This window comes from Bacteroidota bacterium, from assembly GCA_016722565.1.
Classification (GTDB): domain Bacteria; phylum Bacteroidota; class Bacteroidia; order 2-12-FULL-35-15; family 2-12-FULL-35-15; genus 2-12-FULL-35-15.
Window position 1 is genome coordinate 1 of sequence record JADKIU010000003.1, and the last position, 57,671, is coordinate 57,671.

The 57,671-nt window shown below is 35.7% G+C and carries 45 protein-coding genes and 2 pseudogenes (1 of these 47 running past the window's edge); 17 read left to right on the plus strand and 30 right to left on the minus strand.

Going from position 1 to position 57,671, the window contains the following annotated elements; translation table 11 throughout:
* Nucleotides 1–105: 105 nt before the first annotated feature.
* The 5 genes and pseudogenes from IPP64_11125 to IPP64_11145 all read right to left on the minus strand — a co-directional run bounded on the left by IPP64_11125 (nt 106) and on the right by IPP64_11145 (nt 9,257).
* Nucleotides 106–1,510 (minus strand): annotated as a pseudogene (locus IPP64_11125) (MBOAT family protein).
* A 49-nt stretch (nt 1,511–1,559) separates the two neighbouring features.
* The gene (locus IPP64_11130; protein ID MBL0329943.1) at nt 1,560–2,789 is read right to left on the minus strand and encodes a glycosyltransferase; all 1,230 of its coding nucleotides are present in this window, start codon (nt 2,787–2,789) and stop codon (nt 1,560–1,562) included.
* Between the two features lie 4 nt (nt 2,790–2,793).
* Nucleotides 2,794–4,998 (minus strand): T9SS type A sorting domain-containing protein, encoded by a 2,205-nt coding sequence (locus IPP64_11135; protein ID MBL0329944.1) that lies wholly within the window; start codon nt 4,996–4,998, stop codon nt 2,794–2,796.
* 54 nt (nt 4,999–5,052) lie between these two features.
* Entirely contained in the window at nt 5,053–6,729 is a 1,677-nt protein-coding gene (locus IPP64_11140; GenBank protein ID MBL0329945.1) for an ABC transporter ATP-binding protein, read from the minus strand.
* Nucleotides 6,730–6,884: 155 nt separating this feature from the next.
* Nucleotides 6,885–9,257: a polysaccharide biosynthesis tyrosine autokinase gene (locus tag IPP64_11145; protein ID MBL0329946.1), complete on the minus strand. Its 2,373-nt coding sequence runs from the start codon at nt 9,255–9,257 to the stop codon at nt 6,885–6,887.
* 253 nt (nt 9,258–9,510) lie between these two features.
* On the opposite strand from IPP64_11145, the gene IPP64_11150 reads away from it, so the two are divergent.
* From IPP64_11150 to IPP64_11160, 3 genes are read left to right on the plus strand one after another with little or no spacing between them, the layout of a single operon-like run.
* Entirely contained in the window at nt 9,511–11,943 is a 2,433-nt protein-coding gene (locus IPP64_11150) for a T9SS type A sorting domain-containing protein (protein ID MBL0329947.1), read from the plus strand.
* Between the two features lie 48 nt (nt 11,944–11,991).
* Nucleotides 11,992–12,234, plus strand: a complete 243-nt coding sequence (locus IPP64_11155; GenBank protein ID MBL0329948.1) for a hypothetical protein — start codon at nt 11,992–11,994, stop codon at nt 12,232–12,234.
* Nucleotides 12,235–12,261: 27 nt separating this feature from the next.
* Nucleotides 12,262–12,774, plus strand: a complete 513-nt coding sequence (locus IPP64_11160) for an archaeosortase/exosortase family protein (protein MBL0329949.1) — start codon at nt 12,262–12,264, stop codon at nt 12,772–12,774.
* Here IPP64_11160 and IPP64_11165 read toward each other — a convergent pair whose 3' ends face one another.
* A complete protein-coding gene (locus IPP64_11165; GenBank protein ID MBL0329950.1) occupies nt 12,775–12,975 on the minus strand; it encodes a T9SS type A sorting domain-containing protein in 201 nt (66 codons plus the stop codon). It lies immediately after the preceding gene.
* A complete protein-coding gene (locus IPP64_11170; protein ID MBL0329951.1) occupies nt 12,972–16,331 on the minus strand; it encodes a hypothetical protein in 3,360 nt (1,119 codons plus the stop codon). The genes IPP64_11165 and IPP64_11170 overlap by 4 nt, the downstream gene beginning before the upstream one ends.
* A gap of 184 nt (nt 16,332–16,515) precedes the next feature.
* On the opposite strand from IPP64_11170, the gene IPP64_11175 reads away from it, so the two are divergent.
* The 12 genes from IPP64_11175 (at nt 16,516) to IPP64_11230 (ending at nt 34,258) form a co-directional block, all read left to right on the plus strand.
* Nucleotides 16,516–16,953, plus strand: a complete 438-nt coding sequence (locus IPP64_11175; protein ID MBL0329952.1) for a hypothetical protein — start codon at nt 16,516–16,518, stop codon at nt 16,951–16,953.
* A gap of 79 nt (nt 16,954–17,032) precedes the next feature.
* A complete protein-coding gene (locus IPP64_11180) occupies nt 17,033–18,337 on the plus strand; it encodes a serine hydroxymethyltransferase (protein MBL0329953.1) in 1,305 nt (434 codons plus the stop codon).
* A gap of 182 nt (nt 18,338–18,519) precedes the next feature.
* On the plus strand, nt 18,520–19,830 hold the full coding sequence (locus tag IPP64_11185; protein MBL0329954.1) for a 2-oxo acid dehydrogenase subunit E2: 1,311 nt from the start codon (nt 18,520–18,522) through the stop codon (nt 19,828–19,830).
* Nucleotides 19,831–19,864: 34 nt separating this feature from the next.
* The gene (locus tag IPP64_11190; protein ID MBL0329955.1) at nt 19,865–21,949 is read left to right on the plus strand and encodes a PD40 domain-containing protein; all 2,085 of its coding nucleotides are present in this window, start codon (nt 19,865–19,867) and stop codon (nt 21,947–21,949) included.
* Between the two features lie 128 nt (nt 21,950–22,077).
* Entirely contained in the window at nt 22,078–24,354 is a 2,277-nt protein-coding gene (locus IPP64_11195) for a PD40 domain-containing protein (protein ID MBL0329956.1), read from the plus strand.
* 144 nt (nt 24,355–24,498) lie between these two features.
* Nucleotides 24,499–26,937, plus strand: a complete 2,439-nt coding sequence (locus IPP64_11200; GenBank protein ID MBL0329957.1) for a PD40 domain-containing protein — start codon at nt 24,499–24,501, stop codon at nt 26,935–26,937.
* Nucleotides 26,938–27,089: 152 nt separating this feature from the next.
* On the plus strand, nt 27,090–28,664 hold the full coding sequence (locus IPP64_11205) for a PD40 domain-containing protein (GenBank protein MBL0329958.1): 1,575 nt from the start codon (nt 27,090–27,092) through the stop codon (nt 28,662–28,664).
* 35 nt (nt 28,665–28,699) lie between these two features.
* Nucleotides 28,700–29,509 carry a ribonuclease H-like domain-containing protein gene (locus IPP64_11210; GenBank protein MBL0329959.1) on the plus strand — a complete coding sequence of 270 codons (810 nt, stop codon included), beginning with the start codon at nt 28,700–28,702 and terminating at the stop codon, nt 29,507–29,509.
* A 15-nt stretch (nt 29,510–29,524) separates the two neighbouring features.
* On the plus strand, nt 29,525–30,136 hold the full coding sequence (locus IPP64_11215) for a fumarylacetoacetate hydrolase family protein (GenBank protein MBL0329960.1): 612 nt from the start codon (nt 29,525–29,527) through the stop codon (nt 30,134–30,136).
* A gap of 30 nt (nt 30,137–30,166) precedes the next feature.
* Complete coding sequence (locus tag IPP64_11220) at nt 30,167–30,913, plus strand: DUF4197 domain-containing protein (GenBank protein MBL0329961.1); 747 nt, start codon at nt 30,167–30,169, stop codon at nt 30,911–30,913.
* Nucleotides 30,914–31,018: 105 nt separating this feature from the next.
* The gene (locus IPP64_11225) at nt 31,019–31,663 is read left to right on the plus strand and encodes a hypothetical protein (GenBank protein MBL0329962.1); all 645 of its coding nucleotides are present in this window, start codon (nt 31,019–31,021) and stop codon (nt 31,661–31,663) included.
* A 231-nt stretch (nt 31,664–31,894) separates the two neighbouring features.
* Nucleotides 31,895–34,258, plus strand: coding sequence for a T9SS type A sorting domain-containing protein (locus IPP64_11230; GenBank protein ID MBL0329963.1), 2,364 nt, complete (start codon nt 31,895–31,897; stop codon nt 34,256–34,258).
* Between the two features lie 96 nt (nt 34,259–34,354).
* Here IPP64_11230 and IPP64_11235 read toward each other — a convergent pair whose 3' ends face one another.
* Entirely contained in the window at nt 34,355–35,236 is an 882-nt protein-coding gene (locus tag IPP64_11235; GenBank protein ID MBL0329964.1) for a universal stress protein, read from the minus strand.
* A 24-nt stretch (nt 35,237–35,260) separates the two neighbouring features.
* Nucleotides 35,261–36,148 carry a universal stress protein gene (locus IPP64_11240; GenBank protein ID MBL0329965.1) on the minus strand — a complete coding sequence of 296 codons (888 nt, stop codon included), beginning with the start codon at nt 36,146–36,148 and terminating at the stop codon, nt 35,261–35,263.
* Nucleotides 36,149–36,239: 91 nt separating this feature from the next.
* Between IPP64_11240 and IPP64_11245 the strand changes: the two genes are divergently transcribed.
* Both IPP64_11245 and IPP64_11250 read left to right on the plus strand, forming a co-directional pair.
* Entirely contained in the window at nt 36,240–37,115 is an 876-nt protein-coding gene (locus IPP64_11245; protein MBL0329966.1) for a nucleoside phosphorylase, read from the plus strand.
* Between the two features lie 78 nt (nt 37,116–37,193).
* A complete protein-coding gene (locus tag IPP64_11250) occupies nt 37,194–38,066 on the plus strand; it encodes a transglutaminase family protein (protein MBL0329967.1) in 873 nt (290 codons plus the stop codon).
* Nucleotide 38,067: 1 nt separating this feature from the next.
* Here the strand turns inward: IPP64_11250 and IPP64_11255 are convergent, their stop codons facing one another.
* From IPP64_11255 to IPP64_11355, 21 genes and pseudogenes are all read right to left on the minus strand, one after another.
* On the minus strand, nt 38,068–38,658 hold the full coding sequence (locus IPP64_11255) for a sugar transferase (protein ID MBL0329968.1): 591 nt from the start codon (nt 38,656–38,658) through the stop codon (nt 38,068–38,070).
* The gene (locus IPP64_11260; protein MBL0329969.1) at nt 38,659–39,867 is read right to left on the minus strand and encodes a DegT/DnrJ/EryC1/StrS aminotransferase family protein; all 1,209 of its coding nucleotides are present in this window, start codon (nt 39,865–39,867) and stop codon (nt 38,659–38,661) included.
* Between the two features lie 11 nt (nt 39,868–39,878).
* The gene (locus IPP64_11265) at nt 39,879–41,111 is read right to left on the minus strand and encodes an O-antigen ligase family protein (protein ID MBL0329970.1); all 1,233 of its coding nucleotides are present in this window, start codon (nt 41,109–41,111) and stop codon (nt 39,879–39,881) included.
* A gap of 2 nt (nt 41,112–41,113) precedes the next feature.
* Nucleotides 41,114–42,124 carry a glycosyltransferase family 2 protein gene (locus tag IPP64_11270; GenBank protein MBL0329971.1) on the minus strand — a complete coding sequence of 337 codons (1,011 nt, stop codon included), beginning with the start codon at nt 42,122–42,124 and terminating at the stop codon, nt 41,114–41,116.
* Complete coding sequence (locus tag IPP64_11275; protein ID MBL0329972.1) at nt 42,125–42,661, minus strand: transferase; 537 nt, start codon at nt 42,659–42,661, stop codon at nt 42,125–42,127.
* Nucleotides 42,651–43,730, minus strand: coding sequence for a glycosyltransferase (locus tag IPP64_11280; GenBank protein MBL0329973.1), 1,080 nt, complete (start codon nt 43,728–43,730; stop codon nt 42,651–42,653). The genes IPP64_11275 and IPP64_11280 overlap by 11 nt, the downstream gene beginning before the upstream one ends.
* Complete coding sequence (locus tag IPP64_11285; GenBank protein MBL0329974.1) at nt 43,731–44,663, minus strand: glycosyltransferase family 2 protein; 933 nt, start codon at nt 44,661–44,663, stop codon at nt 43,731–43,733.
* The gene (locus IPP64_11290; GenBank protein MBL0329975.1) at nt 44,664–45,563 is read right to left on the minus strand and encodes a glycosyltransferase; all 900 of its coding nucleotides are present in this window, start codon (nt 45,561–45,563) and stop codon (nt 44,664–44,666) included.
* Between the two features lies 1 nt (nt 45,564).
* Nucleotides 45,565–46,281 carry a glycosyltransferase gene (locus tag IPP64_11295; protein MBL0329976.1) on the minus strand — a complete coding sequence of 239 codons (717 nt, stop codon included), beginning with the start codon at nt 46,279–46,281 and terminating at the stop codon, nt 45,565–45,567.
* Between the two features lie 2 nt (nt 46,282–46,283).
* Entirely contained in the window at nt 46,284–47,369 is a 1,086-nt protein-coding gene (locus IPP64_11300) for a DegT/DnrJ/EryC1/StrS family aminotransferase (GenBank protein ID MBL0329977.1), read from the minus strand.
* Entirely contained in the window at nt 47,366–47,740 is a 375-nt protein-coding gene (locus IPP64_11305) for an FdtA/QdtA family cupin domain-containing protein (protein ID MBL0329978.1), read from the minus strand. The genes IPP64_11300 and IPP64_11305 overlap by 4 nt, the downstream gene beginning before the upstream one ends.
* A 36-nt stretch (nt 47,741–47,776) precedes the next feature.
* A complete protein-coding gene (locus IPP64_11310; GenBank protein MBL0329979.1) occupies nt 47,777–48,814 on the minus strand; it encodes a glycosyl transferase in 1,038 nt (345 codons plus the stop codon).
* Between the two features lies 1 nt (nt 48,815).
* Nucleotides 48,816–49,640 carry a methyltransferase domain-containing protein gene (locus IPP64_11315; protein MBL0329980.1) on the minus strand — a complete coding sequence of 275 codons (825 nt, stop codon included), beginning with the start codon at nt 49,638–49,640 and terminating at the stop codon, nt 48,816–48,818.
* 25 nt (nt 49,641–49,665) lie between these two features.
* On the minus strand, nt 49,666–50,811 hold the full coding sequence (locus IPP64_11320; protein ID MBL0329981.1) for a glycosyltransferase: 1,146 nt from the start codon (nt 50,809–50,811) through the stop codon (nt 49,666–49,668).
* A gap of 5 nt (nt 50,812–50,816) precedes the next feature.
* A complete protein-coding gene (locus IPP64_11325) occupies nt 50,817–51,968 on the minus strand; it encodes a TDP-N-acetylfucosamine:lipid II N-acetylfucosaminyltransferase (GenBank protein MBL0329982.1) in 1,152 nt (383 codons plus the stop codon).
* Nucleotides 51,965–52,603 (minus strand): acetyltransferase, encoded by a 639-nt coding sequence (locus IPP64_11330; GenBank protein MBL0329983.1) that lies wholly within the window; start codon nt 52,601–52,603, stop codon nt 51,965–51,967. Before IPP64_11330 ends, IPP64_11325 begins: the two co-directional genes overlap by 4 nt.
* Before the next feature lie 9 nt (nt 52,604–52,612).
* Complete coding sequence (locus IPP64_11335) at nt 52,613–53,686, minus strand: DegT/DnrJ/EryC1/StrS family aminotransferase (protein MBL0329984.1); 1,074 nt, start codon at nt 53,684–53,686, stop codon at nt 52,613–52,615.
* A complete protein-coding gene (locus IPP64_11340; GenBank protein MBL0329985.1) occupies nt 53,686–54,939 on the minus strand; it encodes an ABC transporter ATP-binding protein in 1,254 nt (417 codons plus the stop codon). Before IPP64_11340 ends, IPP64_11335 begins: the two co-directional genes overlap by 1 nt.
* 8 nt (nt 54,940–54,947) lie before the next feature.
* Nucleotides 54,948–55,804: pseudogene (locus tag IPP64_11345) on the minus strand (ABC transporter permease).
* 39 nt (nt 55,805–55,843) lie between these two features.
* The gene (rny, locus tag IPP64_11350; GenBank protein ID MBL0329986.1) at nt 55,844–57,385 is read right to left on the minus strand and encodes a ribonuclease Y; all 1,542 of its coding nucleotides are present in this window, start codon (nt 57,383–57,385) and stop codon (nt 55,844–55,846) included.
* Nucleotides 57,386–57,527: 142 nt separating this feature from the next.
* Nucleotides 57,528–57,671, minus strand: partial view of a cell division protein ZapA gene (locus tag IPP64_11355; protein MBL0329987.1) — the end only. The gene runs 147 nt beyond the window's last position; the window shows 144 of its 291 coding nt (coding positions 148–291); its start codon lies beyond the right edge, outside the window; the stop codon is at nt 57,528–57,530.

Here is a 57,671-nt window from a genome sequence, read left to right on the forward strand (position 1 = left end):
AAGTACAAACATGAATGCAAAATAGACGGCAACTACCATTGCCAAAAACAAACATCCGTTTATAACCAATTTTTTTATGTGCATCAGAATTGAAAATAAATAAAATCAGTTTGACCAAAATAACCAAACATAAGAATGAACACCAAAATCAGCATACAAGGCCATATTAAAAAATTTCGACTTCAATACCAAACGGTTCTTTATGAGTCCATCCATTTTAACATCTGAAAGGATAAATAAGAAAAGCAAAAATACGGTAAGCAGTATGGTTGCTAGTTTCATTACAGAAAGCAAATGAACATCCTGTATCGAATAATTTGAAAAATCAAAAATTTTATAAATGATTACTTTGGCAACCGATAAATCTTTTGCTCTGAAAAAGATCCAGGCAAACACTGCTAAATGAAATGTAAAAACAATTTTAATCCATTGGATTGGCATCGATTTGTTTTCCATATATCTTTTAAATGCAACGGAAAGCAAAAGGGCTGCGACTAAATAAAAGCCATGCAATGCCCCCCAAATGATAAAAGTCCAGTTTGCCCCATGCCAAAATCCACTAACAATAAAAACAATAAATAAATTGTAATACCATCTCCATTTTAAAACCCTGTTGCCTCCCAAAGGAATGTATAAATAATCTCTAAACCAGGAAGACAATGAAATATGCCAACGTTCCCAAAATTCTTTTATTGATTTTGAAATATAAGGGGTTTTGAAATTCTCCATCAAATCGTACCCCATTACTTTTGCAGCACCGATGGCAATATCAGAATATCCTGAAAAATCACAGTAAATCTGAAAGGCGAAACAATAGGTAGCAAATAACAAGGAAATCCCATCGTACTGTTCCGGAGAGTTATTAGCTTAGTTTACAATTACAGACAATCGATCAGCAATTACTATCTTTTAAAAGCCCCACAACATCATTTTTAATCCTCACGATTCTACCGTAATCCACATCATTTTTTTTTCTCAATTGAGGTAAAATATTTTGTGGTCGTTCAATTGGTCCTGCAACCAATTGTGGATAAAACATTACATAAAGTGCATAGATTCCAAAATGGCGCTCTGCTTTAAAATTTCCTCGATAAATTTCTATCGTATAACTCATCGCTTGAAATGTATGAAACGACAATCCGATTGGAAGGATGATTGACAAATATGGAATTGGTGATTCGAAACCCAATGTTGCAGTTAACCGATCGATATTTTCAATGAAAAAATTATAATATTTAAAAACCGCTAATACTCCAATATTTGCGACTAAGCTCATAATCAAAAAGAGTCGTTTTCGTTTTGCTCCGGTGGCAGTTTCAATCAAAATTCCAGCGAAATAATCAACAACAATGGTCGCACCTAAAATTAAAATGTAATATGGAATAAATGCCATGTAAAAATAGCAGCTTGCTAATAAAAGCAACAACCATCTGTAACTATACGGCAAAATAAAATAGAGCAGCGTAACGAGAGGAAAGAAAAGAAAAAAATCAAACGAATTAAATAACATTAGTATCCGATAAATGCGATTTATACACTACAATTAAATATACGCAAATTTAAGAACGAGTTCGTTGAACAATTTCGTTGTAAAATGCATTATAATTTACTTCAGCTGAAAAATGATCCAACCAAAACTGCCTTACGCCTTTTCTGTATTCCGGAGTATTTTTGTTTCCTGAATAAAATCCATCAACAATGGCTGCAACAGCTTTTATATCAAAATCTTTTTCAATTAATGCACCGGTTGTATCATTTACAATTTCAGAAATCCCTCCTACATTGGTTGCAACACAAGGAATACCAAAACTAATTGCTTCTTGAATAGATACGGGTAAACTTTCCGTTTCACTCGTAGTAATAAACAAATTCACGCTGTTCTTTTTATAAAAATTTAATATTTCTTGATTGGATACACTTCCTCTAAATTCAAAATGTGCTGAGTCGGGAAGGGATTTCGCCTTTTCTTTTAAATCGTTCATTAAAAAACCATCTCCAAAATGCACCCATTTGAATTCAAATTTTAATTGTTTCAAAATTTCAATGATGAGATGGACACGTTTTAGAGGAATTAAATTAGAACAGGATACAATTGTAAACATGCCTTGACTAGCAAAAGGGTTCAATCCGTAATCGTTGGTGCCCCAATATTGCAATTGCACCTTATCCTCAAAACATTGTTTCTTTTTGATATAATTTGTTCCAAACAAAGAATTGGGATAAATGGCGGAAGTATTTTTATAGATAAAAAAGCGGAATGGTAAATAGTTACCCTCGTGACGTTCATCGTAAATATCAAAGCCACCACATCTGAATATAAAACGATTGATATCCTTTTTATATTTAAGAACCGAAAGTGCCAACGCCCAATCATTCATCCAAAACGAATAGTGAACATGTTTTTTATCAGAAAAACCTGACAACTGCTTAATGCATGCTGCATCATAGAAGGCTCTAATTAAAAGGGAATTGAAGCTTCTAATTTTCTTTATGAAATAAAATTTGTTGTTACAATGAATAAATTCGCTCCAAAGTATCCATAAAATCGAACCAAAATTCTTAAAAAAAATACCGAAAGAATTTAAATTCGAGCGATCATTGATTGCATCTAACACAATCACATTATCGGGCACAGTTCTCTTATCCCCAGCTTTTGAAGACTTCGGATGAATATATATTTTCTCAAACTTTTTAGAAAGAACTAGTATTTCATTTTCTAAAACACTTTCTCCTTTTCCATATGGAAAACTAGCGGTATATAACTGAAGTACGGTACTTCTTGCATTCATAAACTTACTTTTGAATAATCATTTTACCGCTTCTCACAGTATTGGATGATGTAATCGAATAAAAATAAACTCCGTTAGATAATGAAGAAGTATTTAATTGATATACCTGATGATTATTTTCTTGATAAGACACAAATGGTAATTCAATTTTTTTACCAATTGCATCCAAAATGGTTAGTGTGTAATTTCCTTCTGTTTTATCAACATCAAACTGCAAGAAAGCTTCATCTACTGCAGGATTCGGATAATTCAACAATTCAGCGTAATCAAATGTATTCGTTGGGTAATTTGTTAGTATTGTATTGCTGTATTCCAATAAACTATGACCTTGTGTCGCAAACCATGCATCCCCTGCTGCATCAAAATTAATATCATTGATGTAATTGTAAGGAGCACTCACAAAGCTACTTAATGTGGTCCAAGTTGTTCCTGACAATTTCGCAATCCCAGTATACGTTCCCACCCATTTTGTATCATAACTATCAATTGCGATACTATATATTTTACTGCTTGGCAATCCGGTTCCTGAAGTAGTATAATTTGTCCAAGTGGTGCCATTAAATTTTGCCAATCCTCCAAACGTAGCTAACCAAACATTTCCAAATTGGTCAAAATCAATTCCACGAACAGTATTGTGTGGTAAATCAGAGCTCGCTACGGTGTAAGTGGTCCAAGTTGTGCCATCAAAAACCGTCACTCCACCATTCGTCCCAATCCATTTTTTTCCATCAGGGGCAATTTTTATGCAATTAATATAATTATGCGGTAAGCCTGAAGTAGATGTAGTATAGCTGGTCCAGGTCGTTCCATCAAAAGAAAACAAACCGGTTCCCCTGCATCCCAGCCATTTTACATTTGCAGTATCAATTGCCAAAGCGAAAGGGTCGTCAAAAATCCCTCCCGGAGTATAATAAGTTGTAAAAGTTGTTCCATCAAATTTATCCAATCGTCCTCGATCATGTGTTGTCCACAAAATACCATAAGAATCAAATTTCACAGAATAATTATCATCGTCAGAAATCGTTGAATTATCAATGTTGAAATTTGTCCAAGTAGCACCATCATACTTTGTTAAACCAGACTTTTCTCCACCGAACCATAAATTGTTAGCTGCATCTTTTTCAATGGTATAATAAAAATTCACCATCAAAGTTGTATTGATAAAATCAAACGTTTCCCAAGCCGTTCCACTAAAACGATTCATTTGTGCTTGTCCTCCTCCAGCTTTACTGCCACGCTCACTGGTAATCCATTTTTTTCCGGAAGCATCAGCCATTACAATTGCGACATTATCTCTCGGCAATCCGGAATTACTGCTGTTATAGTTTGTCCAGATAGTTCCATTAAATTTACCAACTCCTCCGCCATAGGTTTCTGCCATACCGTATGTGCCATACCAAATACTTCCATCCGGCTCAGGTAATATAGTAACAACATTTTTGTAGGATAATCCTGAATTGGTGGTTGTGTAGGTGGTCCAAGCAGTATCATTAAATTTCGCAATACCTCTACTTGTTCCAAACCACTTTTCATTATTCGGTCCTATAGCAATTGTTCTCACAGTATCGCCAGGTAATCCTGAATTTGATTTATTGTAGATGGTCCAGGTTGTTCCATTAAAGGAAGCAACTCCATTGTATGTGGAAATCCATTTCAACCCATCTAAATCTTCTACAATGCAAGAAACGGTGTCGGAAGGCAAATCGGAATTCAACCGATCAAAAGTCGTCCAGATTCCTCCAAAATATTTTGAGATACCACCACCATAAGTTCCTGCCCAAACAGTATCATTTTCAATAAATAAGGTACGAACACTATTATCACAAATCCCTGAATTAGACGTTTTATATACCGTCCAATTTGTCCCATCATATTTTACCAAACCACGACCAACCATAATTCCTTCATAATAACCGGTAGCCCCTCCCCCTGTTCCAAACCAAAAATTACCTGAATTATCTTTTGCAATAGAAAATACATTGTTACAAGGAAGCCCTGAGTTATAGGCATTAAAATGAGTAGTTGTTTTTGCAACGGTATCAAATTTCATTAGACCACCACTACTCGCAATCCAAATAAAACCATTGTCCTGATAAGCTGAATAGTTCGTGGTTGGAGTGGTATAGTTTATAAAACCAGGGAACTGTGCTACACCTTCAATTGCAATCAAGAAAAGGCATACGAACAGACTTGAATATATTTTTTTCATCTTGGAGTAATCTTGGTTATCAAATTTAGTAAAAAACGGTTGCAAAAACAAACACTACATTGATTGTAGTTTCAAATAACTTGTTTCCACCAATTCATTATTATCATTAAACTGAAGTATTCTATCTGTATGAATCAACGTACTATAGCGGTGCGCGATGATGATAATCGTAACTCCTGTTCCTTTTATTTGTTTTAACGTTTCGTTCACTTCTTCCTCTGTTTGATTATCCAATGCCGAAGTAGCCTCATCAAAAATGATGAGTTGACTATTGTGATATAAAGCGCGAGCAATCAGAATCCGCTGTTTTTGTCCTCCACTCAAATTCTTTCCTTCTTCATCAATCAGAATATCTAAGGGGTTGCGGCCATTCACGAGTGAAGTCAGAGAAGCCATACCAATGACCTTATTTAATCGAGCCATATCTATGTTCGTTTCCAAAAAAGCAATATTGGAAGCTAAACTCCCTTTTTCAAGATAAGGCGACTGCTGCACATAACTGATATGATTCATCCAGCTTCTCATATTTCGATCATCAATGGAAACACCATCCACTGTGAGTGACCCTTTTTCTGATCTGAGGAAACCGGTAATAATTTTCACCAAAGTTGATTTTCCTGACCCAGATTTTCCAATCACTCCTACTACTTCACCTTTTTTAATTGTCAAGTTCATATTTGAGATAAAACATTCGGCTTCATCTTTAAATCTGAACGAAATTCCATTGAGTTCAATAGCTTTTTCAAAAGAAATTTCTTCTTGCTTTTTATAATTTGCTTCTACATTGCTTTTTAAGGGAGCATTATAAATACCAAACAAATACGAAAATTGCTCTAACTGCATTAAGGCAGGAATCACTTTACTGAGCGAGGGAATAATTCGATAACCGGCAGCTGCATATACCGCAATCAATGGAATAACAACTGCAGGGTTGTTTGCCATAAATGCACCATAAATAAAAATAACCATTAATCCGCCAACGGTTACCAGCTCAAAAAGTTTTGCAGGAAATATATTTAAAGTTGTAGTAACAACATTTATTCTATTCAACTTTTTAAACACTCCAATGTAATCATCTATCAATACGGATTCTTTATTTCTAAGCTTTACATCTATAAAACCATTGATGCCTCGATTACTGTTGGAATACAATTTGGGTGTTTCTCTGTTTTGTTCTTCCCCATAATGTTTTAATCTTTTTTTAACCAGTCGATGAAATATAAACGCAGCAGGAAAGATGGTAACAATCAATAAAAGAAATACTTTAATATCGAAAATAGCAATCCCTGTTATAATAAGCACAACAATTAGCATCTCGGCAGAAAGCAATAGCAAGGGCATCACTAAAAATTTCGAAAAGTGTTGCGGACTAAGTGTTAGTTCACGAATAATTTCAGCAGATTGTTTTTTCTGAAAAGTTTGGTAATCTAAATCCATGTAATAACGATACGCTTTCTCACCAATATATTCACTTAAAACAAAAACAAACTTACTCTGTAACCATTGACTGTAAAGAATAAATACAGATCTTAAAAAGAAAAAAAAGAATGCACTAACAAACAATATCAATAGAAAGTGATTATTGCTTTCGACATTTAAAAATTGTTTCAAGGAAGAAAAAAAACGATTACTGCTGATGATTTGAGGATTTGCAACGGCTGATAAAACAGGAACAAAGGCGGCTAATCCAAATAAATCAACAACTCCTGTAAAAAGAATAAGTACCTGCATTCTTAAAAATTTCTTTTTAAAATTTGCAGGTAAAATTTCAAATACTTGACTATATGTTTTGCCGAAAATGCCTAACATCTTATTTTAACTGGTAGAATTAATATACAATCTATGAATTTCAAAAAAGCAGGAGATAAAAATGCATTCAAAGCACGCTACTTCTTTTTGTTGTTGCCATAACCATAACCATAGGTATTTCCATAACCGTAACCATAACCATAGCCATAACCATAATTATAGTAATATCCGGAACGCTTACGTTTAACTCCATTTAATATAAAACCGAAGTTGGTTACTTTATTTGTACTCACAATTTCTTCTGCTATTTCAACAACTTGTTTTTTAGCAAATTTTGAGTTTAAAACAAACAAGGAAATATCCACATTTTTCATGATTACCAAGGCATCTGTAATTAATCCAACAGGTGCTGTATCCACAATCACATAATCAAAAACCTCACGACCGTAATCAAAAATTTCTTTTAAATGCGGACTTAAAATAATCTCAGAGGCATTGGGAGGAGTTGGTCCGGAAAGAATTACACTCAAATTTTCAACGGTTGTCGGCATTATCGTTGATGGAATATCAGACTTACCGATTAAAATATTCGTAATACCTACTTCAGAAGTCATCCCCAATGCTTTTTGCACTTTTGGTTTATGTAAATCCAACTCTAACAGCAATACCTTTTTACCTGCTTTTGCAAGAATGGTAGCTAAATTGACAGAACAAAATGTTTTACCTTCACCAGGATTGTAAGAAGTTATCAATACAACTTTCGAATTCAATTCACTCGCCATGAATTCCAAATTTGTTCGAATTGCTCTAAAACTTTCTGTTATCGGTGATTTTGAATCTTTATCTACGATAATATAATCAGCTGTTGCTTCTTCAGAAAACAAGACTTCGCCTAGTACAGGAAGCTTCGTGATTTTTTTCAATTCGTATATGCTTTCTATTTTTGAATAAAAAATCACTCTCAGATAAACGACTAACAAACTTAAAATACCACCTACTAGAATAAAATAATAAAGGTATTTTCGTTTATTGGGCTTGATAATACCAATTGAATGTGCACTCTCTATAATTTTTGTTTGAGGTAAAATACCTGCGCGGGCAATAACGGTATTGGCTCTTTTTTCCAAAAGATATACATACATTTTTTCATTCACATCCACTTTCCGTTGAATGTTCAAAAGGTCTCTTTGTGTTTTTGGAATTCCTTTTATAATGGTTGTATAATCTAATATTTGTTTGTTTACATCATTAATTCTTAGTGCAATTCCTTTTTTTGAATTGATGATATACGTTAAAATGTTTTTCTTCAACAAGTCCATCGTTTGATCCAACTCATTGATATTTTTATTTTCAGAAGTGGAGCTAAACAATTTACTATTTCTGGTCATCTGCATTGCATACAACTCATTGATAGCCGTTTTTAAATAATCATCTCCTTCTTCAATATAAAACGAAGGAGGAAGCAATTTATCATCTTTGTTTGCACCCACCGCAAGAATGTATTTCTCCAAAGCATCTAAGGACTGAAGCCAAAGTTGAAGTTGTCTCTTTTTTGCATCGTAATCTACCAACTGCTTAAAGTATTCATCTTCTTGCTTGGGCAGGTCTAATACTGTTTTATCCGACTTATAGGTTTCTAAATCATTTTCGATGGATGTTAAAACATCCGTTACACCGGTTAACTGCTTTTCAATATTATTTAAGGTATTTTCATTGATTACAAATTGAGCTTCAGAAGTATAATCAATATACACCTTAGATAAAGTATCTAAAAAGGTTACGGCACGAGAAGGGATTTGATCTTCCAACGACAATTCTAAAATTGTTGTTCCTTCAATATTTTCAACATTTAAAGCATTCTTAAAAATATAGGTTAAATAATCTTTGTCATGAATACGAACCAAATAGTTGTAACCACTTAAATCAACAATCGCCTTGTTGTTCACATTATCGTTTTTACTTACGGTAAAAACAAAATCACTATCTACTATTTCTTTATCAAATTCAAATTTTTTGCTGACTTCATTTTTCCCTTTTTGATAAATAATTTCAAATTTATTTTCATCAATAATTTTGAACTTAATATCCTTTTCGTATAAAAAATCAGCAAGATATTTGACATTAAACTCAAAAGGTAATGATTGATATACTTCGGTTGTTTTTAGTCGCCCAACAATAAAATAAGAAATGTCTAACTTTAACTTTGCTAGGGCTTTTCCAATCAAATCATTGGAAGTGATTACACGAATTTGGTTAGTATTATCTTGGTAGGCTTGATAATAACCTAACCCTTTATAGATTTGATTCTGATAATCATAGGTTTCATCCGACTTTAATAGAATTTGAGTCTTTGCAGCGTATATATTAGGAAGCTTATAGGTATAAAAAAAGGCAATACCTGCAGAAAGAAGAACAAAGGAAATGATGATATACCAATTTTTGGTGATGATTTTTAATAGCGACAATAAATCATCTATTTCTACAATATTGCTTTTCTTATTGCTTGACATACCTATAATTTTGCAGGACAAATATAGCAAATAACTCCATAATGCCTTGAAACTTTAGAAGAATGCATAGAAGATATTTTTTTTACATACAAATAAGTCAAATTCACCGCTTTTTTAAACGAAAGGAAATTTTTTATATAACCAATCGTTGAGTATTTCAATAAATTTTCGTTCTTTTGTAACTAGGACAAATAAACAATTTTAAATCATACTACTACTCAGTTTTAGTTATACTTTTTAATTCACATAAATCATGAAAAAATTTCTACTAAGCTCAATCGTGTTTATTGCAAGTATTGGCAGCGCATTTTCCATTAGCTATGTAAGTGCAGGAGCAGGACCGGTGAATTGGAATGTTGCTAGTTCATGGACTCCAAGCGGTATTCCCGGATTAAATGACGATGTTACTATCTCATCCGGACATACAATAACAGTTAATTCGTTAAGGTATGTTAGAAACTTAACCGTTGATGGTTCTCTTTCAATGTTATCCGGAGGAGGTATCAATGTAAAAGGTGATTACACTGTAAATGGGACAGAAAGTGGTACTGGATCTATTTATTTCATTACCAACACAAAAACGGTTTCCGGAACAGGAACGTTCAGCCCGACCATGATTTGGCAATTTAAAGTAAATACAACCATTGATGCTACTGTTTCCATTTTCAAAACAGCTAAAACATACATCACTGCTGGCGTAATTGTGACAAACAATGGAACAATTGGAGTACAACAAATGGTTTTATCAGCGGGAGCAACTTGGATTCAAGGACCTAATTCAAATTTAACAACAAGTGTTTCAAATACCTTTTTTGCAGGAACTTATGCTAGTATCGGAACATTTGATGCAAGTGCTACAGGAAATACTGTAACACATAGTATTTTTGGAGGAACATTACCAAATACAGTTTCTGGGTATTTTAATTTAATACTGACGAATGGCGGAACAAAACTAATGGGTGCAAACACAACTGTGCATGGTAACTTAACCCTTACCAGAACCGGTACCAGTTTAATGAATTTTAAACCAAATGGGTTTGACTTAACAGTAGAAGGAAATATTACAAAAACAAATGGTGCTTATTTTACAGGTTCCACTGGTAAAAATTTATTTCTAAGCGGAACATCGCTTCAAACCTTATCTAATACAGGTGTTGCATACGACTTTACGTGTTTAACAATTAATAATCCTTCTGGAGTAATTCTTTCTTCAGGTCTTTATTCATTAAGCGAAGTTTTAACATTAACAGATGGTATCCTTAACACAAATGGAAAAACATTTACGATGTTGTCTACCGCTACAAAAACCGCTCGTATTGCTCCAATAACTGGAACAGGTGCTGTTTCCGGAAACTTCACCATTCAGCGCTTTATTTCAGCGAGAGATACCACATTTGCCGATTTAGCTTCACCGGTTCAAAACTCAACGTTTTTGGATTGGGATAATGAATTACCTGCAATCAGCTATTTGCCAGCAAGCTCAGGAACAACTCAAGGATCAGCTTCCACATATGACGAAACTGCTGATGCATACGTTGCAGTAACCTCTTCAAGCACTCCACTTACACCGGGACAAGGTTTCGAAGTGTTTTTAACCGGTGATTTCAGCTATACGAACTTCCCTGCAACAACATTGACGACTGTTGGTGTGCCTACACAAGGAGATCAGGATTTGTCTTCTCTTGTTTCGGCAAACGTTCAGGGTTGGAACTTAGTTGGTAATCCTTTCGCTTCAAGCATTTCTTGGGCATCTGTATATGCATCTTCCGGTGGAGCTGCAAGCGGATTATTTGACTATATCGAAATGTACGATTATACAATTGGTGATTGGGCAGACGTAACTGCAGATGATGAAATTGCTTCTACTCAAGGATTTTGGGTTTATTCTGATTTCTCTGCAACGCCTACCTTATTTGTTTTGGAATCCTCTAAAATAAATGCAACGGTTCATGATATTCGAGCATCTAAAAAAGCGGCTCCTTACTTTACATTAAAACTTGCGAGCACTGAAAATTCTTATGCTCACAATTTTAAAGTGATTGCTTCAACTGATGCGTCTGACGGGGTAGACAGAAAAGACATCCCATTCAGAAACAGTCCAAACAAAGCTACACCAGCTATGTATACAATGGTAGACGGTAAAAGAATCAATACAAACACATTTAACGTATCAAACGAAACATATTCTATTGCTTTAAAAACGCAAGTAACTGTAAACGGATCTTATAAAATTACCGCTTCCGGTTTTGAATACATTTCTGATTATACCTGTATCAAACTTCAAGACAAACTAACAGGACAAATTGTTGACTTAAATGAAGGAAATGGATATTGCTTCAACATGAATGTTAATGATAGCCCTGACCGCTTTATCTTGTTGCTTAATAAAGACAATAACAATTGTAAATCATTTGTTGCTGCGCCTGCTTCTACCTACGACTTTAGTAACGAAGTGGAGATATTACCAACCTCACAAGGAAATTTGGTTAATTTCAACTTCGGTGAAACCACCAACACAACTATTTCGGTAGTAAATGTTTTAGGGCAAACGATTGTTGAAGGAACAACTGTGAATGCAACTACACAATCTGTAAACATTGCATTACCTCAAGATTTCAGTGGATTATACTTCATTAAAGTTGAATCTGCTAAAGGAGCTGTTACAAAAAAGTTTGTAAGAAAATAAAATTGAATTCGTATTAAGTTTAACTTTGTTGCGTTAATAAATCAACCTATGACTAAAAATAGTTTAAAAATAGCCTTCATTTTTCTTTTGATATGTGCACCGGCATTTATAACGAATACGTTTGCTGTTGGTATGGGTATGGGTATGGGTATGGGAGTTACACCACCCTGTGGTGGACCTTTTCCTCCATGTCCAATTCCTCTTGACAGCAGTGTAATATTGCTATTAATTGCAGGAGCTACCTATGGAGGAGTAAAAATATACAACTCATTAAAAAAGAATCCCGCTTAATCGGGATTCTTTTTTTTCCCTAATTTCATGACCCTTTCTTTCCTCAAAAATCCTGTAGTAAAGTTTCTACTCCTTGTTTTTTCACTCTACATTGCTTGGTTTCTAATATACGACCTCTGGCTTCATCCAGATGAGCGATTGGATTTATTCGTTATTGACTTAACTGTTACATTGAGTAAGAACACACTCGAATTTTTCGGATATTCAGTTTATACAGGTGCCGACAGACTGATTGGTATTGATGGTGCATCAGGTCTTTGGATTGGCGACAATTGCAATGGAATTGCATTGTTTGCTTTATTCTCCTGGTTTATTATCGCTTATAAAGGGAAAGTGAAATACAAGTTGATTTTTATCCCACTAGGCATCCTTACGATTCAACTATTAAATGTTTTGCGAGTTGTTGTGCTGGCAATTATAGATACACACTCCCGGTCCTGGACTGAATTCAATCACACTTACACCTTCACCATCATTATCTACGGTTATATTTTTTCCCTTTGGATGTTATGGGTGAACCGTTTTTCGGAAAAAGAATAATTATCTCTTAAAAAACTTCTTGTTTACATTTTCTTTGTTAGAACTGATTCTAATAAAATAAATCCCTCTGAATGTATCGGGAAGTATAATTGTTTCAGACTGATTCCCAACCACTAAATTTCTTTCCTCAATGATATCTTGTCCTAATAAATTAAACACTGATATCGTAACCGAAGTGTTTTCTGAATAATTAAAATTCAATACATTGCCCCATTGCATGGCAACACCTCAACCGTATTTGTCTCAGCAATCACCTCTTCTGCATCCAAAATGGATACTTTGCAGTCTTTATTTTTAGTACAATGCAATACAAATCGTTTTTCATCTTCTAATCTCAACATTTCAAATGCATATTCATTTTGAAGGGTTAAGTTGGTTAACGTATGCTTCAATTTATCCTCCAATTGAATACAACCATAAGCTTTCAAATAATCAAATCCGGCAGCCGAAATTTTATAATTCCCCATTGCATTCACTTTCACTACCAATGGTAACGAATATGTTTCGGAAGTAAGATTAAACATATTTTGATTCACTTTTGAACCATTCACAAGTGCATAAACAGCAGGAGTGGCTTTATTAGGGCTTGCTCTAAATGGCAAATCATGCACATCTAATTCGTTTGATGCCTCAGCACTCGCTCCCAATTTAAATGTATGAGAAAAAGGTGTAGTTGTGTTTGAGATTTTCAAAGTAAAATAAGGTTGTACCTTTTCTGGTGCTTTGATAGAACTATTAGAGGATGTTGTTTTAGAAGATTCGGGAATAATTAAATTTAATGAAGGAGCACCTGGTAAACCATACACCCAAAAACCTTGTCCTGAGCCAACTTCAATTCCATCTGCAGAAGTATAACCGCTCCAATCGCCAATGGTATAATCATACATCTCAATAAAATCATACAACCCACTCGCTGCACCTCCCGATGCGGCATACACAGAAGCCCATGAAATACTAGATGCAAATGGATTACCAACCAAATTCCATCCTTGTGCAGTATTCGATATCAAACTGCTTAAATTCTGGTCTCCTTGATTTGGAACACCAACAACATCCATTGTAGTTGAAGGGAATGCCGCATAACTGAAATCTCCTGCTAAAAAAACCTCGTATCCTTTTCCGGTTGCCAATGTGGTACCAGATGAAGTAACAGGTGAGTATATATCTGCTGTTTCATCGTAAGTATATACCGATGGATAATCCGTTGGCGGAGCATACACATAACTCAATGCAGGCAATTCATTGTCCCAATCCAACAAGGTAGTTCCTTGAACCGTAGAAGATAAATCCGAATAAGAAGTATCTCTTGCTGTGATAAATCGTTGAATGGTGAAATTCCCACTCAATGAAGCTGTTGCTGCTTTAGGCGCAATACGTGCGGTTCTGGAAGCCGTAGAAACCATTGTAAATGGCCTTCCACCCGTGTTGAAATTTCCGTTGATCGGAGAAATTACAGCATTCAACAAATAACTTCCACTTGATAAAGAAACGCCACCGGAGGTATTATTAATATCCAACTGATGAAAAGTAGTTGTTCCTGTCCCCGATAAGGTTTGAGCAACACTTCCATTAAATGTTACGGTTCCGTTTTGAGCATTAAAGGTTCCATTTTTAATCCAATTTCTTTTTACAGCAATCGAATGATTACTTACTGAAACATCTAAATTACTTGTAATTGTTAAATCATTATTCACTACAATATTTCCACTCAGCGTTTTTGCACTGCTACCTGCACTTATTAAGTTATGATACGTAAAAGCGGGAACGGCCTGCGCAATTGTACCATTGAATGTAACCGTGTTGCCTGTAATCAAATATGTTGTAGTTACCAACGAAGGAGAAAAAACGTTTGACACCCCTACCACAGCTGCCGGAAATGTAACCGTTCGTGTGCCATTTGTACTAATTGTCAGTGAACCGTAATTCAAAGCATTTACCGATTGGTTTCCTGCGCCTATATAATCGATTGTTAATCCTGATAATGTTTTACCTGTTATCGTGTATTGAGAAATAAAATCCGGTGTGGCAGCAATACGTGTAACTCTTGCTGTTCCATTCCCATTCATTGTTCCTCCTCCACTCACCAAAACGGTTGCATTAGGAGAAAAAACAGCACCTGTTCCTAAATTAAAAATACTTGAAACGCTAAAATTTGTTGCTGCTGTAACCAAAGCGCTGGCATTCGTTATCGTCAAATTATTAAATGCGGTTGTAGACGTTCCACTCATCAATTGAGCAATCATTCCGTTTAACGTTACAGTGGATGTACCTGCGGTAAATGTTCCATTATTGGTGTAATTTCCACCAATTAGTACATTTCGGTTTGCGGTAGCTAAAGTAGTTGTGGTTCCGATTAAAAAATTTCTGCCAATGGTAGTATTTGCTAACAATGTTTTCGTATTGCCACCTGAAACAGTCAAATTTGAGTAGCTTCCATCATCCGGCAGCACAACATCCTGAGCTCCATTTCGATTGTAGATAACGGTATTTCCTGCTGTTGCTGCATTAAACGTGTTCACTGAAAAATTTCCGTTTGTTGTTTCAATTGTTAAAGTACCTGTCGAACCTTGGTTCCAAGTACCAGTACCTCTAAAACTGGTCATCATTCGAACGGAAGCATTATTGGTATAATTTCCGGTGCATGTAACATCATCAAAAACCAAAGCGGTAGAGCCAGAAATTGTTTTCCCGGAACCCGTAAGTGTAAAAACGCCCAAATTTGCATTAAATGCTCCATTCACAAGAATATTACCAGTTATGGTATAGGCCTCAGAAACATTTGAATCGAAAAAACCGGTGGACGTAACCGTAAGATTATTAAATATTTTTGTCCCACGAGTGCTATTGATGGCTAGTGTTCCTGAAATGGTGGTATTCCCGGCCACAGAAAAACGGATTCTACTCACATCGCAAATTCCACTCACTACATTAAAATCTCCTGCAATATTAAAACGAGGTGTTGCTCCCGTAGCTAAGAAATCCCCTCCATAGGTATTTAAATTTCCTGTAATGGTATATGTTTCTGCTGAAGTATTATCGAACTTACCGGTTGCAGCTAAATCCACATTTGTAAACGTATTCGAACCACCTGTGCTATTATCTCTCAAGGTTCCATTAATTGAAGTTAATCCAGTAACATTTAAAACAACAGTACCGATAGTAGCTGTGCCACCTGCGGTCACAATCATTGGTCCGGTAACGATTAAACTCCCAGCTACAGTCCCCGACAAAACAGCTGCATTGTTCAAGGTTAATCCACCAGCGCCTACAGTTGTAGTTGCACCAGTACTGGTCCAATTGGCAGTTCCATTAATGGTTAAAGACAAACAAGTTGCTGCTGTGCCATTCATGGTAACCGTTCTACCGGCACAGATGACTACATTATCAGAGGGAGTGGGGATTGTTGCAGCTGCGGTTCCAGCGCAAGAAGATGTTGACCAAGTAGATGGTGTGTTCCAGTTGCCGTTTATTCGAGAAAAATATGTTGCAGCATTTACTGAAAAAGACAATAAAAAAAGCAACATAAATAAGGAATGGGAGTAGACATTCTTATTCATAAAATCAATTTAAAAAAAACCTAATAATTCATTTACTAAATCACCTTACGACAAAGAAACAAAATGGTTACTTCAGATTTCAACAAATTAGACCAATCTCTGATTTTCTGCGTCTAAAAGAATATGATTAAAAGTTCATACAAATATCTGAATGTAAAAACGATTAAAATTGTAATTTTAACAAATGATTAAACAACCAAGCAAAAAAAAGATGTGGATGCAGGTACTCTTCATTGCGTTTGTTGCTATTGCTTTGGGTTTTTTGCGAGATAGTATTTTCAAAACAATCAATTCGCTTTTGCGTGCTTGGGACTTAGATCAAGATTACTTCCTTCCTCCATTTTTGAGTTTTTTAGAAAATTTCCAATATGATACCTTAGTAAATCTGAAGTGGATATTAACACTCTTATTTTTAATACTTTATTTGCTACTTTCTTTAATCACGATTAAAATACTATTTGGAAACCGGAATTTTTCCAAAATTACTATTTGGTCTTATGTAGCCATTCTAATTGTTTCCGGAATATTAATAACCATTGGTTATGTATTCAAAGGAACAACAGAAAAACCTATGAATTTGCAAGATATCTCATGGGCTTGGCACAATCTCCGCTCATTTTAATGATTTTGATTCCTGCTTTTAAACTTTCTGAAAAAGAAATCGATAAAACTTCCGAATTATAAGAAACTAAATTTTACTTTTGTCTACTTCAAAAACAACAATCCATATCAACTATGAAAAAGACACCGCTATTTTTAATCTCATTGCAGAAGAAAAAAAACGTCAAACGATTGGTTTAGAGCTTATCGCCTCAGAAAACTATGTAAGCGAAAGTGTAATGAAAGCAATGGGTTCTGTTTTAACAAATAAATATGCAGAAGGACTTCCGGGTAAACGATATTATGGTGGATGTGAAGTAGTTGATAAAGTAGAGCAACTCGCCATTGACCGAGCAAAAAAATTATTTAATGCTGAATGGGTAAATGTGCAGCCACATTCCGGAGCACAAGCAAACGCAGCAGTAATGCTTGCGGTAATCAAACCGGGTGACAAAATTTTAGGATTCGACCTTTCACATGGTGGTCATTTAACGCATGGTTCACCTGTGAATTTTTCAGGAAAATTGTATGTCCCTAGCTTTTATGGTGTAGAAGAAAAAACAGGGCGTGTTGATTTTAATAAAATTGAGGCCATTGCATTAAAGGAAAAGCCCAAATTGATTATTTGCGGTGCATCTTCTTATTCACGTGATTGGGATTATAAAAAATTAAGAAAAGTAGCCGATAAAGTTGGCGCATTATTAATGGCCGACATTTCTCACCCATCCGGCTTAATTGCTCGTGGTTTAATGAACGACCCTTTACCACACTGTCATATTGTTACTACCACAACCCATAAAACATTACGCGGACCAAGAGGCGGAATGATTATGATTGGAAAAGATTTCCCGAATCCTTGGGGAGAAAAAACACCGAAAGGCGAAATCAAAATGATGTCGCAACTACTTGATGCAGCAGTATTTCCTGGAACACAAGGTGGGCCGTTGGAACATGTGATTGCAGCAAAAGCAGTTGCATTTGGTGAAGCATTAGAAGATAGTTATATGAAATATTGCATTCAAGTAATGAAAAATGCAAAACTAATGGCTCAATGCTTTGTCGATAAAGGGTACAAAGTTATTTCAGGTGGAACAGACAATCATTGTATGCTCATCGATTTACGCTCAAAAAACCTAACCGGAAAACTAGCGGAAACAACCTTAGTAAAAGCAGACATTACCGTAAATAAAAACATGGTTCCTTTTGACGACAAATCGCCATTTGTAACTTCCGGAATTCGAGTTGGTACATCCGCAATTACGACTCGCGGTATCAAAGAAAAGCACATACCTAAAATTGTCAATTTAATTGATAAAGTATTAATGAATCACGACAATGAAAAGGTGATTTCTGAAGTGCGAAAAGAAGTTAATAAATTAATGAAAGACTTCCCACTTTTTGCATAATTTTTACTTTCTAAAATCCAAAAACAAGAGCCACATGATTCAATTCTGTGGCTCTTGTTTTTTTATGAGAAAAATCAGTGGGAAAAAGAGCCGATTTGATGGCCTGCACCCATTGCACATCTAAAATAAAAGTTTATTTTTGTAGCTCTTTAAACTGGATTAAATATTAAGCGAATACTATTATGGCACAAGTTGAGTTGATTATGCCCAAAATGGGTGAAAGTGTTGCAGAAGCAACAATCATTAAATGGTTAAAAAAGGAAGGCGATAAAATCTCGGCTGATGAAACGGTGTTGGAAATCGCTACAGATAAAGTAGATTCAGAAATACCTTCTACTGCTGAAGGAACATTAATAAAACGCCTTTTTAATGAAGGTGATGTTGTTCAAGTAGGCAAAGCAATTGCTATCATCTCTACGGATGCCAATGCAGTTGTTGAAACCGTTGAAGTAAAAACTCCCGCAACTCCTAACACAAATATTGTTCAAAAAGAACTAGCGAACAATGCGGTAAAAGAAGTTGTTTCACTTGAAAAAAATTCTTCTTCCGGAAAATTCTTTTCTCCTCTAGTACGGAATATTGCTAAACAAGAAGGAATTGCAATGACTGAACTGGAAAGCATTTCCGGCACAGGTGCAAACGGTAGAGTTACTAAAAATGATATCCTTGCTTACATTCCTAACAAAGGAAAGCAAACAGTTGTAGAACAACCAAAAGTTATCCAAGAAACTGTATCCAATGGCACTGCGGCAGCTCAGGCCAAACCTGCTGTTTCAGTAAACGCTGGTGACGAAATCATTGAAATGGATCGAATGCGTAAACTTATTGCCGACCACATGGTGATGAGTAAGCATACGTCTCCGCATGTTACTTCATTTGTAGAAGCAGATGTGACAAATATCGTAAAATGGAGAGATAAAGTAAAAGGTAATTTCGAAAAACGTGAGGGTGAAAAGTTAACATTCACACCGATTTTCATTGAAGCGTTAGTTAAAGCAATTAAAGACTTCCCAATGATTAATATTTCGTTGGATGGAACAAAAATCATTAAACGAAAAAACATTAATATTGGAATGGCAGCCGCTTTGCCTAGCGGAAATCTAATTGTTCCTGTGATTAAAAATGCAGACACACTTAACTTAGTAGGTATAACAAAACAGGTAAATGATTTAGCGAAAAGAGCCCGTGCCGGTAAGTTATCACCCGATGAAATTTCAGGAGGAACCTACACACTTACAAATGTTGGCTCATTCGGAAATGTGATGGGCACACCCATCATCAATCAACCGCAAGTTGCAATTATGGCTGTAGGAGCAATTAAGAAAAAGCCTGCAGTTATTGAAACACCTGATGGAGACTTGATTGGGATTCGCCATTTTATGTTTTTATCTCACTCGTATGACCACCGCGTGGTGGATGGATCTTTAGGCGGACAATTTGTTCGAAAAGTTGCCGATTACTTAGAACAATGGGATATCAACAGAGAATTCTAATCTTAGAGTCGCATAATTCAATCAAATAAATAGTATGAAAAAAAGTATACTCGTGTTTTCGTTATTTGTTTTATCGTTCGCTCATAACTCTTTTTCGAGTGTGATTGACGGGAATTTTAGAACAATCTATTTACAAGCCGAAGATTATTTCGTAAACGAAAATTATACTGCAGCCCTCCCACTCTATTTAAAATTAGATTCAATGGAGCAAGGAAATTGCAACTTGAATTTTAAAATTGGGATCTGTTACCTTAAAGCCGCTACCTACAAAACCAAAGCAATTCCCTATCTGGAAGTTGCAATTAAGCAAATTGCAAAGCTTTATGAAGAAAAGGAAATAAAAGAAGAGGAAGCTCCCTTATCCAGCTATTACTACCTCGGAAGAGCGTATCATTTGAATTATGAATTCGACAAAGCGATTGAAATGTATCAGAAATATATTGATGCGCTTGGCCCTGAACCTAAATTTGCGAATGAAGTTGCTGAAGTGACGCACGATATTGAAACATGTAACTTCGGAAAAGAATTAGTAAAAAATCCAAAAAAAATAAATGTTGAAAATCTTGGTGAAGGAATCAATACCAAATACCCAGACTATTCTCCGGTTGTTTCATTAGATGAACAAACACTTATTTTTACTTCCCGAAGAGAAGGTGGAATGAGTAGCACCATTTTGCCAAATGGTGAATATTATGAAGATATTTTTATGTCTACTTTTGAAGATGGTAAATGGGGGAAAGCCACACCAGTTGGTAGTAATATTAATTCCTTTGCTCATGAAGCAACCATTAATCTTTCAGCAGATGGTCTAAAACTTATTATTTACAAGGATGATGGTGGAAATGGAAACATTTACATCAGTGAACTCCAAGGAACGGAATGGGGATATCCACAATATGCCTCCGCTCCTATTAACACAAGTTCTTGGGAATCACATGCCTGCTTAAGTTCAGACAACCGGATTCTTTATTTTATTAGCAACAAAGCAGGCGGGTATGGCGGAAGAGATATTTACAAATGTTTAAAACTGCCCAACGGACAATGGGGCCCCGCACAAAATCTAGGCCCCATCATCAATACAAAATATGATGAAGACGGAGTATTTATTCATCCTGACGGCAAGCAAATTTTCTTCTCTTCTCGCGGACATAACTCTATGGGTGGTTTTGACATTTTCACATCCATGATTAATGATGAAAACGGAAATTGGACAGAACCCGTAAACTATGGCTATCCGGTGAACACAACTGACGATGATGTATTTTTAATCACCTCTGCAGATGGCAATAGAGCTTATTTTTCTTCTGACAAAGAAGGCGGATACGGTGAAAAAGATATTTACATGATTCGAATAAAAGAAAACGATAATCCTCGGGATATTACAATCCTATTGGGTAAAATCATCAACAAAAGCAAAGAACCGATTTCAAGTAACAAAATCTACATTATCAATACAGAAAAAGGTGATACGATACAATCCCTTTCTGCAAATAGTTCATCCGGAAAATATGGAGCCAATCTTCCTGTCGGAGGAAAATATAAAACCATATATAAAATTAACGGTAAAGAAATCTATACGGAGTTAATTGAAGTGTCCAAAGGACAAGGATATCAGGTGCTGCACAAAGAAGTAATTTACAATGGTGATTCGACACTTACAGATGCACAAATTGCAGCCTTAAAAGCACTTGAAAACCAAAAGAATCCTTCCGGTGATAAAACGACCCCTTGCAATGGCCGAAATTCAAATTATCAATTGTTTTTCGGTTACAATATGAAGGAGATTAATGTGGCGTCAAAAGATTTCAAAACCTTTATTGATGTATTAACTGAATGCCTTCAATCAAACCCAAGTTATGTGATCTCCATTGAATCAAGCGCATCTACCGTACCAACCCAAACGTACGGAAGCAATGAAAAATTGGCAGAATTGAGAGCTGCATCCGCAAAAGAAAAAGTGCAGGAAGCCTTACTAAAGAAAGGATTAAAATCATCTCAAATTACATTTAGCACACCCAAAACAATGGTTCAAGGTCCCGACTACCAAAAGGATGCGCAAGAAAAAAGGACAACTTACGGGCAATTTCAGTACGTTAAAATCAAGGCCACTCCACAGTAATAAACATAAAAGAAAAAGCAGGAAATTTCCTGCTTTTTCTTTTATGTTATTTTTTTGATAAAAAAATTTCCATAAATCCCCATAAATACTATATTTGCGTTCGGCCTTGTGAATTGAAACGTCCTTTTATGAAGAAAAAGCTACTTTTTTTATATCTCTTTATTTTTTCTGCATCTGCCTTCTCACAAGAAGGGAAAGGGAGTTACCGTGACAACTTTATTCAAGGAAACTACCTCATTCTCGAACAAAACTTTCCATTGGCTTTAAAATATTTTAAAGATGCTTATCGAATAGACTCTTCCAATGCAAACATCAACTATAAAGTTGGAATTTGTTATTTAGAATCTGCAACGGAAAAAAGCAAGGCATTGTATTACCTGGAAAAAGCTGTACAAAATGTCGGTCACAACTATAATCCCGAAGATCCCAAAGAGAAAAAAGCGCCTGAACTTGCCTATTACTCCCTTGGAGTTGCATATCGTTTAGCCTATCGCTTCAATGAATCAAATAACTATTTTAATAAATTTAAAGACATTGTAGGAACACGTAACAATGAATTATCAAAAGATCTAGACAAACAGATCGAAACAAATTTTAATGCTATCGAATTTCTGAAAGACACAGTTATTGTTGCAATCAATAATTTGGGAGACAGTGTTAACACCATTTATCCAGACTATAGTCCTGTTATTTCTGCTGATGAATCAACATTAATTTTCACGTCAAGAAGACTTGGAAGTACTGGCGGAGAAAAAACAGAGAATGACCAGTTTTTGGAAGACATTTACGTTTGTTACAAAAAAGCAGATGGTACTTGGACACAAGCAAAATCGATTGGATCAAGCATCAACACAAACGGAAGTGAAGCCAACATAAGTGTTTCTGCTGATGGACAGCAATTGTTTGTTTACAGAGATGTAAATGGAGGCGATATTTATTACAGCAACTTAGAAGGAGATACTTGGAGTGGTTTAACACCTTTAACTTCCTCGATTAATTCCCCTTCCTGGGAAACGCATGCAACACAAAGTGTTGATGGAAGCACGTTGTATTTTGTGAGCAACAGAAAAGAAGGCAGCTTTGGTGGAAGAGATATTTGGAGATGTGTTAAGTTACCGAACGGGCAATGGAGTCAACCACTCAATGCAGGACCAGAAATCAATACTGCAGCTGATGAAGACGCTCCTTTTATTCATCCGGATGGTGTCACACTTTTCTTCAGTTCAAAAGGACATAAAAACATGGGAGGGTTCGACATTTTCAAGTCTGTTAAAGATGAAAATGGAAAATGGACTACCCCTCAAAATTTAAGAGCACCCATCAACACACCGGACGATGATATTTTCTATGTTCAATCGGCTGATGGAAAACGCGGATACTTTTCTTCTGTTCGAAAAGATGGATATGGGGAAAAAGATATTTACATGATTAATTTTGAAACTGCAATTGTTGAACCTCTTACTCTATTAAAAGGATTTATCACGTTTGATGGAGCAACGAAAGGACTAACAATGGTTGAAATTATGGCTACAGACATGGAAACCGGATTAGTGGTTCAAAATGTAAAACCGAATGCAACAACAGGAAAGTATTTATTGATCCTTACTCCGGGTAATGAAGGCAAAACGTATAACATCAGCTACGAGGCGGAAGGCTATCAACCAGCAAATGTTCAAATCACAATTCCACCCAATTCATCCTATCAAGAACTTGAAAAAGAATTGTTGATGCAGGCCATTAACCTCGAAAGTAAAACATTAGGCACAATTAGTATTTCTGGAATTGTAAGAAACACAGAAGGAAAACCAGTAACTGGTGCACAAATCATTGTAAAAGACAACATCACAGGTAAATTGATTGAAACGTATTACACCTCTTCTGATTCAGGAGCGTATTATTTCGTTCTTAATCGTGGACAAAACTACAATTTATCTTATGAAGCAAAAGGATACCTCTTTCAATCAGAAAATGTAAATGTTCCGAAGCAGCCTGAATATTCTGTTTTAACCAAAAACATTGTTTTGGAAAAAGTACAAATTGGGGCTAAGATTGTGTTAAACAACATCTTTTTCGATTCAAATAAAGCGACTTTAAGAAAAGAATCCAACCTAGAAATTGAAAAGCTACTTGCTTTAATGAAAGAATACCCTGAATTAACGGTTGAAGTTGCCGGTCATACCGATAGCAAAGGGAATGATGCTGCGAACTTAAAACTCTCACAAATGCGCTCACAAGCGGTAGTTACAGCTTTGATTAAAAAGGGCATTAAAGCCAAATATCTTGTTGCAAAAGGCTATGGCGAAACAGCTCCTGTGGCGCCCAATACCCTTCCAAATGGCAAACCCGATTTAAAAGGGATGCAGCTCAACAGGAGAGTAGAAATAAAGATAATTGAGTCTAAATAGCTAAATTTCAGCTATTTAATATTGTTAATTTCTTTTTACTACCTTTACGTTTTCTACTTTTAATTTTAATATTTTTGCTTGAATTTGATAATTCTCCTATTTTCATGTGAATTAGGATGAATTTTTATTTTAAAGAAACCTGATATGCAAAAAATTGTAATCCTATTTTTTTCTATTTTTATTTTTAATGTTTCATTAAACGGGCAAGGGAAAGCTGACTACCGTCAAAAATTCACAGAAGGAAACTATTTGATATTAGAAGGAAATTATGCATTGGCATTGCAAAATTTTATAGAAGCCTATAAAATTGATTCCTCAAACTCCAATATCAATTTTAAAGTTGGATTATGTTACCTCAGATCTGAAACAGAAAAAAGCAAAGCACTTTATTACCTCGAAAAAGCTGTAACCAATACTTCAAAAAACTACAACGATCTTGAGCCTACAGAAAAATCAGCTCCGGTAAACGCCTATTACTATTATGGTCAAGCACTGCACTTTACCTACAAATTTGACGAGGCCTTAGCGAATTATGAAAAATTCAAATCGTACTTAAAAGACAAAAATGTTGTTTTAATTAAGGATGTAGATAGACAAATTGAAATCAGTAACAATGCGAAATCATTGACGATTGCCCCGATGAACATCATCCTAAAAAACTTAGGGGATAGCATCAACACCTCTGCTCCTGAATATAGTCCGGTATTATCCGCGGATGAAAAAACAATAATGTTTACATCCCGAAGATCTACCGGAACGGGAATGGATAAAACGGATGACGGACAATTTTATGAAGATATCTATATCGCTTATAAAAAAAGCGATAGCACCTGGACAACTCCTGTTTCTGTAAGTTCAAACGTAAATTCTATTTCACACGAAGCAACAGTTGGTTTAACTGCTGATGCTCAAACATTACTTATCTACAAAGACTCGAATGGTGGCGATATTTATTACAGTACGCTAGATGGCAATAGTTGGACGTTCCCGCAAGCTATGGGCTCAGATATCAATAGCCCAAAATGGGAAACCAGTGCATGTTTAAGTCCTGATGGAAATACATTGTATTATGTGAGTGATCGTGAAGGCGGTTTGGGTGGACGCGACATCTGGAAATGTGTGAAACTACCAAATGGCAAATGGAGTATGTCGGTGAACCTTGGAGCGCCTATCAATACACCTTATGACGAAGAATCCCCATTCATTCATCCAAGTGGAAATGTTTTATTCTTCAGCTCAACAGGACACCAAACCATTGGGGGATTTGACATTTTCTTTTCAGCCAAAAACGAAGAAACAAACACTTGGGAAATGCCTTTAAACATTGGATATCCAATTAATACAACGGATGATGATGTATTTTACGTTACCTCACCCGATGGAAAAAGAGGCTATTACTCCTCTTCTTCTCGCCCAGAAGGATATGGTGAAAAGGATATTTATATGGTTTCATTGCCGGAAAGAAAAGAAGTACCATTGGTTTTGATCAAAGGGTATATTATCCCAGCTGAAGGCCAACCGCTTCCTCCTAACCTTGAAATTTCTGCAACAAACAACGAAACAGGTGTTGTTGCTGGTGTTTATAAACCAATGATGAGAGATGGTAGCTTTACCATTATCATTCCTCCAGGTAGTAATTACACACTTTCGTACACCAATGACGGACAAGAGTTTTTCTCAGAAATCATTGAAGTTCCAATGAGCGCAGCTTATCAGGAAATCAATAAAGAGGTTCGCTTAAAAGGTGTTAGCCTTGGTGGTCCAATTGCTTCTACAAATCCAAAAGATAGCACTGCAACCAATACCACCAACCCTACAACGAATGATGCTAATGATGATGTGGCATTTATTAACATCAGCGGACAAATGTTAGATGATAAAAACGTTGGAATACCAAATTTCAAAGTAAACCTTTTAAACTCAAAAGGTGAAATCGTTCAAACAACTACAACAGATGCATTAGGGTTTTATGTTTTTACAAATTTACCTGCTCATGAAGATTACCTTGTAGCATTGGATGTTGCTGATATCGTTGTCAGCAAAAAATCATCAATAGAAATAAAAGATCAGGATGGTAACCCAGTGAAAACTAAAAAAGAAGGACATAAATACAAGCATGGCAAAAACATTGTTACTATTAAAACAGGTAAATACAAGAAAACGGATGTTAGACCGGTAAATGCTCCTCACGAGCAATTGGCTTCTACTGATAAATTAAATTTTGAAATGTATTTCAGATATAACGTCACCGAAACAGACGTGAACGATACACCATTTAAAGAATACATCAATAATCTGGAAGCATTGTATAAAAAGAATGGTAAAATCAATCTGAGCATTGTTTCAAGTGCTTCACAAGTTCCAACAAAAGCATATCCGACAAACAAAGCATTGTCAATTGCTAGAAATGATAAAATGAGAGAACAAATTATTACAGCATTAAAAGAAAGAGGTATCACGGAAGAAAACATCATTATTACCAAATTCAAAGCTTATGTTGACGGTCCGCAATACCAGCGCGACTTCTTAACCAACCGAGCACTTTACGAAAAGTACCAATTTGTGAGAGTAAGCGCGAACTAACGTACATTCTTTTATAACCTTTTTGACCATAAAAACCTCCGAAATCACGTTTCGGAGGTTTTTTGATTAAATACACCCCAATTCTTTCATAAAAAAAACATTTTTTGTACTTTGGTACCAAACTTGGAAATAAGCATAAAAAGAGATTTGTGGTGAATAATTTTTCTAAACGTATATATTTTGTTGTACTCTTTATAGTACTCTCCATTTTTCCAGTGAATGGATTGCTTGCGCAACAAAAAACATCGAAAGTGGTTGACCCTGCAGATGCAAAAGAACACTTTTCTCACAATAACTTTTTATTCGCCATACCCGCTTACAAACAACTCCTCAAACAAGAACCCAATAACCCAGATTATAACTACAAACTGGGAATTTGTTATTTGTACACGAATATCAATAAATCACTTTCCATCCCTCACTTGGAAATTGCAAGTAAAGCACCTAAAACTGAAAAAAAGGTCTTGTATCATTTAGGACTTGCTTATCAATATGCAAGTAGATTTGATGATGCTATAAAAACCTATAACGCCTATAAAGCAACATTAAAAGGTGCTGAATTGGAAGAGGTTGATCACCAAATAGAAACCTGTGAAAATGGCAAAGAATACGTTAAACACCCCATTAATGTGAGCTTCCAAAACTTGGGAAAAGAAATCAATTCAGAATATCCCGATTATTACCCCTTCGTTCCTGCAAACGAAAGTTTTGTGGTTTTTACCTCGCGTAGAAAAGATAATATTGGTGGTCAGGTTGAAGTAGATGGCTATTATTCATCTGATATTTATATGTCTCTACCGGTCAATGATATCTGGACGAAACCTAAAAACATGGGAGGAACTGTTAATACACGCTACGATGAACAGGCTGTAGGACTTACTCCTGACGGACAAACCATGCTGATGTATATCGATCACATTGATAGTTTAGGAAACATCTATTCATCCATGAATAAAGCAGGTACATTTCAGAGAATGAGAAAACTGAACAATAATGTGAATTCCGATTTTGAAACCGCAGGTTCCATTACACCGGATGGAAATATTATTTTTTTCACCAGCAAACGTGAAGGAGGATTAGGTGAAACAGATGTATATATGGCTCGAAAACTACCAAACGGACAATGGGCGAAAGCACAAAACTTAGGAAATGTAATCAACACCAAATACAAAGAAGATTTCCCTCAGATTGCTCCGGATGGAAAAACACTTTATTTTTCATCACAAGGTCATGCTGGAATGGGCGATTTTGATTTGTATCAATCTACCTGGAATGAAGAAGAAAATACATGGACGACACCCAAAAATTTAGGATATCCGATTAACTCTGTTGGCGATGACCGATGCATTTCATTTACCGAAAACAACAGAGTTGCTTATATTTCTGCAGTTCGGGATGGAGGCTTTGGCGATTTGGATCTTTATCGAGTAAAGTTTGATGATATTGAAGACCGAACAACTGTTCTTCAAGGATATATTTCTACCGTGGATAGTGCCAAAAACATCTCCACATTTGTTACTGTAAGAGATTTAAAAAACAAAGATGCTTCGGAATTAACCTATAACCCCAACCCCAACACCGGTAAGTTTATTATGGCATTAACCCCTAGTAAATACGAAATCACCATTGAAGCAGATGGCTACAAAACCCTTACCGATGCCTTTTTTATTTTTGACATTGGCATTGGACAAAATGAGAGTAAAAAGTTTTTTACACTCCAGAAATAGATTTTTATTTCTTTACTTTATTTTACTCTGAAATGATACAACTGAATTTAACCAAACCAATTGCCTTTTTTGACTTAGAAACAACCGGAGTAAATGTTGCTTCCGATAGAATTGTTGAAATTTCAATCCTTAAAATTTCACCGGACGGCACGAAAGAAATCAAAACTAAACGAATCAACCCGACGATTCCTATTCCCGTATCATCTTCTGAAATTCATGGGATTTATGATAAAGATGTTGCCGATGAACCAACGTTTAAAGGCATCGCAAAAAGCTTAGCTGAATTTTTAAAAGATGCGGATTTGGCAGGATACAACTCCAACAAATTTGACATTCCGATTTTGGTTGAAGAGTTTTTGAGAGCAGAAATTGATTTCGACTTGAAAGGAAGACGTTTTGTGGATGTACAAAATATTTTCCACCAAATGGAACAACGTACATTAAAAGCTGCTTATAAATTTTATTGCGGAAAAGAAATTATCAATGCACACAGCGCTCAAGCTGATATTGAAGCCACCTATGAAATATTTCTTGCTCAACTCGAAAAATATGACGGTGTAGAATTTGAAGATAAAAAAGGAATAAAATCTTGTCCGGTAAAAAACGATATCAAAGCATTGCACGACTTTACGAACATTAATAAAAATGCTGATTTAGCCGGACGCATCATTTTTAATGAAAAAGGAGTGGAAGTATTTAATTTCGGAAAACACATTGGCAAATCCGTAGAACAAGTGTTTAAGGATGAACCGTCCTATTATTCATGGATGCTGAATGGAGACTTTCCTTTGTATACGAAAAAAGTGCTGACCGAAATTAAACTACGAATGGCTTTTAACCGATAATACCCCTAACTACCTATGAAAATCATTTGCATCGGTCGTAATTACGCTGAACATGCCAAAGAAATGAATGCAGCTGTTCCTACTGAACCTGTATTTTTTTTAAAGCCAGACACGGCCATTATCAAAGACAATCAACCATTTTATTATCCTGATTTTTCAAAAGAAATTCATCACGAAGTTGAATTGGTTTTGAAAATTAACAAACCTGGAAAAAACATTGATGCCCAATTTGCACATAAATATTATGATGAAATTGGCATTGGAATTGATTTTACAGCACGCGACATACAAGCAAAATGTAAAGAGAAAGGATTACCTTGGGAAAAAGCAAAAGCATTTGATGGCTCTGCTCCTATTGGAAAATTTGTTGACAAGAAAAAATTTAGTGATCCGAACAATATTCATTTCCATTTAAACATAAACGGAAAACTTGTTCAAAAAGGAAACACCAATGATTTACTTTTTTCTTTTGATGCAGTAATTGCTTACGTTTCAAAGTTCTTTACGTTAAAAACCGGTGATCTTATTTATACCGGAACACCAGAAGGAGTTGGACCGGTTGCTATTGGCGACAAATTAGAAGCGTTTATAGAAAATGAAAGCCTTTTAACGTTTGAGATAAAATAATCAAATTTGATACTTAATTAAAAAAACGACATGAAAAAAATTCTTCTCCCTACTCTATTCATTGCTGTATTTTCAATTGTTGCATGTACCACCCAACAATTGCAACAAACAGCAGATGCTGCCAAGGAAGCCATGAACTCCGGAACGAAACCCGCTTCCAATCCCTTAACAAATGAAGAGGTAATTAATGGTTTAAGAGAAGCGTTGACCGTTGGAACAAACAATTCCAGTTCGTTTGCTTCCAAAGTAGATGGATTTTATAAAAACCCTGCATTGTTTATCCCTTTCCCTCCTGAAGCTCAAAAAGTGAAAGACTGGGCTTTAAAATTGGGAATGAACGAACAGTTAGACAAGTTCGTAATGACCTTAAACCGCTCAGCAGAAGAAGCGGCAAAGGATGCTGCACCTGTTTTTGTGAATGCGATTAAAGGAATGAGCATTGGTGATGGATTTGCTATCTTAAAAGGCTCTGATAATGCTGCAACACAATATTTAAGAGATAAAACAACTGCCGAATTGCGTCAAAAATTCACTCCGGTAGTTCAAAATGCTATTAATAAAGTGGAATTAACAAAATATTGGAGCCCAATCATTAATAACTACAATAAAGTACCATTTGTTGAAAAACAAAACCCCGACTTAACAGCTTACGTAACCGATAGAGCAATGGAGGGCTTGTTTAAATTAATAGCCGATGAAGAACTGAAAATTCGTAAAGACCCTGTTGCGCGAGTAACCGATATTTTAAAACGCGTTTTCGGAAGCTTAACTCAATAAAAATCAACAAAGTACACTTCTGATTTTTAGCAAATTTTTAGTGCTGATTTTTCTTTGTTGCATCAAAAAATAGTTTATTTTTGGTGCTGTTAAAAAAAATCAAAAATGCTACTCCAAAAGTCTAGAAGGCTACTTCTTGCTATTTCTTTTATGACGTGCGCTGCACTTTCTTCATTTTCTCAGAATGTTGGAGATTATCGATCTATACTTACGGGCACATGGAACGTAAATGCAAATTGGGAGCGATGCGCAACAGCAGGCACATGGGTTGGTGCAACCAATGTTTTCCCTCCAACTGGAGGAGCAGGTGCAGGCGTTACCATCACGATTCAGGCTGGCCATACAATTACAGGCCCAGCAGCTTTGAACATTACAAATAATGCAATTTTAAATATTTCTGCTACAGGTATCTTAACAATTCCCTTAGGTAGAACGTTAACGAATACTGCGGCCGGAACAATTTCAAATGCCGGGACATTGAATATTAATACTGCTACCAGTATCTTTACAAATAATGGAGTTTTTACTAATACAGGTTCACTTGTAACTTTAGCCGGTGCTACCATAACAAATTCCAGCACAGGAACTTTTACTCATAATTCTGCCACAGCTATTACCTCTTTAGGCAATTTTACAAATTCTGGATTCTTAACAATCAGTGCTACAAGAACATTTAATAATGGTGCTGCTGCATCTGCTACATTTACAAATAACTCAACGGGAAAACATATGTCTTCGGGACCTAAGTAATGCAAATGGAACTTTAAATAAAGTAATAAATAATGGATTAATAAATATTCTAAATGGTGGAGTTTTCACAAATTTGGAAAACGGAACAGCTCCTGCTGTGCAAAATGCAACAGGATCATTTTTATTAATTCCGGCACAGTAAATAATACTCCCGGAGTCAACCAATTTCAATTTGACAACACGAGTAAATATCAACATTATTTCACAGCATCAACCGGAACAATACCATCTGTGCAATGGAACACGGGTTCAATTTGTGAGATAAGAGATTGTGGACCAACGGCAGCTGGTCCAACCTTTACCGCTGCAACGGCTTTTAGTGATTTTATTTGGGCTGATACCAATCAAGCAGTCAATATAAGTTTAGGGGGAAAACTAACCGTTGCAAGAAATTTAACGATTCGTCATACGGGAGGAGATATTCTAATTTTAAGAACAACTGGACTTACTGCAAACCTTGTCGTTTCTGGTAATATGTCTATTGAACCAAACGCCATATGCACACTTGTAAGTACAAGTGCGTCTTTTAATGTTGGAATGACTGTAGACATCGCTGGAAATTTCAATCAAACTGGCGGAACACTAAATCTTACCACTAGTACAAATACTTCCAGCACTTCACCCGTTGGAAATGGTGTATTAAATGTAGCTGGTACGTTTAATCTTTCTGGAGGAACATTAAATGTTTGCTCAAGTGCTGCAACAAGTACACAAGCCAATGGAACAATTAATGTAACTGGTGCAACGAATATTACCGGAGGTACTCTTAATTTAAATTCAAGTACAACAACAGGTGGTGGCGGATTGGGTGTTTTAAATCTTAGCGGTAATTTTGTTCATACAGGCGGAACCATTTCAAAAACAGCTGCTGCCGCTGCCAATACAGGAACCATAAATATTATCGGAACAGGAGCACAAACTATTGAAAGCACTTCCGGATTTGCGGCTAACACCATTGCTTTTAATATAACCCAAACTACTGCATCCGGCTTGTGCAGTATCTTAGCAACCAAAACATTTGCAGTAAACTCAGGCACTACAGTTAATATTAATGACAATACATCTACCGGATTGGCCACCAACCCCGAACTTACTGTTCTTGGTAACATTTCAGTAGGAGGAACAGGAATCATTAATGTGAATGCCTTAGCAAAACTGGACATGCGAACTGCTGCAATGACCGGTACTGGCACCTTCAATTTAGCAACAACAGCGACTTTATTAACACAACATGCGGGAGGAATTTCTACCACCGCAGCTACCGGTTGTATCCAAACAACAACCAAAACATTTCATGCCAATGCCAACTACTACTATAATGGGACTGCGGCACAAGTTACCGGCAATGCGCTTCCTACTGCTTTAACAGATACATTAACAATCAACAATACTTCTACGATCACATCCAGTGGGGTCACTTTAACACAAGCTACATCATTAAGTGGAAACTTAAGATTAATCAATGGCCGTTTAATTACATCATCCGCTGTTATTACTATTTCCGGCTCAGGAACTACTTCATCCGGATCTATCGCTTCATTTGTTGATGGACCAATAACCAGACTATTTGGTTCTGCAACCACGTTCGTTTTTCCTACTGGAGATGTTTATTTAGCAACCGGATCCGTGGCAACTGCAAAATGGGCAAGGATTGAATTGGCTTCAGGAATAGCCGGAGGAAATAGCTATACGGCTGAATATCACAAATTAGATGACCCTTGCAATGTCAATCAAGCATTGAGTAATACAAATGCTGTTGGCATCAACCATGTGAGTTATAAAGAATATTGGGACATGACCCGAAGCCTTGGAACAAGTACTCCGGTTGTAAAACTTTATTGGGAAGATAACTCTGAAAGCTCTTCTATTGGAAGTGCTATTTCCTCTCCAATTGCGGCAGATTTATGTGTTGCTGAATTAATCACAGGAACATGGAACTCAAAAGGAACTGGCACTATTACAACTGCAGGAATTACAGGAACAGTTGCTTCGGGTGCAACTGCTACTACATTTTCAACCGGTGTAACATTTCAATTCACCTTTGGAGCACCAACACTTGTCAATCCACTTCCAATTGAATTAACTACATTTACCGGTTATCCAACATCGGATGGTAATCAATTAGAATGGTCAACTGCCACTGAAACGAATAACAATTACTTTGATGTTGAAAGAAGCGCTGATGGAGCTGAATTTACAAAAATTGCTTCTGTAAACGGAAACGGTAATTCCACCAGTACCTTAAATTATAATCTCTTGGATCCTACGCCTGCTTCCGGTATCAATTATTACCGATTGAAACAAGTCGATTTTGATGGCAATTCTACTTATTCTAATATCATTTCAATTGAAGACGAGACTTCGGAAAATACGGTAATTCAGGTTTATCCAAATCCAAGTAACGATATCGTACACATTATTGCTTCTGAAAACATCGCATCATTTGCCATTTACAATATGTTGGGTGAACTTGTATTTACGTCCACTTCTGATCAAAACAACATTCAATTCAATCCGATATCAAAAGGTATTTATTTGATAAAAGCCTTTACACAAGATGGCAACGTTTCCTCCACACGATTTGTAAGAAATTAACTTCTCGACTACGCTCGAAGTGACAATAAAAACGAAATAAAAAAACGTCTAGTAAAACTTACTAGACGTTTTTTTTAATATGAATTAGATCGATTCTTAGTACGGATGAACCCAAGGAATATTGGCTTCTTTCGGTTGAATCGACAATACTGGAATTTTTGAATGATTGATAATTTGCTGTGCATATGTACCCATCAATCGTCCTGTTATTCCTTCTTCCTGATCGGTCATAATTACAATCAAATCTGCGCCTACCGTTTTGGCATAATCATAGGTTGTTTTTGCTTGATTTTTTCCTTCAACGGTTTTACGTGAATAAGGCAAATCACATTTTTTCAAATATTCTTCTATTTGATCTAATTTAATCTCGAATTTCTTACGTTCCGTTTCATCGCTTGTATCTGATAATCCTACAATGTGAATTTTAGATGCAAAATGTTTCGCAAACACAATTGCGTGATTCACTTTTTGTCTAGAATGAGCAGAATCATCAATTGGCAATAGAATATCTGTAAATCCTAATTTCTTTGCGTGCGCTTGAACAGAGATAACAGGACACTCTGATTGCGTAACCATTTTGTAGGTATTGCTTCCGATAAAGAACTCAACAACACCCGATGTTCCATGAGTTCCCATCACTACCAAATCAACATTATGTTCTTTAGAAACTGCATGTATCTCATTAAAAATATTTCCGGAAGAGGTTACATAGGTAGATTTTACACCATATTTCTTAAGAATGTCTGCTGCTACTTCTGATAATTTTTTCTCGATTGCATTGTTTAAATCAGAAGGTGTGGAAATTCTTAACTCTGGTGCTATAATGCTGAATTGTTCCCAATGTTTCTCTATCACATGTAACAAAACTAAATCAGCTTTAAACAGCTGAGCCGTAAAACCAGCATGCTCTATCGCCAACAAGGATGTTTCTGAAAAATCAATAGGAATTAGAATTTTTTTAATGTCGAATGGTTTCATAAATATGTAGAATTTAGTTTAGAATTAATATGGATTTGGAAATGATGTTGTATCTTTTTTAGGCAAAGGTCGAATACTAAGCACTGGAATTTTAGAATGGTTAATGATTTCTTGAGCAGAAGAACCAATAAAATATTGCGTAAAATCTACTTCTTGTTGTGTCATAATCATTATCAAATCCCCTTCCACTTTCTCTGCATACTCAAGGATGTTCTCCGCCAAGGTTTCTTCCCCTTTTATTCCTTTTATAATTTCAGCAGTACACTCAATCTCTTCTTTTTCTAAAAAGGCTTTCACTTGACCTAATTGACGTGTTAAGCGATTCACCACAAATTCATCTGTAGTAAACAATACCGATACAACACGAATGGTTGCCCCTCCGAAAAGTTTTGACAACTCGATTGCCTTCGTCACTTTTTCTCTTGTTTCCTTTGATAAATCAAGTGGCAGCACAATATTCTTGCACCCTTTCCGATGGTGTTTTCCTTTAATTGTAATAACCGGCACTGCCGATTCACGAACCACACGCAACGCATTTGAACCAATAAAACGTTTGCGTTTTCCATCATCCCCATTGGTACCCATAACAATCATGGTCGCATTTATAAGTTCTGCTACTTCAGCTACTTTCTCATAAATACTTCCCTTTGCCACCAATGTATTCACCGTAACTTTAGCTTTTTTCTCTACGCTTTTTGCCAACAGGTCTAACTCTTTCTGTACATTTTTTTTGATGTCTTCACTTTGATCATTCGAGAAGAACTTTGCCAATACACCAGCCTCTTCAATCACGTGCAACAGTGTAATTTCTGCATTATATTCACGAGCGATGTTAAAAGATTGTTCTAAAGCAATAAGCGACTGTTCTGAAAAATCTATGGGAACTAATATTTTATTAGTAGATTGAATCATAATTTTTAAATACTTTTGAAGTATGTCTCACAAATTAAGCAATTATAAACCTATTTAACAAATATACATTCACCTTTTTTAAGCTACAAATATGAATAATACTATAGCAGAAACGGAACTTATTCTGAATCCGAACGGAAGTGTTTACCATTTGCAACTCTTGCCTGAAAATATAGCGCCCAATATCATCATTGTTGGTGATCAAGGTCGGGTAGAAACCGTTTCCGCCTTTTTTGACACCATTGATTTTAAAGTACAAAACCGTGAATTTGTTACTCATGGAGGAACTTTTAACGGGAAACGTATCATGGTGCTTTCTTCCGGAATTGGCACAGACAATATCGACATCCTTATGAACGAGCTGGATACGGCAGTAAACATTGATTTAAAAACACGTACCATCAAAAAAGAGCATACCAGTTTGAACATTGTCAGAATAGGCACATCCGGGGCGTTACAAAAAGACATTCCGGTTGATAGTTTTGTGGTATCCTCATACGGACTCGGATTTGATGGATTATTAAATTATTATCTGGATTTAGCTAAAGTAAATGACAATACGATTTCTGAAGCCTTTATGCAGCAAACTAACTGGGCAAAAAACTTGCCTTATCCCTATGCAGTTAAAGGCTCTGCGTCATTAATCAATCAAATCGGATTCGACCTTACAAAAGGCATAACTGCCACCGCACCAGGATTTTATGGACCACAAGGCCGTAAATTACGATTAACTCCTTGGGTAGCCGATTTTAATCAACAATTAACCGATTTTAAACTGGATGAAAATCGGATCACCAACTTCGAAATGGAGACCTCTGCCCTCTATGGATTGGGAGCCTTGCTTGGTCATCAAACCTGCACCGTATGTGCTATTATAGCCAATCGGGTAGCGAAACAATACAGCAAGAATTACCATGTAGCAATAGAGAAATTAATCCAGTTGGTATTGGAGAGATTAACAAAGTAAGGTTGAAATCTTCTTCACCCAAGCAACAAATACCTTGAAACTGCGCTCTATTTTTGTGCAAATAGTTAATCCCAAGGTATGAACAAACAAGAAGTCTTCGCACTCATTAGCTTATTGGACGATCCAGATGAAGTCGTTTTCAAGGAAGTTAGTATGAAGTTTTTATCGCTGGGTGAGGAAGTGATTCCCGTATTGGAAGACGCTTGGGAACATTCATTCGACACTTTGATTCAAAATCGGATTGAAAACATTATCCACCAAATTCAGTTCGACCTTATAAAAGATGCCTTAAAAGAGTGGTCGCATCCCGAACAACAAAATCTACTAGAAGGCGCCTTATTAATTGCCCGCTATCAGTATCCTGATATCGACCCCGCCAAAATCAAAAAACAAATTGACCAAATTAAACAAGATGTTTGGTTAGAGTTGAATGAGAATCTTACCGCTTTAGAAAAGGTAAAAATTATCAATCACATTTTGTTTGACGTTCATAATTTCAGCGGCAACACCACCAACTATCACGCACCTCAAAATTCATACATCAACAATGTATTGGAAAGTAAAAAAGGTAATCCGCTTTTGCTTTCTATCATCTACACCATCATTGCACAAAATTTAGAAATCCCCATCTACGGGGTGAACCTTCCTGAACACTTTATCCTTTGTTATGTAGACATCGAACACATGGGCGTTCCATCCACAGAAGGCAATGAAGGCAGCAATGTTTTTTTCTACATCAATCCTTTTAGTAAAGGGGCTGTATTCGGACAAAAAGAAATTGATGCATTTTTAAAACAATTAAAATTGGAACCATTGGCTATTTTTTATGAACCTTGCTCCAATTTAGAAATTATCAAACGGTTGCTACGCAATTTAATTTCTTCGTACGAAAAACTGGGCTATCCGGATAAAAGTGAAGAGTTGAAGGGATTATTAGCTTCTTTGGGGTAGTTTAGCTTACAATCTTTGCGATTGTTTTAAAAATAATTTTCAAATCGGTTCCCACACCTTGCTCTGAAATATATTTTAAATTCAATTTTAGTTTGGCAGGCATAATTTCATGGATATAAATCTGTTCAGGATTTTCTGATTGGCCCAACAATTCGTTTTCGTTGCTATACTCGATGCTTGCATAATCCGTTATTCCCGGCTTAACAGACAAAACACGCTGTTGCTCATTGGTATAAAGGTCCACATATTTTCGAACCTCCGGCCTTGGCCCCACCAAACTCATATCTCCTAACAACACGTTGATGAGCTGTGGTAATTCATCTATTTTGTATTTACGCAACCCATAACCAATTTTAGTAATACGGTTATCTCTGCCTCCTACCGTTAACAATCCGGCTTTGTCCGCATTCGTTTGCATGGTTCTAAATTTCAATAATTTAAAATCCACACCGTTTTTTCCTACCCGAATCTGTTTATAGAAAACACCACCTTTCGAATCGAAGGCAACAAGGAGTGCGATTATTAAGAAAGGAATAATCAGAATTATCAAGCCTATCAATGAAAAGAAAATATCGAACAGGCGTTTTCCCATTTAACCGATTACTTTTTTTACAGAATTCACAACTGCATCAATCACACGTTTTACTTTTTTATCATCCAAATCAACGTACACAGGCAATGAAATTTCACGAGAATAATTATCGAAGGTTACGGGATAGTTTTTGATATCGTATCCCTGTTTTTTATAAAAACTCATCATTGGAACCGGGATAAAATGAACATTAACAGATACATCACAATCAAAAATCTCCTTGATAATTGCATCTCGTTGTCCTTCAGTAATTCCTTTTATTCTCAATGCATATAAGTGATAGCAAGAGGTTTTATCTTTCGTTTTATATTCTGGCAGTTGTGCCCAATCGTACTTGGAAAAAGCGGCATCATATTGTTTAAAAATATGCTCTCTTCCTTTCGATGTTTCGTTATCATAACGCTCTAATTCAACCAAACCAATAGCGGCCATAATATCTGGCATATTGCATTTATAACCGGCCTCCACAATATCATAACGCCAATTCCCTTTTTGTGTTTTTGCTAATGCATCTTTATCTTGACCATGCAACGTTTTTACACAGAGATATTTATATACTGCCTCATTATCAAATGGAGCTGGAAGATTTAAGGCCACTCCTCCACCTTCAGCAGTTGTTAGATTTTTTACAGCATGGAAAGAAAAAACAGAAACATCGGTTAATGAACCGGCCTTTTTGCCTTTATAGGTCGCACCGAAAGAATGAGCTGAATCGGACAGAATCAAGATTCTACCCAACATTTTTTGCTCCTCTGTGGTTGCATTAAACTTGTCTTTGTACTTTACAACCAATGCATTTAGTTCATCATAATCGCAAACATGTCCTCCAAAATCAACAGGCATAATCACCTTGGTTTTAGAAGTAATCGCCTTTTCAATATTCGCAACAGAGATATTAAAATCATGTGAATTTACATCCACAAAAACCGGTTTGGCGCCACAGTGCATTACGACATTCGCAGTAGCAGTATAGGTATATGCAGGCAATATCACTTCATCTCCTTCTTTCACACCATACCATCGCAACATAATTTCCAAACCTGCAGTAGCACTATTTAAACATAACGTTGCTTTATTTCCGCAATACTTAGTTAACTCTTTCTCAAACAATTTAGTTCGAGGACCGGTTGTAATCCATCCGGATAAAAGTACTTTCGTTACTTCGTCAACAATTTTTTGGTCGATGTGGGGTGGTGAAAATGGAATCATATTCTATCGTATTATAATCTGGTTGTTTTACTGGTCACAAAGTTAGCACAAAAGCATAGTAAAGAATTAAAAAAAGCATAAAACATCACCCCTGCCTGTACCTCTAGCATGGATTCGGGAATAAAATTAAAAATTATTATTAATAAAAACAGGATGTATATGGAGCTGGGAGATGTATACACTCCGAATAAAGGCAAAATAAGGCAACTTAACAACAGGATTAATCCAATAAACCCAAGACTAACCGTAACCTGATAAAATTGATTGTGCGCATTTAAGGTATGTTCGTATGCTCCTACCATTCCTCGCTCTTGGTATTCTTTCAAGAGTGCGTCTTTCCCATCTCCTGTCCCCGCTCCGTATACCACATTTTTAGCAATCACGCTATTGGCTGCTTTCCAAATCAACATCCTCACTGCGGTACTCTCCAATTCGGAATTGTCTTTGGGGGGATTTGTCATTGCATGGATAGCATTTTTCACCCTTCCTCCGATTTCAGGCACAAACTGAACAAGGGAAAAAACTGATGCTAAAATAATAACCAAAGCAACGCCTCCAATCAGGTATCGTTTTTGGGAAATAATCAGATAAATCGTAAAACCAACAAATAGCAACACCAACGAAATCAAACCCATTTTCGATGACAATAAAACAATAATGAAAGTAAAAAAAAGCACAATCAGCAAAGAATGCAAGGGTGAAAAGCGAGTGGGCAATTCCGACTTTTTAAATAAACTCAATAACAACCATGCTATTGAAACATTCAGATACATGGATAAATAACTTGGATGTAAGAGAATAGAAAATGCTTGATAGAAAAAATTATTTTCAGAAAAAGCAAACCACGTATATGTTGCTCGGGACAATAGAAACAAAGAGGCGAACAATCCACCGATAATAAAAACAAAAAAGATATTTCTTACTTGCTCTTGCGTATAGGGTCTGCTCGCAATCACAATAGGGAAAATTAACAGCGATAATTTCACTTGCAAATCAAATAGTCCTGCATCCAAATTTGATGTATAGAGCATACCGATTAAATGCAACATAAAAAATCCAAGAAAAAGCAGTGCTAATTTATTTTTCAGAATCAACTGAAATTTATTCTTAAAATCACCTTCAATGAGCCAATTCAGCAAGAGTAAAGCAATAAAAATGGGTGTTAAACGAGCAAATGGCAAACAAAACGCAATCATCATTGCCAAATAAGCATGTGCTTTCGTATGAAATTCGGTTCTGTTCATTTTTATCGAGTAAGTGATTCCGTTCTTTTTATCTTTTTATTCAATACAAAAAAGTCAATCATCCCTTTTAAATATCCCCAACCATATGAAAAATGAAGAATAAAAAAAACTCTGATAATATTCGTTATTTGAAATTGATCGGTAGATAAGTTGTATGCAAACAAATAGCCAGCTGCAGCATAGAGTAATAATCCGATTGCAAACAAAGTAAAATAAACATATCCAAAAAAGGATGCCAAAACACCAAAAAGCAAATACAGAACAAAAAACAATGGTACAACCTGTCGCAATGTGGTTACGGTGTTATGCTTTTTATTTACATATACTTTCCAGTATCCGTATTGCTCATATTGCTTAAATAATTTTCCATAAGATGCTCTAACATAATATTTAGAACGAATTTTTCGAAACAAATAAATAGTAAAACCATTTTTGATTAGTCGAAAATTAAATTCATCATCCTGATTGCGAATCAACTCCTCATCAAAATAACCGATTTTATGAAACACGTCCCTTTTGTAGGCTCCGAATGCGACCGTATCAACAAAACCATTTTTATTACCCGTTCTGAAATGAGCATTTCCAACGCCAAAGCTGGAAGACATTGCTTTTCCGATTACATCTGAAATTTCGTTCTCGTATACATTTTCAATGATACCACCCGTACAACCAATATTCGGTGCAAAATCAAATGCTTCTACACAAGAAGAAACATAATCGGGGTATAGCTCGGAATGAGCACCCAAAATAATCACCACATCACTAGTGGATGCTTTAATACCAAGGTTAAGAGCAAAGGGAGTGGTTTGCTTTTCGTTTACAAGCAACTGAATAAAAGCATGTTTCACGGCATAGTCTTTAACAATTGCTACCGTTTCATCGGTACTCATTCCATCACAAATAAATATGGATAATTTTTCGTGCGGATAGTCTTGCATCAAAATAGAATCAATACACCTTCCGATGTACTTTTCTTCATTTCTGCAAGGAATAACAATTGAAACCGATTTCACTTAACCTAAATTTGAAAATGAATTAATATTTTCTCCGATTGCACTCAGGTATCCGTCATTGATTTTTGAATTACTACCCACCATTGTTCCAATAGACAAATGAATATTATTTCCGATTGTACAATCATGATCCACCACCACACGAGCATTAATAATCACATTTTCTCCAATTTGGGAACTGGCATTTAATACAGAATTTGCCAGCACCACTGTTCCTGCACCAATTTGTACATCCGAACCGATTACGGCAGAAGGGTGAATCACGATTGCAGGTTTTAAAATTGTTTTTGCCAATTTATAAAGCTCTCCTCTAATTTTATTATTTCCGATAGCCACAATAAAAAAATCGACTTGCGATTTCAAAGACTCAAGATTATTTTGATGTGCAATTACCTGATAACCATTAATAACAGTTGTTCCAACGGGTAAAGAAACATCCACAAAACCATTTATAATGTATTCATTTTGAGCTAAAATAGCATCACATACAACTTTTCCGTGACCTCCAGCTCCAATAATTGCAATTCTATTTCCCATTTGTTACTAGTTTAATGTATGTATTCTCCATCTTCTGCATGTTCAGTTGCCAAATCGCTTTTTCCTGAATAATAGACGCATTCATCGGAACAGCAATTTTCTGAAATTTATCATATTTCTGGTATGAAGTTACGATTTTGTCAGCTAATCCCTCAACATCGTCTATTTTTACTAAAAACCCATTGATTCCGTCTTGTATCCATTGTGTATTGGCAGGTATGTTTGTTGCAATACAAAATGTTCCGCATGCCATGGCTTCATTCAAAGAAATATTATTGCCATCGGATATAGAAACTGAAACAAATAGATGAGAATCATTCATTACCTCTGCAATTTTAGGCTGGGGAACTTTTCCGAAAAAAGTTGTTACCGCTTTCAGACCTTCTTTCTCAACTAACTCCTCCACTTCTTTTTGCAATGAACCCGCACCGATAAGATTTAATCTCAATCCGGGAATTTGTTTTCTTGCAATAGAAACGGCCTTTATCAAATGAGGAATATTATATACAGTTTCAAAATTTCGAGTACTCGTAATTATAAATGAATCACTACTTTTTTTAGAGTTTGTATTGTTAAAAACGGCAGGATCGATACCAAATGGTAATGTTTGAATTTTACGTGCATCTACTCCTAAATTTTCTATCGCTAACTTCATATGATCAGCCATAGCTGTTATCCAATCTGCTTTTGAAAAGGCGTACTTCAATAGACTCTTTAAAATTTTGGATTGATTCGGACTTATGAGCACATCTGTTCCTAAAGCCGTAATAATATATGGATGAAAACCGCACAATGCACCGGTAATTCCATAACTGGTTGCATAATGCGCATGAAATACATCGGGCTGTATTTGTTTAACTATTTTTTTAACCTTTTTGTATTTAAAAAGGACTTTCCAATTTCCACCCCCAACAGCAATGGCACCTGTATCTATAAAGTGAGTGGTCACCTTTTCTATTTTAACATTTTTAAATGAGATTAAATGCACGTCATGTCCTTGATCTGCAAAATGTTTGCACCAACGGACAATATGAATACTTTCGCCATCTGCGAAATAACAGATTCTCATCTATATTAATTTTTTATCGTTTAAAAACAGGTACTTAAAGTAGCGCTTGAAAGTATACAAATAGGCCCGTAATTTTAATAAATATATGTCTTTTGTCGGACTCAGTAAACCAAAAATGATAATCCTACTTACAATAAAAATAAAACAAGACAAAGTGGCTACTACATATCCCAAAAATGAATGGTATTTTTTGTAATACTTCAACTTACTCAGCAGTTGATTGGCAATTGAAATATTATAATTCTTTTTCTGACTTTGCCCACTGTGATGAATCACTTCTGCTGTATGCAAATACATTAATTTCCCACACTCCTGTGCTCTTTTAGAAAAATCGATGTCTTCCATCCAAAACAGAGAAACATCCAGCATTCCTATTTTTTTAATCAGATTTTTATTAAAAAACAATGCTGCACCAGATGCGGTTTTAACTTCAAAAGTAGACTTCAGCTGAGCTATTGGATAATTGAGTCGACCAATAACTTTATGCAGAAAAAAAGTCTCCGAAACTAAATCTACTGGAGCATGATTTTTCCAAACTGAAATCTGAATTGTATGATCTGAATTCCACAAACGGGGAGCAACAATTGCACAACCTTCATTCGCTTTCAAATAGAAATAAAGCTGTTCCAGAGCATTTCCCAATACTTCCGTATCCGGATTTAGTAGAAAAACACATTCTCCTTTGGCTATTTCCATTCCTTGGTTATTCGCTCCTGAAAAGCCTGCATTAAATTTATTCTCAATCAAAACTACTTGAGGATATTCCTTTTTTAGTGATTCAACACTATCATCAGCTGAATTATTATCTACAACAATCGTCTCGATTACCAATCCATCTCCAATATTCGAATAAATAGATTTCAAACACTGCAGTAGTAATTGCTTTACATTGTAATTAACAATAACAATAGATATGTGAATGTTCGCTGACACTTATTTTAACAATCTGAAGAGTTTAATTAAGAAATAAACTGGCAAAAGAAGTAAGGATGCAAATGAGAGCAAGAACGCATCAAAGGAAACAAATCCTTTCGAAAAAACACTGTCCCAAAACAATTCAACATACTTTACAAATAATATAAAACGATAGTTATATCTTAAATTTTTATGCATTAAGGCATTTCTCAAAAACATAAAATGACCTTTATTCATCAATGGTTTTATCGTACTCAAACTTCCAGTATGTACCCTAACCAATGCGAATGAATCCGAAGAATCATTAAAATGAAAATAGCAATCATTTAAGGCGCATCTCATCCAAAAATCCCAATCTTCAAGTGCTTTCATCTCTTCATTAAAATAGCCAACCTTATCGAATACAGATTTTCTGACCAAAGGAGCATTTATAACTATAAAATTTATACTTGAAAACAAGCCAACTACATCTGCTCCACGTTTAGATATACGTGGTAACCAATTGTCATTTTTGTTTCCTTTGAGTGACGTTTTAAAAATAGTAGGATTTTTATCTTCAAAAAAACGTACATCATTATACACAATATCAATATCCTTGTTGTTTTTAAAAACTGCCACCTGCGAATTCAATTTATTGGGTTGCAATAAATCATCGCCATCTATAAACTGAATAAAATCGCCTTTTGCTAATTTAAGTCCATTATTTCTGGCAGCAGAAACACCCTGATTATTCTGTCGAACGTATTTAAAGCGATTGTCTTTTAAAAGAAAAGGTTCCACCACATCCGAAGTGTTATCCAATGATTCGTCATCAATAATAATGCATTCCCAATCGGAATAGGTTTGATTGCAAACCGACTGAAGTGTTTCAGCGAGATAGTGCGCATAATTATATGTAGGAATAACAATCGATACCATCTTAGTTTCTAAGCTTACTATAGAGTCTGAATAAAATAAGTACAAAATAATTAAAGTAAGTATTTTGAATTTTATTTCTTTCTTCAATTAAGGATTTCATATTGGATGGATCAGAACTTATGCCCGTTCGATCAAAAACACAAATAACAATCGGCAAATGTTTCTGTGAAACTTTTTCACCTATCAGCACATGAACAAAAAAATCATAATCTGCTGCAATACGATAGTCCTCATTGTAACAACCGAACTTGCTAAATAATTCTTTTTTAATAAAAGTAACGGGATGCCAAATCGTATCGGACAGCATTCGTTTTACACCAACAAAATCAGGCATATTCAATCTTTTCATTTTACCTGATTCATCTATGGTAAGCATATCTCCATAAACAATGTCTTCTTTTCTGTTTTCAGCAAAAACGGCCTCTAACACCTTGTTATCAGCCAGATAATCTCCGGAATTTAAGAACAGACAATAGTTGCCCTGTGCTTTGTCAATTCCTTTGTTTTGGGCATTGTAAATGCCTTTATCTTTTTCGGAAACCCAATATGAAATAGTAGATATGTATTTTTTAATTACATCCACACTCCCGTCAGAAGAACCTCCATCAATTACAATCAACTCAAAATCCTGATAGGACTGATTAACAAGTGATACGATTGTTTTTTCCAATCCATCCGCATCATTATAGTTAATTGTAATAACAGAAAGTTGTGGCATGATTAAAATTTGTTCATTGCTTCAATCACCCTTAAAATATCTTCTTCAGTATGGTAAAATGAAATTGGCAAGCTGAGTGTTGTTTGATGAATTTTTTCAGCGATGGGCGTAGTTTGATCATCAATAATCCCAATCATTGCTTTTTGTTTATTCGGAGCTACGGGATAATGTATGTCCGTTTTAATTTGATTTGCAAGCAAATATTCTTTAAGCGCATCACGCTTTTCGTGACGAACATTAAAAATATGATACACATCAAAATAATCAGGGTGAACAACTGGTTTAATAAAATCGGATTTTAATTCCTTCAAATACAATGCTGCCAATTTCCTTTTATGTTCATTAATCGCATCCAACTTTTTCAATTTAATGGATAGAAATGCTGCTTGTACTTCGTCCAGCCTTGAATTAAAACCAACACGTTCGTTATAATATTTTGTTTTAGAACCATAATTGCGCAATGTTTTTATTTCCTCTGCTAACATTGGGTCATTTGTTGTCATGGCCCCAGCATCAGCAATAGCACCCAAGTTTTTAGTAGGATAAAAACTAAACGCACCAAAATCACCCCAATTTCCAGCTTTTGTATTCTTGTAGGAAGCGCCATGTGCTTGAGCACAATCTTCAATCACTTTCAGTTCATGCTTTTTAGCAATCGCCATGATTGCATCCATCTCGCACATTTTCCCATACAGATGCACCACCATAATTGCTTTCGTTTTCGAAGTGATTTTTTCTTCGATTTTTAGAGGGTCAATGTTATAGGTTGTGATATCCGGTTCTACCAGCACAGGTTTCAATCCATTATGGATAATGGAGAGAATCGTTGCGATATACGTATTCGATGGAACAATCACTTCATCCCCTTTTTCAAAGTCGAATGCCCGAAGAGCTAAAATCAATGCATCCAAGCCATTTGCCAAACCGATACAATGCTTGGCATTGCAATATGTTGCAAATTCGTTTTCAAAAGATTGAACTTTATTTCCAAGAATATACCATCCACTTTCAAGGGTTTCCTTAAAAGCTTTTTCAAACGCATCGAAAAAGGGAGCATTGAGCTTTCCTAAATTTTCGTATTCAATCATTTTTTAGATTCGTAAGGTTCATGAATATAATCTGCTGCATCAAAATATTCGGAGGCAAAAACCATTAAAATAGCATCTGATGAAAAATGATCCATTGTATGCCAGTCTTGCGGTTCCAATATCAAGCATTTATTAGGTTGATTCAGTTCAAAATCCGTTTCTACAGTTCCGTCATTGTTATGTATCGTACAAGAGCCTTTTATGCAAATAGCGGCTTGTATCGTTTTATGATGACGATGTCCGCCTCTTTTGGAGTCATCTACACCATAGATATAAAACACGCGTTTAATATCAAATGGTATCACCTTCTCAATAACCGTTAGATTACCTCTTTTATCCGTAAATGTTTTCAAGTCAATGATGTGAGCCATACCGTAATTTTATGAGGCTAAGTTACTAATTTAGACTCATTTATTATCGAAAAAATAATGGTGCCGAATGCGCTTTTTAAGACTTTTCCCAAAGATATTTGTCAACGATTGTTTCAGACCAGAAAGATAAAATCGCAATAGCAAACTGAAGCCCAGTGGCTTATAAGGAGCAAAGCCCGCATTCCCATTGGGGTCAACATCCTTTACATCAACATGAATAATCTTTTTAGATGCATTTAACAAATCGATGTAAGGAAAATAGAACATCGATTGAATTTCTTTTCTGATCTCATATAATTCACCAGTTAATCCAACAATATTATTTTCATAAAATTTCAATCCATGAAAATGAAAGAAAACTAAGTCAAATTCTTTACCCGATACTATTTCCTTTCCTCTTATTTTTTCATCTTTTGACGAAAAAGTATATTGTTGAACATTCCAAGGAGCAACGCCACCACCCAGATGTTTTAATTCATGAACACCTGAAAATCGTGTTTGAAATTCGTCAACATATTTTTGATCACCAAATTTCCCATCCTCTACTCGACCAAAACACCATTCAATACAAGCATTTCTCCACCAATCTAATACCGCCATCCCTTCAGGTGTATTTTTAAATGTCATAAACTGAACACAATATTTCCCACTCACATCCGATTGATCATATTCTTTTGTATATCGATGAGAGGTAATCAAAACCGAATTCGTACCCATTTCATCAATCAATACCCTTGGGTTAGAATAAAACAGCATATCCGCATCCACATACGTACAATTATCTAAATCAAAGTGTTTAATAGAATAATCTATTGTAGAGGAAGAGCACGTCCAACAATATTCACCTGCAGTTCTCGTTTTTTTTGCTTCTAACAATTCCAATGTTTCAAATTCTTTTAAAGAAACAACTGTTAGATTTTTAAAATTTCGACTTTTCAGATAATTTAAGCACACATCATCGAAGGCATAAACGTATAGGTGAAAATCATCACAATGTAGCTGCAATGACTCATACATCACGACACCTCGCGACAAATAACTAGCATTAAAAAGGGTGCAAAAATTAAGTTTCATTTTATTTTACAGCTTCAACAAACAACGAATCTGGTTTTCTTAATAGACCTTCTTTCCCATCCAAATTAAAAGTTTCCCAATCGGGGATACTACTTTCAAACTTACTTTTCACTTGAACATTCTTAAATCCAGCCTCTTCTAACATTTTTTTTAGAGAATAACGATCATACATCCATTGATGAATTTCTCCTTCCATTCTGAACTTTCCAATTTGATAAGCAGCATATTCTTTGCCCAACAAAAGAGCAATTAACTTTCTTCTTATTCGTTTCGGCATTTCCATAAAACGATCAACAAATGAGTAACTAATTGATGTTGCAACCTCATGTCCTCTGTACATATCCATAATTCGTTGCACTTCCTGTCCGTTTCTTTCAAGTAAAAAAGCATCATTATTGTTAGATGTATCTTTAATATATGCAATCATATCACCACCTGTTTTTGAACGTACTACTTGATCGAATAGTTCCAACATGGTCCACGCATACTTTTGCTCCGCTCCAAGCACTCCTGCTATACTTTCATTCAGGTACTTTATGTAATTCAAAGCGATTTGTTCTAAGTCTGGTATTGCAATTCGAATAATAGCTCCTGGCTTACAAACACGATAGCATTCTTTTATAAAAGTATGTGCATTTTTTTTTGGAAAGTGTTCAAGCACATGGGAATGATAAACAACATCAAACCGATTATCTTCGTATGGCACACCTTCCAACAAATTATGTTGCTTAACGTATTCTGAAGACGAAACAAAATCGACATTCGTCCAGTCAGTATGAAAAGTTGCACCGCAACCCAAGTTTAAATATGCCAATTTAGACGCCATTCGTTTTTAATTTTATATACCTGTTTTAAAGCATCGATTTAAACAAGGATGCAATTTCAATCATTCGCAATTGATAGGAGTAGTTTTCCAAAGTTCGTTTTTGCCCAGCATCTGCAATTTTTTTTCTTTCAGCTTCATTGTTCAGCAAATATTTGATTTTATCTACCGCCTCTTCTTTGGTTTTATACGTAACGACTTCCACATCAGGAACAAAAAAGTCAGACAAATTTTCTTTCCAATCCGTTAACAAGCAGGTGCCTACACCGGTTGCTTCAAACAAACGCATATTTGCAGCTTTTTTAGGTGAATTTTCACCATGCGAATTGAATGTAATTTTGGTATCGTGAAGCGTTTGAAACATATCTATGCCAAAAAGCATCCCTTTATTTCGTTTGGCAACTTTATAAATATCGTACACCAATGAAAACTTAAAATCCATCATTCTTCTAATCTGATGGGGTGAATAGAGCTTCCATTGATAATCGAAAGAGGCCGCCCAAATATTCATGTCAACATTTGATACAATATGTGAAATCAGTTTCAACCGATTCAAATGGTATCCCGGACCCAAATGCAACGACCCCACAAAAGAAACAGGATATTTTTCATGGTTCTGTTTGAGTTTTTTTAATAATTCAGTTTCAAAACCAAATTTAAAAAAATGAGTTTTAAAGCCAAATGATTCATAATAATCACATGTATCCTGAACACAGGTCAAAATTAAATCACAATCAAGAAATGTTTCCTTATTGTGAAAAAGTATCCCATCCCAACCAACAATTAATTTTATGGAAGGAATTACCTTCTTAAGATTTGTCAAATAATGTGAATGGTGATACATATCCTGCATCACCAAAATATCTGGTTGAAACACCCTTAGCTGCTCGGTATAAATGCTTTGTTTCCAATCCTGCTGATCGTACTTAAAATCATTCTCCTTGGCCCATTTTTTTTGGAGTTCTTCAACATTAAAAACGGTTTCCTGTACTTCAAATTCACCCAATGCCTCTAAATTAATTTTCCAAAAGTCGGACCATGCACAACAGGTATCCATCAATTTTTTATGGTTGGCAGCATAATCCAACTGAGGATCGAATATCTTTTTCAAATAAACCTCCGAAATAAAATCAGGATAATAGGTTGCAGCCTTTAGTATTTTTATTTTAGACATTTCATCTATAGTTTAAATAAATTCACCAACTTTTCCATGTATCGATCTCGCCCAAAGAGTTCCAGCATCATCTTCCGATTATGTTCAATTTCATTCAGAGAAAGTGGATCTAAGGTTGCGCTGTTTGCATTCTGAAAATCCATTTGCAATGAATAAACCACAACTTTATTTGATTTGAAAAATTTATATAATGCACTCTTTTCACTCATATAAACTTTTGTTCCATTGCATAAGAGTATTGCTAGATTTCCGAGTGCCTGCGAACGATTATGATTCATGATTGCAACTTTTGCTACGCTCAAAATCTTTTCGTATTCCGATTTAGGTAAAAACTCTAATAATGGAATAAAATTACTTCCTAGCTTCTTTTTGCCGAGTGAAGCCATATCGTGTGAATACTGTTTTCCTTCATAGGAAAGGGGACAATATATTTTATATCCTTGTAAATTTGATTTACTCAGAATATCAATTGCTTCGATATGATTATTCGTTTCCGTATCGCTGTTACCTAGAATAATATGATTTCCTTGCGGTACACGAACAGGAGAAGAAAAATCCATCAAATCTTCAATACAAGCATAATGAAATGGCACCAGTTCCATGGAGGAATCATTGGCCTTGTTGATCAGTTCAAAGTCGTATGGAAGGTAGTGTGCAAAGTAATTCACACGTTGTACAGCCTTTTTATGTTGCTTAAAAAAGGAACCTGCATGTTTATAATTTTTATATAGATGCTGTCTAAGCTTTTGATAACTAAATGTGAATAGCGGTTTTATTTTTTTATTTAAAGTAATGTAACGTGCTGTTTGGGGCTGAAAAACAAAATTCATCAATTCAGGAACCTCTAACCCATCTCCTCCCCAAAAACACCAAACGACTTTTACCTCTTTAGGAATTTGCAAAACCAATTGTTGGGTTCTATCCCACAACCAATGAATATAAACTGTAGAATATTGATTCCAATCACCAATTGAATCCAGGAAGCGTTCAGAATTATATACACACGTAATCACTTCTACACTTTTGGTATATTTTATTACGTCCGTATCATCATTGGGAAAAACGATAAACTTATGCTCCTCCAATAATTTCAGCTCTTTACATGCCGAAACTATATTATCAATAAATACATTATCGTGCGTTAAATGAAGCTTCATTTATTATTTTTTAACAGCGGTTTTGCTGGCACTCCAGCTACCGTAGTATTATCGGGAATATCCTTTGTAACAACAGAACCGGCACCAACAACAACATTGTTTCCTATTTTTATATTCGGCAAAATCACAGCATTTGTTCCAATGGAACAGGTACTTCCAATTTGAACATTACCTAACAGTTTTACAAAAGGTGAAATTTCGGAATAGGCGCCAATCTTTACATCATGACTTATAAAAGTGCCAACATGAATCAAACATCCTTTTCCAATCTGATTGTCCGTTTCAATGATAACACGATCCATAATTACGACACCTTCAGCAATACGATTATTATAAATACCAATATCGGCCGTTGGTGAAAGTACTGTTGTAAATATTCCACCGAATGCTTCCATTTTCTCGGCAAACATTTGCCTTAACTGAGGTTTTCCTATCCCAATCACAAAACGATTATCTGTTTTCTGAAAATAGGCTTTCGCATCTTCCTGATTTTTAACAACCAAAAAAGTATCCATAAACTGCTCAGAGGTATTCGGTGAAACATCATCATAAAAAACAAGTTCACCACGCTCCGGTAGTTTGTTTAATACATGCAATAACTCCTTTGCAAAGCCTTTTGCTCCTATAACCAGCATTGTCGTATTTTATAAATTAGTTTTGATAACCGAACAAATTTTAGCCACAGTGTCCGTTTCCAAATCAGGATACAATGGCAAACACAATACCCTTCTGCTTATGTCTTCCGAAATAGGACAATCATACTTTTGGGTTAGATATGGTAACTCATTTAATGAAGGATAAAAATATCTACGGGTATTAATTTCGTTTTGCGCTAACTTGTTTTTTACATTCAGCAACAATGCTTCCGAAGAAAACACTACCGGATAATAACTGTAATTGTAATCCGTATCCGTCAGCGGCTGTGGACGAATCAATCCTAGCGGCAACAAATTTTGATTATATAGGTTTGTAAGGATTTTTCTTTTCTCAATCAACTCCGGGAGTTTAGGGAATACCGCCAACCCCATTGCTGCATGAAATTCAGAATTTTTGCCATTTATTCCCACGCTATAATAATCATCATAGACATGCCCAAACTGACGATACAGCATTAATTTATTCGCAATTTCATCATTATCAGTAATGATTGCTCCACCTTCAACCGTATGAAACAATTTGGTAGCGTGAAAACTGCAGGTAGCAATATCTCCGTAGCTCAATAAACTTTTGTTTTTATAATTTACACCGAATGCATGTGCTCCATCATAAATCACTTTCAGGTTGTGCTTTTTAGCAATGGCCTCAATTTTTTCTACATTACAAGGATTACCATACACATGAGTCACTAAAATCGCTTCGGTATTTGGAGTGATTGCGGCTTCAATTTTAGTAGCATCAACATTATAATCCTGATCATTAATATCAACAAAAACAGGCGTGCAGTTCTCCCACAGAATTGCGGTGGTAGTAGCAACGTATGAGAAAGGTGTTGTGATAACTTCTTTCTTTATATCCAGTGCTTTTAATGCCATTTGCAAAACAGTTGTTCCATTGTTACAAAAAAACAAATGCTTTACACCTAAATACTTTTTCAGAGTTTGTTCTAATTCCAAAACAAGCTCACCATTATTGGTTATCCACCCTTTATCCCAAGCTCTTTTGAGTTGCGCTGTATATTCATCAAAAGATGGAAGATATGTTTTTGTTACTTGTATCATTAGAAATATTCCCCATTTAGTACTGCATAATTACCCGGACGAATCGTTTGTCCTGATTTCCAGAAATCACTCGATATTACCGTTAATCGGATTGCATTTTCAATATTATCACAAACACATTCTGGAAGTGTGCCATTATAAGAAGCAAATAAACGAACTGAATATTGCCCTCCTCTCAACAAAAATTCGGGAACACGTAAATGAAGCACCCCATTGTTTTTTAAAAATGAAAAGTTAGTTCCCATTTCATCCGAAACAAAAGACAATACAATGTTTTGGTATTCGTCAAAAAAAGCAACAGAAACAAGCAGTTTGCTAAAATCCATATTCGGCTCGTTTTCAAACTGCACATTCACTTTCAATGCATCTCCAGATAATATTTCTTCCACGGAGTTTCCTGCAACATCTTCAAAAGAAATTCCGGTAAATTTCAACTGCCCATTTCCATTTCGATCTGTGCGTTTGGACAGCTCCACCGTTTGATTGTTATTATTTGTCAAATAATAGGATATCCCACCGTTCACATCACCATCATAAACAATTTTACCACGATTTAATACGATGGTTTTGTCACACAATGATTGAATTGCGCCCATGTTGTGGCTAACAAATAATACTGTTCTGCCTTCACCGGAAACATCTTTCATCTTTCCTAAACATTTTTTTTGAAACTCTGCATCTCCAACTGCAAGTACCTCATCCACGACTAATATTTCAGGTTCCAAATGAGCCGCAACTGCAAACGCTAAACGCACATACATTCCTGATGAGTAGCGCTTAACAGGGGTATCTAAAAATTTTTCCACTTCAGCAAAGGCAACAATTTCATCAAACTTCTGTTTGATTTCAACTTTATTCATTCCTAAAATGGAACCATTCAAAAAAATATTTTCTCGACCTGTTAACTCGGGATGGAAACCTGTTCCAACTTCTAACAAACTTGCAACACGACCATCAATGGTTATACGTCCTTTCGTTGGAGTCACAATCCTGCTTAACATTTTCAACAATGTAGATTTCCCTGCACCATTTCTTCCGATTATTCCAACTCGCTCGCCTTGTTTGATATCAAATGAAATATCATCGATTGCCAAAAACTCTTCTCTTGATAAATCATCTTTTGTAACAGAGCGACCAAACGATTTCACTTTGTTTGCAATCACATCACGCAAAGCTGTGTAAGCTTCCGCATTCTGATGCTTCAGAATGTAACTCTTACTTATGTGTTCAACTTTTATGACGGACTTATTCATTTATAATCTTAGATAACATCTGCGAATGATTTTTCCATTCTACGGAAATACCATACACCAATAAATAAAAACAACACACTTATAACAATGGATGCAATAAATTCAGGAATGTGTAACGGTGTATTTCCACCCATTATGCACCAGCGAAAACCATCTATAACACCCACCATTGGATTTAAGGCATAAAGATATTTTAAGATTTGAGGAATATCTCTCGAATATATTTCATTGCTGCTATAGCCAACAGGCGAAACATATAAACCAATTTGAATGATAAATGGTATGATGATTCTAAAATCACGGTATTTTACATTTAATGCTGCGATAAACAAACCTGTTCCCATTGCAGTAATTAAAGCCAACAACAGAAATAATGGCATCAATAAGATTCTCCAATCTGGTACGAAGTGAAACCAGAAAAACATTCCAATCAAAATTAAAAAGGAAATAAAGAAATCAATCAAACAAACAATTACAGTGCTTGCTGGCACTATCAAACGTGGAAAATAAACCTTTGTTAGTAAATTTGAGTTTGAAATGAGCGAGTTTGCAGAGTCACCAAAAGCACTTGCAAAAAACTGCCACGGTAGCATGGCTGCACAAACCATAATTGCGTAAGGAACTCCTTCTTGAGCCTCAAACTTTCCTAACTTATTGAAAACAACTGTAAATACAACTATTGTAATCAATGGTCGAAGCAAACTCCAAACAATACCAATCACAGTTTGCTTGTATCTCACCAAAATATCGCGCCATGCCAAAAAGTAGAAAAGCCCCGGTAATTCCAGAGGTCTTTCCAATAGTTACTGTTTTCAGTACCTGGTTCAATTATGATTCGGTGTTTACTCAAACAAAAGTTAAAAATTAGAAAGTTTAAAGTCCAAAGTTTTTTGTGTTATAAATCTTACTTCGCGTAATTAACAGCTCTAGTTTCACGAATCACCGTTACTTTCACTTGCCCAGGATATGTCATTTCCGTTTGAATACGTTGTGAAATATCAAACGAAAGTGTTTCTGCATCTTTATCTGTCACCTTATCGCTTGACACCAATACTCGCAACTCACGTCCGGCTTGAATCGCATATGTTTTATCAACTCCAGGATAAGACATTGCCAATGCTTCCAAATCTTTCAAACGTTTGATGTATTGTTCAACAACTTCTCGTCTTGCACCTGGACGAGCACCACTGATCGCATCGCAAACTTGAACGATTGGCGACAATAAGGTTGTCATTTCAATTTCATCATGATGAGCTCCGATTGCATTACATACTTCCGGTTTCTCTTTATATTTTTCGGCCAACTGCATCCCTAAAATTGCATGTGGCACCTCTGGTGAATCATCCGGCACTTTACCTATATCATGTAACAATCCTGCACGTTTCGCCATCTTCACATTTAAGCCCAACTCAGCGGCCATCGTAGCGCAAAGGTTTGCAACTTCACGGGAGTGTTGTAATAAATTTTGTCCGTACGATGAACGGTATTTCATTCTTCCAACCATACGAATTAATTCGGGATGCAATCCATGAATCCCTAAATCGATGGTTGTACGTTTACCAATTTCAATAATTTCATCTTCAATTTGTTTCTTCACCTTCTCCACTACTTCTTCAATACGAGCAGGGTGGATACGGCCATCGGTAACCAATTGATGTAACGACAAACGAGCAATCTCTCTTCTAACAGGATCGAATCCTGATAAAATAATTGCTTCCGGAGTATCATCTACAATGATCTCAATTCCGGTAGCTGCTTCTAAAGCACGGATATTTCGTCCTTCACGACCAATAATTCTTCCCTTGATTTCATCGTTCTCGATATTGAAAATGGAAACGGAGTTTTCGATTGCATGTTCCGTAGCAACACGTTGAATGGTTTGAATCACCACTTTCTTTGCTTCCATATTTGCAGAGATTTTCGACTCTTCAACAATATCTTTTATATGCGACATTGCTTGAGTTCTGGCCTCAGCTTTTAAAGACTCTACCAATTGTGCTTTCGCATCTTCCGCTTTCATTCCACTTAAGGTTTCCAACTGCTCCACTTGTCTGCGGTGAAACTTATCTACATCCGCTTGTTTAGCATTCAACAAATCCAATTGATGAGTTAAGTTCTGACGCAACGCATCCAACTCAGCATCCTTGCGCTGAACCTGCTCTTGTTTTTGAGAAAGCGTTTGTTCTTTTTGTTTGATTCTGTTTTCTGACTGTAAAATGGCCTGATTTTTTTCGTTGATTACTTTCTCGTGTTCTGCTTTCAACTGAAGAAATTTTTCTTTCGCAAGTAAATTTTTCTCCTTGATAATCACATCTCCTTTGATTTCAGCATCTTTGATAATGCTACTCGCTTTGCCTTTGTTCGACATTTTTATGAGGAAAAATGTAACCAATGCCCCTAAAATCAAACCTCCTGCGGCAATTACTGCAATTATAATAATGTCCATAAATTAATTAAATATTTAAATTGTTCATACTAAACACCCACACATTCATTTCAAAAGCCAAAGTAGACTTTTGTGAGGGTCAAACGGAACCAGTGACGGATAATTTTGTTTACATGCTGTTGTTAACAACAAGGCAAACCGACTAAGGATTGGACTCTTTTTGAAGATAATCGGAAACAAATAGATCGAGTTGATTGATTTCACTTTCTAACTCAGGCGATTTTTTAGGTGTATTCTGTTGAGTAGCCAATAAATTCAATGCGCTCATAGCCAACAAATCCTGCTT

What these genes read in the sequence shown, in the direction of transcription:
- IPP64_11130 (MBL0329943.1), bottom strand. Translation starts at nt 2,789, where the DNA reads ATGAATGCAAGAAGTACCGTACTTCAGTTATATACCGCTAGTTTTCCA.
- IPP64_11135 (MBL0329944.1), bottom strand. Translation starts at nt 4,998, where the DNA reads ATGAAAAAAATATATTCAAGTCTGTTCGTATGCCTTTTCTTGATTGCA.
- IPP64_11140 (MBL0329945.1), bottom strand. Translation starts at nt 6,729, where the DNA reads ATGCAGGTACTTATTCTTTTTACAGGAGTTGTTGATTTATTTGGATTA.
- IPP64_11145 (MBL0329946.1), bottom strand. Translation starts at nt 9,257, where the DNA reads ATGTCAAGCAATAAGAAAAGCAATATTGTAGAAATAGATGATTTATTG.
- IPP64_11150 (MBL0329947.1), top strand. Translation starts at nt 9,511, where the DNA reads ATGAAAAAATTTCTACTAAGCTCAATCGTGTTTATTGCAAGTATTGGC.
- IPP64_11155 (MBL0329948.1), top strand. Translation starts at nt 11,992, where the DNA reads ATGACTAAAAATAGTTTAAAAATAGCCTTCATTTTTCTTTTGATATGT.
- IPP64_11160 (MBL0329949.1), top strand. Translation starts at nt 12,262, where the DNA reads ATGACCCTTTCTTTCCTCAAAAATCCTGTAGTAAAGTTTCTACTCCTT.
- IPP64_11170 (MBL0329951.1), bottom strand. Translation starts at nt 16,331, where the DNA reads ATGAATAAGAATGTCTACTCCCATTCCTTATTTATGTTGCTTTTTTTA.
- IPP64_11175 (MBL0329952.1), top strand. Translation starts at nt 16,516, where the DNA reads ATGATTAAACAACCAAGCAAAAAAAAGATGTGGATGCAGGTACTCTTC.
- IPP64_11185 (MBL0329954.1), top strand. Translation starts at nt 18,520, where the DNA reads ATGGCACAAGTTGAGTTGATTATGCCCAAAATGGGTGAAAGTGTTGCA.
- IPP64_11190 (MBL0329955.1), top strand. Translation starts at nt 19,865, where the DNA reads ATGAAAAAAAGTATACTCGTGTTTTCGTTATTTGTTTTATCGTTCGCT.
- IPP64_11195 (MBL0329956.1), top strand. Translation starts at nt 22,078, where the DNA reads ATGAAGAAAAAGCTACTTTTTTTATATCTCTTTATTTTTTCTGCATCT.
- IPP64_11200 (MBL0329957.1), top strand. Translation starts at nt 24,499, where the DNA reads ATGCAAAAAATTGTAATCCTATTTTTTTCTATTTTTATTTTTAATGTT.
- IPP64_11215 (MBL0329960.1), top strand. Translation starts at nt 29,525, where the DNA reads ATGAAAATCATTTGCATCGGTCGTAATTACGCTGAACATGCCAAAGAA.
- IPP64_11220 (MBL0329961.1), top strand. Translation starts at nt 30,167, where the DNA reads ATGAAAAAAATTCTTCTCCCTACTCTATTCATTGCTGTATTTTCAATT.
- IPP64_11225 (MBL0329962.1), top strand. Translation starts at nt 31,019, where the DNA reads ATGCTACTCCAAAAGTCTAGAAGGCTACTTCTTGCTATTTCTTTTATG.
- IPP64_11235 (MBL0329964.1), bottom strand. Translation starts at nt 35,236, where the DNA reads ATGAAACCATTCGACATTAAAAAAATTCTAATTCCTATTGATTTTTCA.
- IPP64_11240 (MBL0329965.1), bottom strand. Translation starts at nt 36,148, where the DNA reads ATGATTCAATCTACTAATAAAATATTAGTTCCCATAGATTTTTCAGAA.
- IPP64_11245 (MBL0329966.1), top strand. Translation starts at nt 36,240, where the DNA reads ATGAATAATACTATAGCAGAAACGGAACTTATTCTGAATCCGAACGGA.
- IPP64_11250 (MBL0329967.1), top strand. Translation starts at nt 37,194, where the DNA reads ATGAACAAACAAGAAGTCTTCGCACTCATTAGCTTATTGGACGATCCA.
- IPP64_11255 (MBL0329968.1), bottom strand. Translation starts at nt 38,658, where the DNA reads ATGGGAAAACGCCTGTTCGATATTTTCTTTTCATTGATAGGCTTGATA.
- IPP64_11260 (MBL0329969.1), bottom strand. Translation starts at nt 39,867, where the DNA reads ATGATTCCATTTTCACCACCCCACATCGACCAAAAAATTGTTGACGAA.
- IPP64_11265 (MBL0329970.1), bottom strand. Translation starts at nt 41,111, where the DNA reads ATGAACAGAACCGAATTTCATACGAAAGCACATGCTTATTTGGCAATG.
- IPP64_11275 (MBL0329972.1), bottom strand. Translation starts at nt 42,661, where the DNA reads ATGGGAAATAGAATTGCAATTATTGGAGCTGGAGGTCACGGAAAAGTT.
- IPP64_11280 (MBL0329973.1), bottom strand. Translation starts at nt 43,730, where the DNA reads ATGAGAATCTGTTATTTCGCAGATGGCGAAAGTATTCATATTGTCCGT.
- IPP64_11290 (MBL0329975.1), bottom strand. Translation starts at nt 45,563, where the DNA reads ATGGTATCGATTGTTATTCCTACATATAATTATGCGCACTATCTCGCT.
- IPP64_11295 (MBL0329976.1), bottom strand. Translation starts at nt 46,281, where the DNA reads ATGCCACAACTTTCTGTTATTACAATTAACTATAATGATGCGGATGGA.
- IPP64_11300 (MBL0329977.1), bottom strand. Translation starts at nt 47,369, where the DNA reads ATGATTGAATACGAAAATTTAGGAAAGCTCAATGCTCCCTTTTTCGAT.
- IPP64_11305 (MBL0329978.1), bottom strand. Translation starts at nt 47,740, where the DNA reads ATGGCTCACATCATTGACTTGAAAACATTTACGGATAAAAGAGGTAAT.
- IPP64_11310 (MBL0329979.1), bottom strand. Translation starts at nt 48,814, where the DNA reads ATGAAACTTAATTTTTGCACCCTTTTTAATGCTAGTTATTTGTCGCGA.
- IPP64_11315 (MBL0329980.1), bottom strand. Translation starts at nt 49,640, where the DNA reads ATGGCGTCTAAATTGGCATATTTAAACTTGGGTTGCGGTGCAACTTTT.
- IPP64_11320 (MBL0329981.1), bottom strand. Translation starts at nt 50,811, where the DNA reads ATGTCTAAAATAAAAATACTAAAGGCTGCAACCTATTATCCTGATTTT.
- IPP64_11325 (MBL0329982.1), bottom strand. Translation starts at nt 51,968, where the DNA reads ATGAAGCTTCATTTAACGCACGATAATGTATTTATTGATAATATAGTT.
- IPP64_11330 (MBL0329983.1), bottom strand. Translation starts at nt 52,603, where the DNA reads ATGCTGGTTATAGGAGCAAAAGGCTTTGCAAAGGAGTTATTGCATGTA.
- IPP64_11335 (MBL0329984.1), bottom strand. Translation starts at nt 53,686, where the DNA reads ATGATACAAGTAACAAAAACATATCTTCCATCTTTTGATGAATATACA.
- IPP64_11340 (MBL0329985.1), bottom strand. Translation starts at nt 54,939, where the DNA reads ATGAATAAGTCCGTCATAAAAGTTGAACACATAAGTAAGAGTTACATT.
- rny (MBL0329986.1), bottom strand. Translation starts at nt 57,385, where the DNA reads ATGGACATTATTATAATTGCAGTAATTGCCGCAGGAGGTTTGATTTTA.